Origin of the sequence: Streptomyces sp. NPDC050625, assembly GCF_040654755.1 — a bacterium.
In the GTDB taxonomy this organism is placed as follows: Bacteria; Actinomycetota; Actinomycetes; order Streptomycetales; family Streptomycetaceae; genus Streptomyces.
This window is the reverse complement of sequence record NZ_JBFAIQ010000004.1, coordinates 284,436-342,106: the sequence shown is the minus strand read 5'-3', so window position 1 is coordinate 342,106 and position 57,671 is coordinate 284,436. Positions and strand designations below refer to the sequence as shown.

Below are 57,671 nucleotides of genomic sequence, written 5' to 3'. Positions count from 1 at the left end.
CGGGCTCGTACCGACCGCCGCGCTCACCGGCTGCGTGGTCGGCTTCGCCCTCCTGCTTCCGCTCACCGACCGTGTGGCCCCCAACCGCCTGATCGCGGGACAGCTCCTGTGCCTGGCCGCCGCCCTCGCCCTGGCCGCGTCCGCCCACAGCGCGGGGGTTCTTCTTGCCTCCTACCTGCTCATCGGCGCCACAGCCAGCGTCGCGGCACAGGCGAGCAGCATCGTCGGCCGCCATGCTCCGCCCGCACGACGCGCCACGGGTGTCGCCACGGTGGCCGCGGGCATGTCGGCCGGCATCCTGCTCAGCCGGACGGCCGGCGGAGCCCTCGCCGATGTCCTCGGCTGGCGGTGGATGCTGCTCGTCTTCGCCGCTCTCGCCCTCCTGGGAGCCCTGGGCGCGGCCACGCTCCTGCCCCGGCAGCAGCCCCACACCGGCCACGGCTACCTCGCCACGCTCCGCTCGCTCCCACCGCTCCTGCGCCGGCACCGGCCCCTGCGTCACGCGGTGATCGCGGGCGGCCTGTGGTACTTCGCCTTCAACCTGGTCTGGGTGGCACTGGCGCTCGCCCTCGCCCAGCCGCCCTACTCGCTCAGCCCTTCCGCCATCGGGCTGTACAGTCTGGCGGGCCTCCTCGGCTTCGCCGCCCTCCCCGTCACCGGACGGCTCACCGACCGTTACACCCCCCGCGCCGTGATCACCGCCGCCATGGTGGCCGCGGCAGGCGGAACCGCCCTGCTCGCCACGGGCCTCGGCACCCCACCGCTCACCGCGCTCGGACTCGCCGTCTTCGACGCCGGCTGCTTCGCCGCCCAAGCAGCCAATCAGAGCCGGGTCATCGCCCTCGACCCCGGCCGCAGCGGCAGCCTCAGCAGCGTCTACCTGGTGCTGTACTTCGTCGTCGGCGCCATCGGCACTGCACTCGCGGCACCCGTGCTCGAAGGCCTCGGCTGGCGGGGCGCCTCCCTCATCGCCCTCGTCGCCCTGCTGCTCGCCGGCCTTGTCGGGCACGCCGGCACCCGACAGGCCCGACAGCCCGCGTCGGCCGAGCGGCTCGACTGCGCATGAGTGGTGCGGGCGACCGGGTTCCCCAGCCCGGGTGAAAGGGCCGGGACATGGGGACCGTTGTGCCGGGAGCCATGCGTGAAGGGCGGCATAGTGACGGGGTCTCAGCACCGGACGCGCAGGAGGAAACGCATGCTCGGCACCGACTACCGCGCCGGGTCGCCCGTCTGGATCGACCTCGGCAGCCCGGACCTGGAGGCGGCCGCCGCCTTCTACAGCGCCGTCTTCGGCTGGCGGTTCATGTCGCTCGGGCCCGAAGCGGGCGGGTACGGGCTCTTCCAGCAGGACGGGAAGACCGTCGCCGCCCTCGGGCCGCTGACCGAGGAGGGCGCCCAGTCGGCCTGGACGACGTACTTCCGCAGCGACGACATCCAGGCCACCGCCCGTGATGTGGTCACCGGGGGCGGTCGTGTGCGTGTCGAGCCGATGAGCGTGGGCGAGGGGCAACTGGCCCAGTTCACCGATCCGCAGGGTGCGGAGTTCGCCGTGTTCGAAGCCGGGGCGGGCCTGGAGAAGACGTCCGAGGACAACACGCTGGTGTGGGTCGAGCTGCAGGTCGCGGACCCGGAAGCGGCCATCCGCTTCTACCACGGGCTGTTCGGCTGGCGCTCTCAGGAGATGCAGGCGCCCGGCATGACGTACCGGGTCCTGAGCATCAGGGACGGCGACCAGGAGGAGGGGTCCTTCGGCGGCGTGGCTCCGCTTCAGGGAGAACACGAGGTGGCTCGCTGGGTGCCGTACTTCGCCGTTGCCGATGCGGATGCCGTCGTCACCGCGGTGCAGGCAAACGGCGGGACGGTGCTCATGCCGGCCGCGGACGTGCCGGACGTCGGGCGCATCGCCTGGCTGGCGGACCCGGCCCAGGCGGTGTTCGCCGTGCTCAAGCCGAACCCGCGCCAGACCTGACGGCTGTCGGCAACCACGGTGCCTGGCGGTGGGTGTGCGGTGATAACGTCCGGCCGGAGGCGCACATGCGTGTCTCCCCGGACGAGATGTGCGCCGTACCCGGCCCGCCAAGACGACGCACTTCGGGAGGCGTCATGTCCGGTACGGGCGAGCCGGGTGGCCGGAAGTTCAGTGCGGAGCCGCTGAGTGTGGCCTGGATTCACGGGTCGCCGTCGGCCAAGCACAACACCGATCCCGATCTTCAGGTGCACTGGTACGACGAGCACACGGTGGTGCTGCGGCAGAACAAGGCGATCGACTACGAGGCGCCGTTTCTGTATCTGCTGTTCGGAGAGCGACGGGCGGTCCTGATCGACACCGGTGCCACGGCCTCGCCGGAGTTCTTCCCGGTGCGCCGGACCGTCGACGGTCTTGTCGGGACGTGGCTGGCTCGTCATCCGCGTGATGGCTATCGGCTGCTCGTGCTCCACACGCACTCGCACGGCGATCACGTCGCGGGCGACGCCCAGTTCCTCGATCGCCCGGACACCGTCGTGGTCGGTGCCGAGCGGGATGCGGCATGGGCGTTCCTCGGCTTCGCCGACGACCCGGACGCGCCGCGGCCGCTCGATCTCGGAGGGCGAGTCCTGGAGGCGCTCGCGACACCGGGCCATGACGCCGCGGCGATCACCTACTACGACCCGTGGACCGGGTTCCTGCTGACCGGGGACACCGTCTACCGGGGCCGGTTGTACATCGAGGACTGGTCGGCGTTCTCACGGACGATCGACCGCCTGATCGCATTCGCCGGCCGCCGCCCGGTCACGCATGTGCTGGGCTGCCACATCGAGATGACGCGCCGGCCCGGTGTCGACTATCCGGTCCGGACCACATATCAGCCGGACGAACCCCCGCTGGAGATGACCCCCGACCACCTCCACGCCGTGCGCGCGGCCCTGGACGAGGTCGGGCCCGAGCCCGCTCGCCGGGCGTTCGCCGACTTCGTCCTCTGGCCCAAGGGCTGACGGTCGGACCCGTCCGACAGGGCTCGCTATCCGACGCGTTCCCAGCCACGACGCGGCGCCCGGGCACCGAGGCCGACGTCGCGGCTGCGGTAGACGATGTAGGGGCGGGTGAGGTAGCCCAGGGGCGCGGTGAGCATATGGACCAGGCGGGTGAAGGGCCAGGCGGCGAAGAGCAGCAGGGCGCTGATCGCATGGAGCTGGAAGAGGATCGGCGCTCCGGCCATCAGGGCCGGGTCGGGCTGGAGGTAGAAGATGGAGCGGAACCAGGGGGAGATGGTCTCGCGGTAGTCGTAGCCGCCGCCGACGATGTTGGCGGCGACGGTGGCCGCCAGGCCGAGCACGATGGTCGCGGTGAGCGAGACGTACATGGCCTTGTCGTTGCGGGTGGTGGCGGAGAAGACCGGGCCGACGGTACGGCGCCGGTAGACGAGGATGGCGAGTCCGCCCAGGGTGCACACGCCCGCCGCGGTGCCGAGCGTGACGGCCGTGACGTGGTAGGTGTGCTCGCTGATGCCGGCCGCCTCGGTCCAGCTCTTGGGGACGAGCAGCCCGCCGATGTGGCCGAGGAGCACCAGGAGGATGCCGAAGTGGAACAGCGGGCTGCCGATGCGCAGCAGCCGGTTCTCGTACAGCTGGGAGGAGCGGGTGGTCCAGCCGAACTTGTCGTAGCGGTAGCGCCAGACGTGGCCCAGGACGAAGACGGCGAGGGCCAGGTACGGCAGGACGACCCACAGCAGGATCGCGCCGGTACTGGTCTCGGCCGCCATGGTCAGGTCGGGTGAGGGTGCGGTCATCGCGGGCCTCCCGCGGGGTCGGGCAGGTACTGCGCGGGCGTGTACGGGTCGAGGCCGACCTGTTCTTCGGGTGGGCCTTCGGCGGCGAGGCGGGCGACTGCCTCACGGTCGTCGCCCGCGAGCTGGGGAAGGGTGGCGGAGACGGACCGCAGGACGTCGGCCCAGGCGGAGCCCTCGTCCTGCAGGGACAGGCGCAGCAGCTCCAGTCCCGCGCGGTGGTCGGTGAGCAGGCCGAGTCCGGTGGCTGGGTCGGTGGCGGCGAATTCCAGGACGACGGCGAGGTGGTCCGGCAGCTCGTCGTCGGCCAGCCGCCAGCCGGCGGCGGCGTACGTCTGCTTCAGGCGGAGCAGCGCGAGACCGCGCTTCCGGGTGTCGCCGTGGGCGTAGTAGGTGAGGTAGGGGCAACAGCGTTTGCGGTGGTCGAAGGTGGCGACGTAGGCGGCGGCCAGGTCGGCGGGGGCGGTCCGGTCGGCGTGCGCCACGAACTCCAGGAGGGGTTCGGCGACGGGCCGCGGGAGATGGGCGGCGACCTGTCGGGCCAGTTCGAGCCGGTCGGTGAACTGGTCGTCGGGGTAGGCCAGCAGCAGGGACTGGATCTGCCAGGCGTGCGGCTGCCAGGGCTCGGTGCGCGGTGTGGCTCTGGTCTTTCTTCTCACGGCTTCGGTTCGACCTCCCCGCCCGTGCCGGTCTCCTCGCCGCCGGACGCGGTCCCGCCGCCGGAGGGTGGGAACAGGCCCGGCGGGGTGCCCTTGCCGTCCCAGTTGAGGAGGTTGACGCGGGTGGCCTTGTCGGTGGGGGTGGCGGGAGTGTCGGCGGACTGGCGGTCGCGCAGGGCCCGGTAGTTCTCCACCGCGATCGGAGCGGCGCCGCCGGAGGCCTCGCCGAAGGGGCCGGAGCCTCCCATGCCGGGCCCGCCCTCGTAGTCCAGGCTGCACTCTGTGGCGAGTTCCTCCAGGTTGTGGGCCTGTTCGGCGTGGGCGGGCGGGATGACGTACCGCTCGTCGTACTTGGCCAGGGCCAGCAGCCGGTACATGTCGTACATCTGCTGCTCGCTCATGCCGACCTGTTCGGGGATGGCGGCGTCGGGCTCCCGGCCGAGGTTGATGTCGCGCATGTAGGAGCGCATGGCGGCCAGGCGTCGCAGCACGGCGTCGACGGGTGCGGGGTCGCCCGCGGTGAAGAGCTGGGCGAGGTAGTCGACGGGGATGCGCAGGGCGTCGACGGCCGCGAACAGGTTGCGGTGGTTCTCGGCGTCGTGGCCGGTCCCGCGGACGGCGTCGACGACCGGGGAGAGCGGCGGGATGTACCAGACCATGGGCATGGTGCGGTACTCCGGGTGCAGCGGCAGCGCCACCTTGTAGGTGTTGATCAGCGCGTGGACGGGTGACCGCTGGGCGGCCTCGACCCAGTCGCGGGGGATGCCGTCGCGCTCGGCGGCGGCGATGACCTCGGGGTCGTCGGGGTCGAGGAAGACGCCGCGCTGCGCCTCGTACAGGTCGGTGTCGTCGGGGGTGCAGGCGGCGTCCAGGACGCGGTCGACGTCGTAGAGGACGAGCCCGATGTAGCGCAGCCGGCCGACGCAGGTCTCGGAGCAGACGGTGGGCAGACCGACCTCGACGCGGGGGAAGCAGAAGGTGCACTTCTCGGCCTTGCCGGTGCGGTGGTTGAAGTAGACCTTCTTGTACGGGCATCCGGTCACGCACATCCGCCAGCCGCGGCAGCGGTCCTGGTCGACGAGGACGATGCCGTCCTCGGTGCGCTTGTAGATCGCCCCGGAGGGACAGGAGGCCGCGCACGACGGGTTGAGGCAGTGCTCGCAGATGCGCGGCAGATAGAACATGAACGTCTGCTCGAACTCGAACTTGACCTTTTCCGCGACCTCGTTCAGCAGCACGTCCTTGCGGCCGTGGTCGGACGAGCCGCCGAGGCTGTCGTCCCAGTTGGCCGACCAGGCGATCTTCATGTCCTTACCGGTGATGAGCGACTTGGGGCGGGCGACGGGGGTGTGCTCCTGCAGCGGGGCGTTGGTCAGCGTCGCGTAGTCGTAGGTCCAGGGCTCGTAGTAGTCGTCGAGCGTGGGCAGTTTGGGGTTGGAGAAGATACTGGCGAGCTTCTTGAAGCGGCCGCCGGCCTTGAGGGTGAGGCGGCCGCTCTTGGTGAGGGTCCAGCCGCCCTGCCAGGTGTCCTGGTCCTCGTAACGGCGGGGGTAGCCCTGGCCGGGGCGGGTCTCGACGTTGTTGAACCACACGTATTCGACGCCGGTGCGGTTGGTCCAGGCCTGTTTGCAGGTGACCGAGCACGTGTGGCAGCCGATGCACTTGTCGAGGTTCATGACCATCGCCATCTGGGCCATGACGCGCCCGATGGGGCTGTCGCCGCTGGTCATCAGTACGTCACCTCCTGGTCGCTGCGGCGGCGGATGACCGTGACCTCGTCGCGCTGGTTGCCGGTCGGGCCGAGGTAGTTGAAGGCGTAGGAGAGCTGGGCGTAGCCGCCGATCAGATGGCTCGGTTTGATCAGCAGGCGGGTGAGGGAGTTGTGGATGCCGCCGCGCCGTCCGGTGGTCTCGGTGCGGGGCACGTCGATGAGCCGGTCCTGGGCGTGGTGCATGTAGACGGTGCCCTCGGGCATGCGGTGGGAGACGATGGCGCGGGCGGCGACGACGCCGTTGCGGTTGACCGCCTCGATCCAGTCGTTGTCGTGGACGCCGATCTTCGCCGCGTCGGCGGTGGACATCCAGATCGTCGGGCCACCCCGGGACAGCGACAGCATGAACAGGTTGTCCTGGTACTCGGAGTGGATGGACCACTTGTTGTGCGGGGTCAGATAGCGCACGGTCACGCCGAGTTCGCCGGTGTCCCCGATCCGTGGCTCGCCGAACAGGGCGTGCATGTTCAACGGGGGCCGGTAGACCGGTAGTTGTTCGCCGAGGGCGGTCATCCAGTCGTGGTCGAGGTAGAAGTGCTGGCGGCCGGTGAGGGTGTGCCAGGGTTTGCTGCGTTCGACGTTGACGGTGAACGGCGAGTAGCGGCGCCCGCCCGTCTCCGAGCCGGACCACTCGGGGCTGGTGATGACCGGCACCGGGGCCGCCTGGGTGTCGGCGAAGGTGATCTGCTTGCCCTCGTGCTCGGCGGCCAGGTCCGCGAGCGCGGTGCCCGTGCGCGATTCGAGGGTGCGGAAGCCCTGTGTGGCGAGGTGTCCGTTGGTGGTGCCGGACAGGGCGAGGATTGCCTCGCAGGCGTGCACGTCACGGGCGATCACCGGACGGCCGTCGGCCACTCCCCCGCGCGCGGTGCCGTTCTTGTGCCGCAGGTACTCCAGTTCCCGGTCGACCTTGAAGGTGATGCCCTTGGTGGTGGCGCCGAGGGTGTCGAGCAGGGGGCCGAGTGCGGTCATCTTCTCGGCGACGGCGCCGTAGTCGCGCTCGACGGTGAGCAGTTTGGGCATGGTGCGGCCGGGCACGGGCTCGCACTCGCCGGCCTTCCAGTCCTGCACGCGGCCGTGCGGGTTGGCCAGTTCGTCCGGTGTGTCGTGCAGCAGGGGGGCGGCCACTACGTCCTTGCGCACGCCCAGGTGGTCCGCGGCGAGCCGGCTGAACTCCTTGGCGATGCTGTTGAAGGCGTCCCAGTCGGTACGGGTCTGCCAGGGTGGGGCGATCGCCGGGTTGAACGCGTGCACATAGGGGTGCATGTCGGTGCTCGACAGGTCGTGCTTCTCGTACCAGGTGGCGGCCGGCAGCACCACGTCGGAGAACACGGTGGTGCTGGTCATCCGGAAGTCCAGGGTGAGCAGGAGGTCGAGCTTGCCCACCGGTGCCTCCTCCCGCCACACCACGTCCCGGGGCCGGTCCTGCGGCGGTGCCTCCGTCGCGTTCACCGAGGAGTCGGCGCCGAGGAGGTGCTTGAGGAAGTACTCGTTGCCCTTGGCCGAGGAGCCGAGCAGGTTGGCCCGCCAGATGGTCAGTACGCGGGGGAAGTTCTCCGGTGCGTCGGGGTCCTCTCCCGCGAACCGCAGCCGCCCGGCCTTCAGTTCCTCCACCACGTGCTCGCCGACGCCCCGGCCGGCGCCCTCGGCCTCGTCGGCCAGGTCGAGCGGGTTGCGGTCGAAGGTGGGATAGGAGGGCATCCAGCCCATGCGCGCCGAGGCGGCGATGACATCGGCGGTGGCCATGCCCGCGAACGGGCCGCCGGAACCGGCCGCTGCGAGGGTGTCGGCGGAGAAGGGGTCGTAGCGGAACTGGTCGGCGTGCAGATACCAGTACGCAGTCTGGATCATCTGGCGCGCCGGACGGTTCCAGTCGGCCGCCGTCGCGATCGCCGAATAGCCGGTGATGGGGCGGACCTTCTCCTGCCCGACGTAGTGCGCCCAGCCGCCGCCGTTGACGCCCTGGCAACCCGTCAGCGTCGTCAGGGTGAGGAACGCCCGGTAGATGGTGTCGGAGTGGAACCAGTGGTTGGTGCCCGCCCCCATGATGATCATCGAACGGCCGTGGGACTCCTCGGCGTTGGCGGCGAACTCGCGCGCGATCCGGGCCGCCCGGTCCGCGTCCACGCCGGTGATCCCGGCCTGCCATGCGGGGGTGTACGGCTCGGTCGTGTCGTCGTAGCCGGAGGGCCACCGGCCCGGCAGGCCGGCGCGGGCCACCCCGTACTGGGCCAGCAGCAGGTCGTACACAGTGGTCACAAGCCGCCCGCCCACGCGCCGCACCGGGACCCCGCGCCGCAGTCGCCGAGCGCCGCCGTCGGGGGCGTCGAAGCAGGGCAGTTCCACCTCCACCGGCTCCTCGCCCCCGCCGTCGGCCGACAGCAGCGGATCGACGTCGCCGAGGTCCAGGTTCCACTTTCCGGCGCCGGAGGCTGCGAACCGGTCGCCGAGCGTCCCGTTCGGCACCGTCGGACGGCCGGTGGCGGCGTCCAGCAGGACGGTGCGGAACTCGGCGTTCTCGGAGGAGGCATGCTCGTCGCCGAGGTCCGCGGCGGTCAGGAACTTCCCCGGCGCACAGGTGCCCGGCTCGCGCTCGTCGAGCGTGACCAGGAACGGCAGATCGGTGAACCGCTTGACGTAGTCGTCGAAGTACGGGGTCCGACGGTCGACGAAGAACTCCTTGAGGACCACGTGCCCCATGGCCATGGCCAGCGCCCCGTCGGTGCCGGGGTGGGCGGGCAGCCACTCGTCGGCGAACTTCACGTTGTCCGCGTAGTCCGGGGAGACCGCGACCACCTTCTGGCCCCGGTAGCGGGCCTCGGCCATCCAGTGCGCGTCCGGGGTCCGGGTCACGGGCAGGTTCGAGCCCCACATGATCAGATAGCCGGCGTCCCACCAGTCCCCCGACTCCGGTACGTCGGTCTGGTCGCCGAAGACCTGCGGGGAGGCGACCGGCAGATCGGCGTACCAGTCGTAGAACGACAGCATCACCCCGCCGAGCAGCGAGTAGAAGCGGGCGCCGGAGGCGTGCGAGACCATCGACATCGCCGGGATGGGCGAGAACCCGGCCAGCCGGTCGGGACCGTACTCCTTGATGGTGTGCACATGGGCGGCGGCGATCATCTCCAGCGCCTCGTCCCAACTCGCCCGCACCAGGCCGCCCTTGCCGCGCACCGACTTGTAACGCCGGGCGCGCTCGGGGTCGGAGACGATGTCCGCCCAGGCCGCGACCGGGTCGCCGAGCCGGGCCTTCGCCTCGCGGTACATCTGGAGCAGCACACCGCGCACATACGGGTAGCGCACCCGGGTCGGCGAGTAGGTGTACCAGGAGAAGGCCGCGCCGCGCGGGCAGCCGCGGGGCTCGTACTCGGGGCGGTCCGGGCCGACGGAGGGATAGTCGGTCTGCTGGGCCTCCCAGGTGATGATGCCGTCCTTGACGTACACCTTCCACGAGCAGGATCCGGTGCAGTTCACTCCGTGGGTGGAGCGCACCACCTTGTCGTGCGACCAGCGGTCCCGGTAGAAGTCGTCGGCCTGACGGCCGCCGGCTCTGCGCAGGGTGCGCAGATCGCCCGACACCTCCGCCCGGGTGAAGTACCGGCGGGAGCGCACCAACGCCTCCGTCAGTTCACCGTCCAGCCCCGCCTGGTGGGCGGGGCTCGTCTGTCGGGTGCGGGAACCGGTGCGGTCGGCCACCGTCTCACCTCTTTCCGGGCATGTGCCCGACGGTGTTCTCTGTCAGCCGGCGCGGGGCCGAGCAAGCCACACGCGTTACCTCATGCGGAACATCCACACCAAATTGCGCACAGGCCTGTTCGCATTCTTGCCTTCACCGGACAGCGGCGCCACGGGAAGGATCAAATCCTCTTGGAACGCGGTTACTGCTCCTGCGGCTGGGCGACCCGAGTGCGCCGGGCGACGGCGTGGCGGACGCCGGTGGCGGTGAACACCAGCGCGGCGGCGGCGACCAGGCCCAGCAGGACCAGGCCCAGCGTGTAGGAGCCGTAGGCGCCGTACAGCGAGCCCATGACCAGGGGCGGCAGGAATCCGCCCAGCCCGCCGGCCGCGCCGACGACTCCGGTGACCGAGCCGACCTGGTTCGCGGGGGCCAGCAGGGCCACCAGGGCGAAGACCGCTCCGCTGGCCGCGCCGAGCGCGGCGGCCATGGCGAGGAAGGCGATCGTGCCGACCGGCGCCAGGGAGGGCGTCGGGGACTGCAGGAGCGCGCCGACGACCACCACGCCCAGCGCCCCGACGAGGACGCGCACCGCCCCCACGCGGTCCGACAGCCAGCCGCCGACGGGCCGCATCGCCACCGCGAGCAGTACGAATCCGGCCATCCGGTTCGCCGCGTCGGCCTGGGTCAGCCCGTAGGCGGTCCGCAGATACGTCGGCAGATAGACCGAGAAGGCGACACATCCACCGAAGGCCACCGCGTACAGGGCGGAGGCCTGCCAGGTGACGTCGAGTTTGAGCGTGGCGGCCAGGCGACGGGAGAGCGGCTCCGTCGGCACCACGCGGCCGGGGGCGTCGCGCAGCACCAGCGCCGACACGACCGCGTACACCGCCAGCACGGCGGCGGCGATCAGGAAGGGGGTGGCCGTGCCATGGGCATCGACGAGCTTCACCGTGGTCAGCGCGCTGATCGCGGTGCCGCCCATGCCCATGCCGAAGATCCCGATGGCGAACCCCCGTCGCTCGGGCGGGAACCAGGCGTTGACGTGGGGCACTCCGACGGCGAAGGCGGTGCCGCCGATACCGAGGAAGAACCCGCCGACCAGCAGGGCCGCCAGGGAGGAGTGGCCCGCGAGCCCGAGATAGAGGACGGGGACGATGGTGGCCGCGGAGACCAGCGGGAACATCACCCGTCCGCCGAACCGGTCCGTGAGCGCGCCGACCGGGATGCGGCCCAGCGAGCCCACCACGACCGGCACCGCCACCAGCAGCGACTGCTCGAAGGAGGACAGGCCAAGGGATTCCTTGAACCGGGGGCCGAGCGGGCTGAGCAGCGCCCACGCCCAGAAGTTGACGGCGAAGCCGATCGTGGCCAGGGCCAGCATCAGCCACGCCCGGCCGGAAACCGGTGCCGGCCCTGCCCCTTGCCGAGTCGGTACCTGCGCCATCCTGTCCGCTCCTTCGCTCTCACCGGTCCGACTCACCGCTCCGATACGGCTCACCCGGGGCGGTGAACCGTATCGGCCGTGGTCTCAGGGCTGTGCGGGTGCACGCGGGGTCCGGCCGCCCTCCGGGCCGTATCCGAAGCGGATCAGCAGTTGCGGACTGCAGCGCCGCTCAGGTCCATTGCGCATCGCCCACCGCAGATCCGGCCACTCCAGCGCCTGGTGCAGCATCGACGTGCGCACTCCGTGCGCGGTGGCCACCAGCAGCACACGCTGCAGCGCCTGCCCCGCCCGTAGCCAGTCCACGCGCCGGTCCCGAGTGGTGCACAGCAGGGCCACCTGGGCGTGCCGCTCGAAGCGGAGCCCGGGCAGGCGCCGGGAGCGCTGGGTACCGACGAAGTCCCGCATGGGCATCCGTCCGGCCGAGTCCTGCGGCCCCAGCGCCGTCACCGGAATGCCGTACGGGCCTTCACCCGGCGCGGTGATCCATGCTCGGCTCTCGGCCGCACGCCCCGCGTCGGCGTGGTTGCGTGCCTCTCCGGCCGCGGTCAGGTGCAGCAGCCGCCGGGTCCCGGCGAAGTCCGGTACCCGCAGCCTCGCCCCTTCGAGCCGGGCGGCCTCGGTCATCTGCGCCACGACGGACTCGGGCACCGGACGCCCGGTGAACGGCATGCGGCTCGTGTGCCGCCGCGCGACGGCTCCGTACAGATCGAGTTGCCGCCACTGGTCGGGCTGGAGGAAGTCGGAGCGGCCGCACGGCCATACGACGGCCAGCAGCCCGGGGTCGGACGGGTCCGGCAGCAGCCGCACCATCGCCTGCAGCCCCAGGTGATCCACGGCGACGCGGAGGTTGAACAGCGCCGCGCCGACCGACAGATACTGGGCCCGGAACTCCGGATCGGTCAGCGAGAGCGACTTCTGGGGTGCGGCGCGGACCTGCAACACCCCTGTGGCAGGGTCCAGTCGGAACCGCCACGGCTGGGTGTTGTGGATCGACGGCGCCGCCGTCGCGGCCGCCAACAGCGTCTCCAGAGCGGTGGCATCGATCTCCGATATGCCTGATGCGTGCATGCGCTTCTCCTGACGACCGCCGGAATGGGGGCGGTTGGGTACGACCCGTGCCGAGCCCCTGGTCCGGCCGCCCGGAAGTCAGGGCAGACAAGGCGGGCGGCCGGACGGCGACCGAACCGGTACGAGCGCCGCGCCGGCTCTGGACGGAGAAGCCGAACGGGTGAGCGCCCGTTGGATCCGTACACGTGATCCTCCGGTTCGGTCGCCCCCAGCTTGGCCGACGGTCAGGGGGGCCGCCCACGGCCGGACGGGCCCCGTTCAAGGGCCGCAGGGCTCCGATACGGCCGGATTTCGGGGCCCGCCGGTCTCCCGGTCCGGGACTTTCGGCCCAGGCGGACACGGCTCACGGCGGTGACGGCGCCCTCCCGCGACGGGCCTCGGCCAAACCCCGGCCGGGCGCACGACGACACCGGCCTGCCTCATCGGGCAGACCGGTGTCGTCCAGCAGCAGGCGGCGCCGACCGCGGTCATCGGCGGGAGGCGGCGCCGCTCACCGCGCGGCTGTCAGTCCTCGGCGTGCGCCAGCCACAGGTCCGGGCCGAACACCTCGTAGCGGATGTGGCGTGCGGGGATGCCGGCCTGGAGCAGCTGGCTGCGGAGGGCGCGCATGAAGGGAAGCGAGCCGCACAGGTACACGTCGGCGCCGGCGGGCAGCTGGAGCTCGTCGAGGATCATCAGTCCGGTGCGCGCACCGGCCTCGCTGTCCGCGTCCTCCTCGTACCAGAACTCCGCGCGTGCGTTGGGCAGTTGCTCCACCAGGCGGCGGGTCTCGGCGCGCAGGGCGTGGTCCTTCGGGGCGCGGTCGGCGTGCAGGACCCAGACCGGCCGGGACGAGTCGGTGGCGGCGAGGTGTTCGAGCATGCCGACCATCGGGGTGCAGCCGATGCCGGCGGAGACCAACAGCAGGGGGGAGTCCGCGTCGTCGAGGACCACGTCGCCGAACGGTGCCGACAGGGTGAGCTCGTCGCCGGCCTTCACCGTGCGGTGCAGCTGGTTGGAGACCTCGCCCTCGGGGGCCTCGGCCACACTCTCGACGCGCTTGACGGTGATGCGGCGCAGCTCGCCGTCGGGCGCCCCGGAGAGGCTGTACTGGCGCAACTGGTGGATGCCGTCGGGCATTTCGACGCGCACGCTGACGTACTGGCCGGCGCGCGAGGGCGGTACGGGCGATCCGTCGGCCGGGCGCAGCATGAAGGAGACGACGTCCGGGGTCTCCTCGCGGCGCTCGACGACGGTCCACTGCCGCCAGGGCCGGCGCGGGTCGACGTCGGCCTCCTGGTAGAGGCGGGCCTCCCGGGCGATGAGCGCACCGGCCATCAGCCAGTACACCTCGTCCCAGGCCCCGGCGACCTCGGGGGTGACCGCCTCGCCGAGGACGTCGGCGATGGCGCCGAACAGGTATTTGTGGACGATCGTGTACTGGTCCTCGGTGACACCGAGCGCGGCGTGCTTGTGCGCGATCCGGGAGAGCAGGGCGTCCGGGCGGGCGTCGGGGTCGGCGAGGAGCGCCTGGGCGAAGGCGGCGATGGACCCGGCCAGAGCCTGGCGCTGTTCGCCGTTGGCCTGGTTGCCCCGGTTGAACATCCCGTCCAGTAGCTCGGGTTGGTCGCCGAACATCGTGCCGTAGAACCGCGTCGTTATCTCGTCGAGGGCCCCGCCCACGGCGGGCAGGGTGGCGCGGACGACAGCGGCGGACTCGGGCGAAAGCATGGCTCTCCTCGGAATTGCAAACGTGCGCGGGCGGGCGCTCACGCATCACAGCTGCGATCCATTAAGCCGCGGTCCGGGGCCGATCATGGGCCGGAAGGACCGAACGAGGCCGAACGGCTCGGTAAGTCGGTACGCTTGGCCCCGGTTATGCGGCCCAAAGGAGGCCGGATGGCCCTAGCGCGTTGCCCACCGCTCATGGTCGCGATCCCGGCGCGCCACACGTCCCCGGCAAGCAAGGCTCCGGCCGCCCGCGAAGTGACTGCCTAGGCGATGTCGAGGACGTCCCGCACGGGGCGGCGGGGTGTGGCGGGGCCGGGCGGGCCGTAGCCGAGTCGCAGCACCATCTGGACGTGGCCCGTGCCCGACACCGGATCGCGGGCCAGGAGGCGCAGCTCGCGGCTCTCCAGGGCGTGCGAGGTCAGGGCGGTGGCCAGACCGGCCAGGGTGGCTCGCAGGAGGACGCGTTCCAGCGCCTGCCCGGCCACCAGCCAGTCGGCGGGCGTGTCGGTGTGGGTGCTCAGCAGCGCCAGATGGGGGTTCTGTTCGAAGCGGGCGCTGTCGTGCTCGGCCACCGCCCGGCGTCCGGCGAAATCGCGCAGCGGAGCCCGGCCGCTCGACGGTCTCGGCCCGAAGGCGTACTCGGGCACCCCGTCGGTGGCGGTTTCCGCTTCCGGGCCGGTCCGGGTCCAGTGATCGAGGTCCTCGCGGCCCGAGGGATCCAGGATGTCGCGGCTCTCGGCGTCGCGGACGAGTTCCAGCAGGGTGTCGATGTGCCAGGGCCCGGGGAAGAGCAGTTCGGCGCCCTCCCGGGCGGCCGCCGCCCGCAGCCCGGCCTGTACGTCGTCGGGGATGTCCTTCTCGTCGAAGGGGTGGCGGCTGGTGTGCCGCTGCCCGATCGCCGGATACAGCGGGCGCAGGTCGTCCTCGTCCGCGGCCGGTGCGCCGGGTTCGGCCAGCGGCACGGCGGCCAGCAGCAGGGGATCCGTGGGGTCGGGCAGCAGTACGGCCTGGGGGGCGAGCCCGGCGTGTGCGGCGGCGACCCGCAGATTGAACAGCGCGGCCCCGCATCCGATGTGCAGGGCCCGGTTGCCCGGGTCGGACCGGTGCATCGCCCGATCGAGATCGGCGAACAGCAGGAGGAGACGCTCGGCGGTCACGAAGCGGAAGCTCCACGGCTGAGCGTTGTGCATGGACGGGGCGGCCGTGGCCTCCTCGACCAGTGTGGACACCGTCTGCGCGTCGAGCGGTCGCATGGCCCTCGCGGCCTCCTCACCCGCCGCCTCTCGGCGGTCCGGTTCGGCGGGCACCCGGGACGGGCGCGTTCGGGGTCGGGCACGGTCCTCGTTCCGGTCCCCGGCCAGGTTCTCACGCGCCGGGGCAGCCGGTCCCAGTATCCGCCGAAAGGCCTCGCCCCGTCCCCACGAGCAGCGGCCGGCGATCCCGGCTAGGCCTCCCCCACCGGCGCGTGCCAGACCAGTGTCGTACCACCGGCGGGCCGGTCGGTCAGCTCCATGTCCCCGCCGAGTTGCTGGGCCCGTTCCTTCATGTTGCGCAGGCCGCTGCGGCGGCCGTGGGCAGGGATGCCCACGCCGTTGTCGGAGACCGTCAGCCGAATCTGTCTGCCGTCGGTCTCCAGCGCCACCTCGGTCTTGGAGGCGTGCGCATGGCGCGCGACATTGGTCAGCGCCTCGGAGAGCACCGCCATCACCTGGTCGGCGGTCTCCCGGGCCACATCGGTGTCCAGCAGGCCCTCCATCCGCAGGCTGGGGGCGAACCCGAGCAGCGGCGCGGCCTCGCCCACCGCGCGTACCGTCCGCGCCCGCAGGCCGGGGCCGGTGGCGGTGTCCTGCGCCCGCAGGCCGAAGATCGTCGACCTGATGATCTTGATCGTCTCGTCCAGGTCGTCCACCGCCCGCAGCACCCGGCCGGAGGCCTCCGCGTGCTCGATGAACCGCCCCGCGCTCTGCAGCGTCATTCCGGTGGCGAACAGCCGCTGGATCGCCAGATCGTGCAGGTCCCGGGCGATCCGGTCACGTTCCTCCAGCACCGCGATCTGCTCGGAGTCCTTGCGCCGCTCGGCCAGCTCCATGGCCACGGCGGCCTGCGCCGCGAAGCCCTGCAACGGCTCCGTCTCCTCCTCGGAGAACGGGGGCCTGCCCGCGGCACGGACGAGCAGGACGACGCCTCGTACCCCCTCGCCGGAGCCGATGGGGACGGCCACGGCGGGGCCGAGTCCGTAGAACCGCGGGGGGCCCGACGAGACGCGTTCGTCGCGGCAGACGTCGGCGCTGGTGATCGGGGCGCCGCTGGAGAAGGCCCGCCCGATCAGGCTGTCGTCCACGGGCAGCACCAGACCGCGGTGGGCCTCCGCCTCCTCCCCGATCGCCAGTTCCACGGTGAGCGCGTCGGTGTCCGCCATCGGTACGGCGACCACGGCCAGGGACGCCGAGGTGATCTCACCGGCCCGCTCGGCGATCAGTCTGAGGACCTCGCCTCTCTCGATGCCGGACATCAGCCCGTGGGTGATCTCGGTGCTCGCGCGCAGCCAGCGCTCGCGCAGCCGTGACTCCTCGTACAGGCGGGCGTTGTCGATCGCCACACCGGCCGCCACGGCCAGCGTGGACAGGACCGACTCGTCCTCCTCGTCGAACTGCGCGCCGCCCCGCTTCTCGGTGAGGTACAGGTTGCCGAAGACCTGGCCGCGTACCCGGATGGGGACGCCGAGGAAGGTGTTCATCGGCGGGTGGTGGGGCGGGAAGCCGTACGACGCCGGGTGCTCGGCGAGACTGGCCAGCCGCAGCGGTTCGGGGTGCCGGATCAGCTCGCCCAGAATGCCGTGGCCCTGCGGGAAGGGACCGATGCGGGCGATCTGCTCGTCGCTGACGCCGACCGTGAGGAAGTCCGAGAGCAGCTTTCCGTCCGGTCCGATCACGCCCAGCGCCGCGTACTCCGCGTCGACGAGGACCGCCGCGGCCTCCACGATGCTGCGCAGCGCCTGCTCCAGGTCCAGCTCCCGGCCGACCGAGAGGACCGCCTCCAGCAGGCTGTGCACCCGGTCCCGGGTGCCGCGGGCGGCGTCCAGGCGGGCCTGCAGCTCCTCCAGGAGCTCGTCCAGCCGCAGCTGCGGCAGCCGCATGCGCGCCTCGCGAGCGTCGTCGGGGCTTCCCACCGTTGTCCTCCGTCCCTGGTCACGGTGCCGGCACCGATCCTTCTGAACATCTGCCACGGTATCGGGCCGGGGACGGGTGGCGGCACGGAGGATCCGCTAACGCGGACGCGCGCCCGGCGAGGGCCCGCGAAGCAGGGCCGGACGCGGTCCGCGCAGGGCCGAACGGCCCTGGCACGACCGGCGCGTGGGCCATTTCACTGGTCTGATCGAGGTCCCTGAACGCGGACACCGGACGCACGGCGGACACGACGCTCGGCGGACACCGGACGCAACGGCGGACACCGGACGCACATGAGTACGTGCCGAACCCCTCCTTACGGACACACGCCATGCCTATCAAGAACGCCGAGCCGGCCCTTGTGGAACCGCGCCGGAGCGCAGAACTCGACAGTGCCGAGGCCCTACGGCTGCTGGGCAGCGTGCCCATGGGCAGGATCGTCTTCACCCGAAGCGCACTGCCGACCATCCGCCCGGTCAATCACATCATCGACGACGGTCAGATAGTCATCCGCACCCACGAGGGCGCGGCCCTGACCTCGCACACCCGCCACGACGGCAGCCCGGGCGTCGTCGTCGCCTACGAGGCCGACGTGATCGACCCGGACACCCACCTGGGCTGGAGCGTGGTCGTCACCGGTTTCGCCGAGCTGGTCACCGATGAACGGGACCTGGCGCGCTACCGGGAAATGCTTCGCCCGTGGGTGAGGCAGACCCTGGACCAGGCGGTGCGCATCCGGCCCGATCTGGTGTCCGGCATCCGGGTCACCGAGGCATGAGTGACCCTCTCGACCGAGTGACTTCCTCGACCGGTTCCTGAGCGCACATGAACGACGCCCGGGCCGCGGCGGATGCCGCGGCCCGGGCGTCGTTCATGTGTGTCAGCGTTTCGGTGCCTGCGTGAGACCGCCGACGCGGAGCCGTACCGCGTCCACCATCTCCCACTGCTCGGTGTCCAGGACGGCCAGTGCGGCGGGGAAGACGCCGTCCTGCTCCTTGAGGATGTGCTCGCGCAGCAGAGCGAGCACCTCCGTCAGCCGGTCCGGCCAGCCGGGATCGGCCGGCACCTCTTCCGCCGCCTCCTCCAGCACCGACTCGATACGGCGGTGCTCGGCTTCCAGAACGGCGATCTGGCCGGGAAACTCCTCGGCCATCGCGGGGAAGAGCGCGCCTTCCTCGACCGCCGTGTGCGGGGCGAGCACTGCGGCGATGTCCCGGGCCCGCTCCACCATGCGCGTCAGATCACCGTCACGCCGGGCGTCGTGCACTTCGCCGATCAGGTTCACGACGGTCTCGTGCTCTCGGGTCAGTTCGTCGATGGCTGCCAGTGACTGGCATCCGCAGTACTCGCACATCGTGTGGTTCCTTCGTGTCCGACCTTGTTCTACCGGGTTGTACGGGGTTCTACAGGGTTCTACGGGGCTGGGGTCAGTGCGACTGCGCGGTGGCCGGGCGGCGCGAGACGGCCTGGCGCACGCCCGTCGCGGTGAAGGCCAGGGCTGCGGTGGCGACGATGCCGAGGAGGCTCAGGCCGATGCCGTACGAGCCGTAGGCACCGTAGAGCGAGCCCATCACCAGCGGCGGCAGGAAGCCGCCCAGTCCGCCCGCGGCACCCACGACGCCGGTGACCGAGCCGACCATGTTCGACGGAGCCAGGAGCCCCACCAGCGCGAACACCGCGCCGCTGCCGGCACCGAGCGCGGCGGCCAGCATCAGGAAAGCGACCGTGCCCACCGGGGCCAGCGACGGCGTCATCGCCTGCACGAAGGCACCGACGAGCACCAGGCCCAGCGCCCCCGTCAGCACCCGCACCGCGCCGATACGGTCCGACAGCCAGCCGCCCACCGGCCGCATCGCGACCGCCAGCAGCACGAACCCGGCCATCCGGTTGGCGGCGTCGGCCTGGGCCAGTCCATAGCCGGTCTTCAGGTAGGTCGGCAGGTAGACGGAGAAGGCGACGTAGCCGCCGAAGGCCACCGCGTACAGGGCCGAGGCCTGCCAGGTGATGCTCAGCTTGAAGGTCGCCGCCAGTCGGCTCGCCAGCGGCTCGGTCGGCACCGTACGGCCGGGTGCGTCGCGCAGCAGGAGCGCGGCGAGCACCGCGTAGACCGCCAGCACACCCGCGGTGATCAGGAACGGGTTGGCCATGCCGTGCGCGTCCACCAGCTTCACGGTCGTCAGGGCGCTGATCGCGGTACCGCCCATGCCCGCGCCGAAGATGCCGATCGCCGCGCCCCGCCGCTCCGGTGGGAACCAGGCGCTGACCAGGGGCACACCCACGGCGAAGGCGGTGCCGCCTATGCCGAGGAAGAAGCCGCCGATCAACAGCGTCGTCAGCGAGTCGTGGCCGGCGAGACCGAGGTACAGCACCGGCACGATGGTGGCGGCCGACACGAGCGGGAACATCACCCGGCCGCCGAACCGGTCGGTGAGCGCGCCCACCGGGATCCGGCCCAGGGATCCGACCACGACCGGCACCGCGACCAACAGGGACTGCTGGAACGAGGAGAGGCCGAGGGAGTCCTTGAACCGCGGGCCGAGCGGGCTCAGCAGTGCCCACGCCCAGAAGTTCACGGCGAAACCGACCGTGGCCAACGCCAGCATCAGCCACGCCTGGCGCGGAACGGATGCCGTCCCGCTGTCCTTGTTCTGCGATGCCTGCAGCATTTCTGCCTGCTCCTCTTGCTCACAGGGTCCGGACCGGTTGATCCGGTCCGGATCGGGTGGCCGCGTTCCGCGCGTACCGCCCGCCATCAGATTCGGTGACGGTGCCCCGTCGCGGGGTGGGCCATCAGTCCCTACGGGGCCGCCGAGCGGGCCACGGCATCAGGGCCGTTCTGGGGCCCGTTGGGACCTCCGGCCGGCACCTCGGGACAGGGCCGTTGGGGCGCCCTCTCACCGTGGTGATGCGGGAGGCCCGGGGACGCCGGAAGCCGGGGTACGCGAAAAGCCGGGGTACGCCACGGTGGGCGTACCCCGGCTTCTCGCGTCCGGTCAGGTGGCGGGCAGTGCGGTGGCCAGCAGTACGACCCCGAGCGAGCCGACGAGGGAGACGACGGCGAGGGCCTTGGCCAGTTCGGCGCGGCCCTTGGCATGGGCCCAGCCGTGGGCGGCCGCCGCGATCATGACCACGACGAACAGGCCCAGCTTGGCCGCGAGGGTGCGCCCGTAGCCGGGCTCGCCGAGAGAGGCCCAGGTGACGCCCTTGTGCCAGGCGATGGCCCAGCCCGTGCCCAGTTGCAGCGGCAGGAACAGCGCTCCGGTGAGCATTCCGAAGCGGCGGCCGGCCGCGGCACTGAACCGGGCGAATGCCTCGGTGTCGAGCAGTCGGCGGCCCAGCGGCAGCACCACCAGGGACAGGGCCAGCTGTCCGCCCACCCACACCACCGCGCCGATGACGTGGGTGAATCGCACCAGGCTCCACAGGTTGACGGATCCCATCACCGGGTCACCTCGATCATGCCGTGCGCACCGGCTTCGGCGTGGCGCATGTCGTGGTCGACGAAGGAGTAGTGACCGGCTTCGGCGAACGTGGTCTCCACGAAGCCGCCCTGGGCCGCGGACAGATCGAGCACCTGGGACCCGCCGGGCTGTTTCGGCGTCAGCAGGTACGCGCCCTCCTTGTAGACGGTGTCGAAGACGGCGCCGACGATGTGGAAGGCGATCCCGTCGCTGGGCCCGGCGGCCACCACCCAGAAGCGGGCCCGCTCACCGGCCTTCATCTTCAGGGGCTCCTTGGAGTACTGGGCGGCGATGCCGTTGAACACCCAGGCGTCCGGGGTGTCGTTGCGCATCTTGTCGACCTGGGCCGTGCTGCCGGGCGTGCCGAGGTAGAGCTCGGAGGAGACCAGGGCGTACTCGTGGTCGACCTTGGGCAGTCCGGGCGGGTCGATGATCACGGCACCGTACATGCCGTTGCCCATGTGCTGGAGCATGGGCGCGGTGCTGCAGTGGTACAGCCAGGCGCCGGCCCGTTCGGCGCGGAACCGGTAGACCAGCCGCTCCCCCGGGTCGATGGTCCGCATGGGCTTGTCGGGGGCGAGGGCTCCGGCGTGGAAGTCGATGCCGTGGCCCATGCCGGTGTCGTCGTTGACGAGCGTGATCTCGAAGATGTCGCCGATCCTGCCGTGCAGGGTGGGGCCGGGGGCCGTGCCGCCGAAGGTCCACATCTGCTGCTCGACGCCGGGCGCGACCTCGACGGTGCGGTGGGCGGCGTGCAGTTCGGCCTTGTGGACGGTCGCGGTGCCGACGGCCGGCAGGTCGGCCGAGCGGGATTTCCAGCCCGTCGAGAAGTCCTTGGCCAGGTCGAGTCCGCCGCCGGCGGAGGAGTCCATGGAGTGCCCGCTGTGGTCCATGTCCATGGCGGAACCGGACGACGGGGTGCTCTGGTCGGCGGCCGCGCCCGTGCCGGACTTCACGACGACGTCCATCTGCATTCCCGCGGCGCGGTGGCCGGGCACGGTGCACCACAACTGCAGGTCGTCGGTGACCTTCCCCAGGTCGAGGGTGTGGCTCTGGCCATGGGACAGCAGCGGGGTCGCGCGGCCGTTCTCGGCCTTGAGGTCATGGCGCTGGGCGTCGTTGTTGGTGACCTTCAGCCGCAGGGAGGTCCCCTTGGCGACCTCGATCCGGTTCGGGCTGAGAGTCATGCCCCTGATCGAGACGCTGACGGTGCGGGATCCGCCGGACGAGCCGGCTGCGGCGCCGGCCGTGTCGGGCGAACTGCCGGTGTCCCGGCCGCCGTTGGCGACCAGCACCGCAAGTACGGTGATCACGACCCCGGCGGCGGTGCCCAGCAGCGCGGGCCGCCGGGTGGCGGTCGGTGTCGTCCGATCCGGTCCGGAACCGGCCGGCGCCGGGTCCTGCGCGGTGCGACGGCTGTGGGCCAGCACGAGCACGACCAGGACCAGGAACGCGGCGGCCGACGCACCGGCCAGGCCCATGCCCACGAAGTCGCAGGGGCCGGGCAGCGGAAGCGCCAGCAGCGCCACTCCGGCGTTCAGCGCCACGAGCCGCGGCAGCCATCCCCGTTCCAGCACCGCCCGCACGGCCGCGCGGTCCTCGTGGCCGCGGCTGAGCACCACGGGCAGCAGATAGGTCAGGGCGCCGATCAGGACCTGTGCGACGAAGCCGGCGAGCAGCACCGGCACCAGGTCCTCCAGCACCGTCTGGACCGCCGTGAGCGACCGGGCGGCCAGCATCACCAGATCGACCGTCACGAAGATCAGCAGCCAGCAGGTGGCGGCCGCCAGCATCCAGGCCGCCGCCGCGGAGACGGGCCGACTGCCTCGTACGGTGCGGGCGAGCAGCCCCGCGGCCACGGCGGCCCCGGACGCGTATGCGGCCAGTCCGGCCGCGGCCGGCCAGCGCCACTGCAGGGCCAGCCCGACGGCGGCCACGGCCAGTCCGCTGCCGGTGAGCCACAGCGCCCACCGTGACACCCGGGTGGTGAGGTCCTTCATCCGTACGCCCAGCACGGTGGGCCACAGCATGAACAGGGTTCCCAGGATGGGAAGTCCGATCCAGCCGAGCAGCGTGACATGGATGTGGGCCAGGCGGAGCCCGGCGTAATGGGCGGCGCCCGCGTGACCGGTGGCCAGCAGCCCGCCCAGCACGGCCCCGGCGATCAGGGCCGCGGTCGCGATGCGGTAGTAGCCGACGACCGCCTTGAGCCGGCCGCCGAGGGCGCCCCGGCCCATCCGTATCAGCACCACCAGGTGTGCGGTGGCGACGGCGACCAGCAGCAGACCGGCGATGCCGGTCAGTACCGGCAGGTCCGCCCATACGCCCACGACGATCCCGGTGACGGCCACGTTGGCTCCGGCCAGGCGGGCGTCGCTCCACCGCTCGTCGGGGATCGGGGCGTGCAGCAGCGCGACGGCGAAGTGCTCGCTCCAGATCAGGATGGCGGTGGTCGCGCCGCCCAGCAGGAACAGGTGCACCGCCAGCCAGCGGGCCACCGGAAGCGACTGCTGGGCGGCGGCGGCCAGCAGAGCCAGCGCGAACCAGGCGACGACGAGCACGTGGGCGCGCAGATGGCGGACGCGCAGGCCGGACTCCCGGAATCTGCTCGGGTACTTGGCGGGCCCGCTCGGGCCGCCGGTCTGCGTGGGGCCGCGCCCGATGGTGATCATTCTGTTCCGTCGGGGGTGTCGGGCAGGAGTTCGGCCAGCTCCCGCTGGTAGGGGAAGGAACCGGGGCGGTACTCGCACCAGGGCTCCTCGGCGTAGGGGTCGCCGGTGACCGCGAAGGCACGGGAACGGGATCCGCCGCACACCCGGCGGAACTCGCAGCTGCCGCACCGGCCGCCGAGCCGGTCGGGGTCCCGCAGACCGGTGAAGAGCTCGGAGTCGCGGTAGATCTCGGTCAGCGGGGTCTCCCGCACGCTGCCCGCGCTCTTGGGCAGGAAGCCGCTGGGATGAACGGTGCCGTGGTGTGACACGAAGACGAAGCCGCGGCCGGCGTTGACGTCCAGCGGCGGCCTTCGGGTGCGCCGCCGGCCCGCGTCGAGCCCGAGTTCGGCGACCCGCTTACGCAGCCGGTCGTAGAGCTCCCCGAGCCCGAGGACCGCCACATGGTCGTCCCCGGCGTCCGCGATGATCCGGCGCTGCAGGGCGACGCGGCGGAAGTGGTGGGCCTCGGTGGTCTTGGCGGGCACGGTCAGCCCGACGTCGTACACGAAATTGAGGACGTCCTCGGTCTCGGCGGCGGTGAGCGCGCCCAGTGACTTGCCCCGGCCGGTGGGCACCAGGAAGAACGCGCTCCACAGCATCGCTCCGTGCTGGTGGACCAGCCGGACGATGTCGGGCAGGTCGTGCAGGTTGTGCCGGGTGACCGTGGTGTTGATCTGCACCTTCATACCGAGGGCGCGGGCGGTGTCCCAGGCGCTCAGTGTCCAGCCGTAGACGCCGTCCACGCCGCGGAAGCCGTCGTGCAGTTCGGCCGTGGAGCCGTCCAGGCTCAAGGAGAGCCCCTTCGCGCCCGCCTCGTGGACGGCCCGCAGCCGGTCCGCGGTGAGGGTCGGGGTGCCGGAGGGCGAGACGGCGACCGGCAGACCGATCTGCCGTCCGTAGCGGATCAGCTCCAGCAGGTCGGGCCGCTGGAAGGGGTCTCCGCCGGTGATCACGAACAGCGGCGCGGGATGCCCGAAGGCGGCCACCTGCCGCATGAGGTCCTGGGCGGCCTCGGTGTCCAGCTCCAGCGGGTCCCGGTTGGGTACGGCCTCGGCACGGCAGTGCAGACAGGCCAGCGGGCAGGCCCGGGTGGTCTCCCAGATCACGATGAACGGCCGGGCCGCCGCGTCCTGGTGCTGATGGCGCAGCACGCGTGGGGCGCTCATCGTGCCGCCCCCGGCCGTGCGTTCGCCCGGCTGCCGGATCGCCCCGGCCCTGGGCGGCCGCTCGTACGAGGGCCGGTTCCGGCCGCCCGTCCGCGGTGGCAGTCGCGGTGGGCGGCCGGCCGGTGACCGGACCGTCGGGTACGCCCCGCCTGCCGTGGAACTGCCTGGGGGGACTGTCCGGGCAGGCGCCCGATGCGGTCGTACACGTCAAACCTCCGGTTCGGTCGACGCAAGCATGTCCGTACGCCCCCTGCCGGCGCCTGGGCCGGCGGTCCCTGCCGCGCGGGCCTTCGGTCCCTGGCCAGAGCGGTTTTCTCGGGTCCGTCAGTCCCTGGGGCAGGGCCGTTCGGCCCACGTGCCGGCCACCCCCCACCGCCTAGCGTTCGCAATCATGGAGAACGACGAGATCAACCGCCCCGCCAAGCAGCGTGCCGGAGAAAAATGGCCGCTGGCGGCGCGGCGGCTGCTTACGCGCCGCGAGGTGTCGGCGGACGGTCGCGCGGTGTTCGGAGAGGGCGACCCGCAGTGGGAGAGCTTCTACCGGGACCGCTGGGCGCACGACAAGGTGGTGCGCTCCACTCACGGCGTGAACTGCACCGGTTCGTGTTCGTGGATGGTGTACGTCAAGGACGGCATCATCACGTGGGAGCACCAGGCCACCGACTACCCGTCGATCGGCAACGACTGCCCTGAGTACGAGCCGCGCGGCTGCCCGCGCGGGGCGTCGTTCTCCTGGTACACGTACTCCCCCAGCAGGGTCCGCTACCCGTATGTGCGCGGCACGCTGCTGAAGATGTGGCGGGAGGCCCGGCGCCGGCTCGGCGACCCGGTGGCCGCCTGGGCGGAGATCACCGGCGACCCGGCGAAGGCGCGCGCGTACAAGCGGGCCCGTGGCAAGGGCGGCCTGGTGCGCGCCGACTGGGACGAGGTGGCCGAGCTGGTCGCCGCCGCCCATGTGCACACCGTCAAGAAGTACGGCCCCGACCGCGTCGCCGGCTTCTCACCGATCCCGGCGATGTCGATGGCGTCCTTCGCGTCCGGCGCCCGCTTCATGTCACTGATCGGCGCCACCCTGCTGTCGTTCTACGACTGGTACGCCGACCTTCCCGTCGCCTCCCCGCAGGTCTTCGGTGACCAGACCGACGTGCCGGAGTCCGCGGACTGGTGGAACGCGGGCTATCTGATCATGTGGGGCTCCAACATCCCGGTGACCCGCACGCCCGACGCGCACTTCCTGACCGAGACCCGCTACAACGGCACGAAGGTGGTGGCGGTCAGCCCCGACTACGCGGACAACGTGAAGTTCGCCGACGAGTGGCTGGCCCCGCACCCGGGCACGGACGGGGCGCTGGCGATGGCCATGGGCCACGTCATCCTGGGTGAGTTCCTCGTCGACCGCCAGGTGCCCTACTTCCAGGACTACTTGAGGAAGTTCACCGACGCCCCCTTCCTGGTCACGCTGCGCGAGCGCGACGGCGGCTTCGTCGCGGACGGGTTCCTCACGGCCGCCGACCTCGGCGAGACGAGCGAGCACGCGGAGTCCAAGACCGTCCTGGTGGACAGCGCGACCGGCGAGCCGGTCGTCCCGAACGGCTCGCTCGGCTTCCGCTGGGGCGAGGAGGGCAAGGGCCGCTGGAACCTCGACCTGGGCGACACCGTCCCCGAGCTGAGCCTGCTGGAGCGGGCCGACGAATCGGTCCCGGTGGCCCTGCCCCGCTTCGACGAGGGCGCCACCGAGGGCGGCTCCTTCATGGTGCGCGGTGTACCGGCCCGCCGGATCGGCGGCCGCCTCGTCACCACGGTGTTCGACCTGATGCTCGCCCAGTACGGGGTCCAGCGGCCCGGCCTGCCGGGCACCTGGCCGTCCTCGTACGACGACGTGAGCCAGCCCTACACCCCGGCCTGGCAGGAGACGATCACCTCGGTTCCCGCCGAGCAGGCGGCCCGGATCGCCCGGGAGTTCGCCCGCAACGCCGAGCGCACCAACGGCCGTTCCATGATCGCTCTGGGTGCGGGAACCAACCACTGGTTCCACTCCGACACGATCTACCGGGCCTTCCTGGCCCTGACGACGATGACCGGCTGCCAGGGTGTCAACGGCGGCGGCTGGGCGCACTACGTCGGCCAGGAGAAGGTCCGCCCGGTCACCGGACAGCAGCACCTGTCGTTCGCCTTCGACTGGCAGCGGCCCACCCGGCACATGGCGGGCACCTCGTACTTCTATCTGAACACCGACCAGTGGCGCTACGAGGCCTTCGGGCCGGACGAGCTGGCCTCGCCGCTCGGTGAGGGCCGGTTCAAGGACAAGGGCTTCGCCGACTGTCTCGCCCAGGCGATGCGTATGGGCTGGACGCCCGGTCACCCCGGCTTCAACCGCAACCCGCTGGACCTGACGGACGAAGCGGCGGCGCAGGGGCGCCAGGTCGGCGAGCACATCGTCGAGGAACTGAAGTCCGGGCGGCTGCGGTTCGCCGCCGAGGACCCGGACGACCCGGCCAACTTCCCCCGCGTCCTGACCGTGTGGCGGGCGAACCTGCTCGGCTCGTCCGGCAAGGGCAACGAGTACTTCCTGCGCCACCTGCTGGGCACGGACGCCGCGGTCCGCTCCGAGGAGACTCCGCCCGAGGCCCGCCCGAAGGAGGTGGTGTGGCACGAGGAGGCCCCCGAGGGCAAGCTCGACCTGCTGGTCACCATGGACTTCCGGATGACCTCGACCAGCCTGCTCTCCGACGTCGTGCTCCCGGCCGCCACCTGGTACGAGAAGGACGACCTGTCCAGCACGGACATGCACCCCTTCGTGCACGCCTTCACGCCGGCCATCGCCCCGCCCTGGCAGGCCCGCACCGACTACGACACGTTCCTCACGATCGCCGACAGGTTCAGCGAGCTCGCCGCCGACCACCTCGGCACCCGCACCGACGTCCTGGCCGTGCCGCTGCAGCACGACACACCCGACGAACTCGCCCAGCCCGGCGGCGTCGTACGGGACTGGAAGACGGGCGAGTGCGATCCGGTTCCGGGACGCACCATGCCGAAGCTGGCCGTCATCGAGCGGGACTACACGGCGATCGCCCAGAAGATGCGTGCCGTCGGCCCGCTCCTGGACACCCTGGGCACCACCACCAAGGGCGTCACCGTCCACCCGGACCAGGAGATCGCGGACCTGCGCCACCGCAACGGCACGGTCCGCGACGGTGTCGCCGCCGGACGCCCCTCCCTGGCCACCGCCTCCGACATGTGCGAGGCGATCCTCGCCCTGTCCGGCACGACCAACGGACGGCTCGCCACGGAGGGCTTCCGGGCACTGGAGCGGCAGACCGGCAGCGAGGGCCTGGTGGAGCTCGCCGCCGAGCGTGAGGCGGAGCGGATCACCTTCGCCGACACCCGCACCCAGCCGCGCTCCGTGATCACGTCGTACGAGTGGTCGGGCTCGGAGACCGGCGGGCGCCGCTACTCCCCGTTCGTCATCAACGTCGAGCACAAGAAGCCCTGGCACACCCTCACCGGACGCCAGCACTTCTTCGTCCAGCACGACTGGATGGCCGAACTCGGCGAGCAACTGCCCGTCTACCGGCCGCCGTTGAACACGCCCCGGCACTACGGCGACGAGCATCTGCGCGACGGCCGGGCCGAGGTCACGGTCCGCTATCTTACCCCGCACTCCAAGTGGTCCATCCACTCGAACTACCAGGACAACGCCCACATGCTGGCCCTGTCCCGCGGTGGCCCGGTGATCTGGATGTCCACCGGGGACGCCGAGAAGATCGGCGTCAAGGACAACGAATGGATCGAGGCGTACAACCGCAACGGTGTGGTCGCCGCCCGGGCCGTGGTCACCCACCGTATGCCTGAGGGCACGGTGTACATGTACCACGCCCAGGACCGCAACGTGAACGTGCCGAAGACCGAGGTCAGCAAGAAGCGCGGCGGTATCCACAACTCCCTGACCAGACTGCTGCTCAAGCCCACCCATCTCGCGGGCGGCTACGCGCAGTTCACCTACGCCTTCAACTACTACGGCCCGACCGGAAACCAGCGCGACGAGGTCACGGTCATCCGCCGTCGCTCGCAGGATGTGGAGTACTGATTATGCGCGTGATGGCCCAAGTGGCGATGGTGATGAACCTCGACAAGTGCATCGGCTGCCACACCTGCTCGGTCACCTGCAAGCAGACCTGGACCAACCGGACCGGCGTCGAGTACGCCTGGTTCAACAACGTCGAGACCAAGCCCGGTGTCGGCTACCCCCGCCGCTACGAGGACCAGGAGCAGTGGAAGGGCGGCTGGATGCTCGACAAGCGCGGCCGGCTGGTGCTGCGCTCCGGCGGCCGGGTCAAGCGTCTGCTGTCGCTGTTCTCCAACCCCGACCTGCCGTCCATCGAGGACTACTACGAGCCGGTCACCTACGACTACGACAACCTCGTCAGCGCCCCCGCGGGCGAGGACATGCCCGTCGCCCGCCCCCGCTCCGTCCTCACCGGAAAGCCCACCGCCATCACCTGGGGCGCCAACTGGGAGGACAGCCTGGGCGGCGCGCCCGAGCACGCCGGCGCCGACCCCAACCTCACCGGGGAATGGGCGGAGAAGGTCAAGTTCGAGTTCGAGCAGACCTTCCTCTTCCACCTGCCCCGGCTGTGCGAGCACTGCCTCAACCCGGCCTGTGTCTCCGCCTGTCCCTCGGGCGCGATGTACAAGCGGGTGGAGGACGGCATCGTCCTCGTCGACCAGGACCGCTGCCGCGGCTGGCGCATGTGCGTGACGGCGTGCCCGTACAAGAAGGTGTACGTCAACCACGCCACCGGCAAGGCCGAGAAGTGCACCTTCTGCTTCCCGCGCATCGAGGCCGGACAGCCCACCGTCTGCTCCGAGACCTGCGTGGGACGACTGCGCTACCTCGGACTGGTGCTGTACGACGCCGACCGCGTCGGTGAGGCCGCGGCCACCCCGGACGAGAAGGACCTGCTGGACGCCCAGCGCAACGTCTTCCTCGACCCGTCCGACCCCGAAGTGATCGCCGCGGCACGCAGGTCCGGCATACCCGAGGACTGGCTGGACGCCGCCCGCCGCTCCCCGGTGTACGCGCTGATCTCGACGTACAAGGTGGCGCTGCCGCTGCACCCGGAGTACCGCACGCTGCCGATGGTCTGGTACGTGCCTCCGCTGTCCCCGGTGCTGGACGCCGTGGACGCGGCGGGCGGCAACCAGGACGACCCCGACCATGTCTTCGCCGCCGTCACCCGGCTGCGCATCCCGCTGGAGTACCTGGCGGAACTGTTCTCCGCCGGGGACACCGACGTCGTCGCGGGTGTGCTGATGAAACTCACCGCGCTGCGCTCGTACATGCGCGAACGCATCCTCGGCGAGGCCGGCGACGAGAGCGCGCTGAAGGCCGTGGGCCTCACGGTCCGCGAGGCGGAGGACATGCACCGGCTGCTCGCGGTCGCCAAGTACAAGGACCGGTACGTCATCCCCGCCGCGCACAAGGAGGACGCCGCGGCACTGTCGGCGATGGAGAACCGCTGCCCGGTGGAGTCCTCCGGCGATCCCCAGCCCACGGACGGCCGCCGCGTCATGCTCGGCATCCCCACCCTGCGCCGCCGCAACCCCGACGCCCCCGCCGGAGGCCACCCGTGAGCCCGCTGCCCGCCTCCGTCCCCGCGATCGTGCGCACGCGTATCCGCGCGGCCACCCGCCGCCGGGCCCCGCTCACCCCCCGTGAGACGGAGGACCGGGCCCTGCTGCTACGGCTGATGTCCCTGCTGCTGCAGTACCCGGACGCCGAGCTCGTCGCCGCCCGGCAGGTCGTCGCCGCCACCGTGGACGCCCTGGAGCCCTCACCGGCCGCCACCGAACTGGCCGCCTTCACGGCCTGGTTCACCGAGCAGGAACCCGACGCGCTGGAACGCCACTACGTCGAGACGTTCGACCTGCGCCGCAAGAGCGGCCTCTACCTCACCTACTACCTGCACGGCGACACCCGTCGGCGTGGCATGGCCCTGCTCGCCATGGCCCAGCGCTATCGCGCCGCCGGCTGGGACACCGACGGCGGGGAACTGCCCGACCACCTCCCGGTCGCCCTGGAGTTCGCCGCGCTGTGCGGGCCGGGCGCCGGAGAGGCCCCGCTGCGCCAGCACCGGCGCGGCCTGGAGCTGATCCACCGGGCGCTGACCGACATGGACTCCCCCTACCGGCATGTCCTGGCCGCTCTGCTCAGCCTGCTGCCGCCGGCGACCGAAGCCGACCTGAAGGCCGTGGCCGAGCTGGCCGCCCAGGGACCGCCCAACGAGGACGTGGGCCTCGACCCGTACGGCAGCGGGGAGTTCGCCCCGCCCGGCACCTTCGTCCCGCCCGAGCAGGCCCCGCCGACCCTCATGCCGCCCCTGTCCTCCCCGGAAGGCCACCGATGAGCACCGCCGCCTCCCTCGCCACCACCAGCGGCGCCGACCTGCTGCTGTGGGTCGCGTTCCCCTACATCTGCCTGGCCGTGTTCGTCGTCGGGCACGTCTGGCGCTACCGGCAGGACCAGTTCGGCTGGACCTCCCGCACCAGCCAGCTCCTCGAACACCGCTGGCTGCGCTGGGGCAGCCCGCTGTTCCACCTGGGCGCCTTCATGGTCATCGGCGGACACGTGGTGGGTCTCGCGGTCCCCGCCTCCTGGACCGAGGCCGTGGGCATCAGCGAGCACCAGTACCACACCACGGCCGTATGGGCCGGCTCGGTGGCGGGCGTCGCCATGGTCTCCGGGCTCGGCATGCTGTGCGCCCGACGGCTGCTGACCCGCCGGATCCGCCTCGGCACCGACCGCAGCGACAAGTTCCTCTTCCCGCTGCTGTCCGCCACGGTGCTGCTCGGCATCACGGCGACCGCCGCGCACAACGTCTTCGGCGCGGGCTACGACTACCGGGAGACCATCTCCGTCTGGTTCCGCGGCGTCTTCACCCTGCAGCCCCAGCCCGAGGCGATCACCGGCGCCCCGCTGCTGTTCCAGCTGCACGCCCTGACCGCCTGCCTGCTCTTCGCCGCCTGGCCGTTCACCCGCCTCGTCCATGTGTGGAGCGTGCCGATCGGCTACCTGGCCCGCCCGTACCTGGTCTACCGCCGCCGGACGAGCGCCCGCGTGGCGACGCCCAGGACCCGGCAGAGCACCCGGCGAGCGGCCTGAGCCCGGCCCACGGGGCGCACGGGCAGCACTGAGAACGGAGCACATTCGATGGACCGATGGATCGACGCGGTGAAGGACGAGCTGGGCATCGACCTGGAGGTCGACAGAACCGTCCTCCTCGATCTCGCACGGGACACCGCGCACGGCGTCGCCCGGCCCGCCGCGCCGCTGACCACCTTCCTGGTGGGTTACGCGGCAGGCCTGGCGGGCGGCGGCCCCCAGGCCGTGGCCGAGGCCGCCCGTCGCGCGGCGGAACTGGCCGCACGATGGACCGCCGAGACCCACCACGCAGCGGGCGCCGACGGCTGAACACCATGAACGGTCTCGTATCCCTCACTCTCGACGGCGGGTTGCGGCAGGAGGAACGCCCTCGCGTTCCCCACTCCCCCGGCGTCGCGTCCACACATGGTCACGGGCGTACGGACTGGTTCGAAGCACATGACACGGCGGGCAGCGCAGCAGTCGCGCTGCCCGCCGTGCGCCTGTCCCTCTCCGAGGCGCTGGGGCATGTGCTGGCCGAGCCGGTGTCCGCGCTGACCGACCTGCCGTCCTTCGACACCTCGGCCATGGACGGCTGGGCCGTGGCCGGTCCCGGGCCCTGGCGGCTGTCCGGTGTCCTGCTCGCCGGACAGTCCCCCGGCGGCCGGCTCGCGGACGGCCGGGCCGTACAGATCGCGACCGGCGCCGCCCTGCCGCCCGGGGCGACCGCCGTCCTGCGCCGCGAGCACGGACGCATCGACGGCTCCCTCCTGCACGCCCTGCACACCGCGCCCGGACCCGGCCGGGACATCCGGCCGCGGGCCCAGGAGTGCCGGGCGGGCGAGGCCCTGCTCGGTGCCTGGGTGCCGGCCACCCCGGCGGTGCTCGGGCTGGCGGCCGCCGCCGGTTACGACGAGTTGTCCGTCACCCGGCGTCCCCGTGTGGAACTCCTCGTGCTCGGCGACGAGTTGCTGGAGAGCGGTCTGCCCTCGGACGGCAGGGTCCGGGACGCGCTGGGTCCGCTGCTGCCGCCGTGGATGGGCATGATGGGGGCGGAGGTGAGCGTCGTACGGCGCATCGTGGACGACGCGGACGCCCTGCTGGAGGCGGTCACCGGGACCGGCGCGGACCTCGTCGTCACGACGGGGGGGACGGCCGCCGGTCCCGCCGACTTCGTCCATCCCGTACTCCGCAGGATCGGCGCCGAGTTGCTGGTCGACGGCGTCGCCGTGCGGCCCGGTCATCCCATGCTGCTGGCCGAACTGCCGTCCGGCGGGCATCTGGTGGGGTTGCCGGGCAATCCCCTGGCGGCCGTCTCCGGCGTGCTGACTCTCGTGGAACCCCTGCTGCGCACGCTGGGCGGCCGAGTCGCTCAGGCGTCGGTGACGGCCGCGCTGGCCTCCGACGTGCCCGGCCATCCCGCCGACACCCGTCTGGTGCCCGTGGCCCTGGACGGCAGGGCACGGGCCGTACCGCTGCGCTTCCACGGCCCGGCCATGCTGCGCGGGCTGGCCGGCGCCTCCGCCATGGCGGTCGTCCCGCCGGGAGGGGGCCACGCCGGTACACAGGTCACCGTGCTGCCCCTGGGCTGGGGAGCGCCCGGAGCGTAGGAACACGGACTGCCGGAACAGAACGTCGCAACGGGCGAAGGACCGCTCGGCTCACCTGCCGAGCGGTCCTTCTCACATGGGCGGAGTTCATCCCGCGCGCAGTTCATCCCGCGCGTCGTACGGCCGGGAGTCGTTTCGTCAGGCCGGCCACGGACTTCGAGGAGCTCGCGTTCCTGACGGCCACGAGGCTCGGGCAGCGGTTGCGCAGTTGCTGCTCCAGGCGCTGGTGCAGGGTGATCCAGGAGGCCGGACAGCCGTGGCAGGCGCCGGCGAGGCGCACGGTGACGACGCCGTCCTGGACACCGACCAGTTCGATGGCACCGCCGTGGGAGCGGGCGAACTGCCCAACCGCCCCGCCGAGGAGGTCGCGTGCCGCGCGGTACAGCAGCGCGTCGTCGGCCGCCGCCTCGCCTGCGCCTGTCCCGTCGGCTGCGCCTGCCGCGATCCAGCCGGCGCGGTCGTCGAGGGCGGAGTGGATCGCGGTGCGGACCCGGGCGCCCTCGTGGGACCAGGAGCGGCCGGGGCCGAGGGCGGTGACGAGGGCCGCGGGCTCCGCCGTGACGGAAGCGAGGGTGCCGTCCTCGACGAGCGCGGCCAACGGGGCGGGGAGCGCGGCCGGGCGGCCGGTGCAGGGCAGCGTCCCGGCGGGCACCATCCAGCGCAACTGGTCGGGACGGCCCGGGACATGCTGGGGGTGAAGCGGGATCATCCTGCCTCACCCGCCCAGTGCGCTGGTGACGGTGGCCGCCAGGTACGCCATCAGCCAGGCCAGCCCTGTCAGGTAGGTGAAGGCGATGGCCGGCCATTTCCAGGTGCCGGTCTCCCGTCGTATGACCGCGACGGTGGCCATGCACTGCAACGCGTAGACGAAGTAGACCAGCAGCGCGGCGATCGTCGGCGCGGTGAACACACGTTGCCCGGCGCGCGGCCCGTCGGGGTAGGTCATGTCCCGCAGCGCCGCCTTCGGGTGTTCGGGGTCCTCGGCGGCGGCGACCTGTCCGAGGGTGGCGACGAAGGTCTCGCGGGCCGCCTGTGCCGACATCACACCGACGTTGATGCGCCAGTCGAAGCCGAGTGGGTCGTAGACGGGGGCGACCAGACGGCCGAGATCGGCGGCGTAGCTGTGGTCGACGGTGTACGCGGCGACGGCGGTCGGGTTGGCGGTGTCGATGCCGTCGGCGCGCATCTGCGCCACCGAGTGCAGCGGCAGGTTCAGCAGCAGCCACAGCCCGATGCTGGTGGCCACGATGATGGTCGAGCACTTGCGCAGGAAGGCCTGTGCGGAGGTGCCCATCGCGATGAGCACCGAGCGCGGCGCGGGCAGCCGGTAGGGCGGCATCTCCATGTAGAACGGCACGAGCGGGCCGCGGAGGTCCCCGATCTTCTTGAACGCCCAGGCGGCCAGCATCGCCGAGACGGCACCGAGCAGATACAGGCCGAACATGGTCAGGCCCTGCGCGCCGAACGGGCCGATGTGGTCCGACGGGTCGACGAGCAGGCTGATGAGCAGGATGTAGACGGGCAGCCGCGCCGAGCAGGTGATCAGCGGAGCGGCCATCATGGTCGCCAGGCGGTCCTTGGCCGAGGGCAGGGTGCGGGTGGCCATGATGCCGGGGATCGCGCAGGCGAACGACGACAGCAGCGCCACGAAGGCGCGGCCTTCCAGTCCGACGCGGGCCATCACCCGGTCCATGAGGAAGGCGGCCCGCGACATGTAGCCGACGCCCTCCAGCAGGGCGAGGAGCAGGAACAGCAGCAGGATCTGGGGGACGAAGACCAGCACGCCGCCGACGCCGCCGATGAGGGCGTCGCCGAGCAGCCCGGACAGCCAGCGGTTGCCGACGTGCTCGGCGACCAGTCCGGACAGCCATCCGAACAGGGACTCGACGTAGCCCTGGAGGGGGGCGGCAAAGGTGAAGACGGTCTGGAAGAACAGCATCATCACCGCGAAGAACACGACGGTGCCCCAGAGCGGATGCAGCAGCACGGCGTCGATGCGCCGGGTGATCCGGTGCAGTTCGGGGGCCCGGTAGCCGGCGAAGGCGAGCACCGACTCGGCCCAGGCGTCCCGCTCCGCCGGCTCGGTGGACGGGGCGAGCGGCGGGGACGTCCAGGTCTGCCAGGAGGCGAGCTGCTCGCGCAGCTGCCCCATGCCGTGCCCGCGGTGGCCGATCACCGCCACCACCGGGACGCCGAGGGCCTGGGCGAACGCGTCGATGTCCAGGTGCCCCTGACGACTGGTCAGCTCGTCCATGAACGTGACCACCACGCAGGCGGGCAGGCCACGGGCCAGAATCTGTGCGACCAGCCCCAGGGACCGGCGCAGGGTGGTGGCGTCCACCATGACGAGCAGTGCGTCCGGGCGGGCCGCCCGGTCCTGGCGTCCGTCGAGGACGTCGACCGTGATCTGCTCGTCCGGGCTGACCGGGTCCAGGCTGTAGGTGCCGGGCAGGTCCTCGACCACACAACCGCCTCCCCCGGTGCGGCAGGTGCCGATGAACCGGGAGACGGTCACTCCGGGGTAGTTGCCGGTCTTGGCGTTCAGGCCGGTCAGGCCGTTGAAGATGCTGGTCTTGCCCGAGTTGGGGCTGCCGACCAGGGCGATCCGCGGCTCCGTGGTCAGGGTTTCGTCCGTCTCACCGACGCCGTGACATCCCGCGGTCACCGGTCCGCTCCGACCGTCCGCACGCACGCGGCCTCGGTGCGGCGCAGGCACACCTCGTAGTCCTTGACCCGGTAGACGACCGGGTCACGCAGCGGGGCCCGGCGCACGACCTCCACCACCGCTCCGGGGGTGAATCCGAGGTCGCCCAGCCGCCGGGCCACGGCGGTCGACCGGACCACGAGCACGTCGACCACGGTTGCCCTGGCACCGGGCGGCAGATCGGCCAGGGGGAGTATCCGGCCGTCGGGGAGCGCCGCCGGCGATAGGCCGGCCTCCCCTTCGAAGTCCATGCCAGCGCTGCGCATTCGTGCCTCCACCACGCCATGCCGGGACGAGCCCGCCAAGTGCCGTATTCGGTAAGGCGAGGCTAACCTCATTGGGGGTCGGCTCTACGGGGCCTTTCCGCCCGTACCGGCTGGGCCGTTCGGCCCCATTGGGCGGGCCGGGTCGGCACCCTCAGCGGCGCGTGAAGACCAGCCGCCAGATCTCCGGGCCCCGTTCCGTGTACTCCACGGCGAACCTGCCGGGCGAGCGCTGTTCGATCTGCGCCAGCAGCGGCAGCGGGTCATGGTGTGCGACCAGGACGATCCCTCCGCCGGCCCGGACGGCGTCGAGCGCGCCGAAGACCGTGGCGTGCCGCAGCGCGTGCGGTACGGCCCGTACGTCCAGTTCAGGAACGTCCGGCTCCTCCCCGCCACCACCGCAGCCGCAGGCACCGCCGCAGCCACCGGTCCGCTCCTCGGCCTTCTCCGGCGCGAACTCGTCGTCGCCGGCGTCCGGTTCGGGCCCGTACAGTTCGTGCAGGGCCTTGACCAGGACGGCCAGGGAGGTGCCCGGCCGGCCGGCGAGCAGGGGCAGCACGAGGTCGTTGTCCTTGGCGAAGTGTTCGCCGCAGAGCACCTCCAGCGCGCGTGCCTCGGCGGCGGCGACTTCCGCCGTGGGTGCCGTGCGCAGAGCGTCGACGAGCGCCATGACGCCCCGGCGTTCGGAGATCAGGCTCTCGATGAGCAGCCGGGCCTCGGCAACCTGGTGGGCGGCGGGGTAGAGAACCGTCTCCTCGGCGGCGAAGTACGGCAGGAGCACGCGCTCGCAGTAGTCGACGAGACCGGTGCGGATGTGCTCGGCGGCATCGGGATCGCGTTCGGCGGCCCCGAGAAGCATCGCGACGCGTCCGGCGAGTTCACCGGCCAATCGGGTGTGGTACGCCTCGGCCGCGGTCGCGGCGGCGGCTTCCTCGGGGGTGGACGCGAGGGTGACGGTGTTCATCTTCGTTATCTCCAGCGGGACTTGACCGGTCGGATGCGACCGGGGCCGGTGACAGCGCCGTGCGGGCACGTGCCCTGGACGCTGTCGTCGGGGTCCGGGTGAGGACGGGGCCGCAGGGCTCCGCTCGCGGCGGCGAGGCTTCCGGACGGGCACGGCACATGCGTCCGGCCGCCTGGGTGGCCTGGCAGGCGGCCGGACGTCGACCGATCGGGAAGGACACCGCCCCCGACCGCGGCCTGCGCGCGAGAGCCTGGCCGCCGTCCGGCGCGGTATTCCGTGGCGCCTTCCCCTCCGGTCCCTGACGAGCATTCCTGGCCGACCACCCACGCTGCCTGGGCCGGGCGGGTCCAGCACCCTGGACCAGTGGTCCCCGAAGACCCTGTCCGACATGGGCCGGTCGGCCGCACGACATGGGCAATTCGGCCGGGTTGCGCCAGCCCGGGCTGCTCTACCGTTCGATCCCATGGAGAACGGCAACAACGCGCAGCCCTCGAACGCCCGCTGCCGGCGGCCCCTTCGGCTCGCCACGGGACGAGACGCCGCACGATGTCGGCCGGCCCGCCCGAGGAAGGTGTCCTCCCGCCCGTACCACCCCGTCCCGAGCCGGCCGTCGGCATGCTGTGTCCGCCGCCTGTGCGTCTGCCGGCGCCGCAGATCACCGTCCGCCTGAGCCGTTGGGTGAGAGGCATCCCCATCGCTCGCTCCGGCCCGCCTCCTCGGCCGCCGGCACCAGCCGTCCCCGGACAGCGGTGCCGGCGGAACCGGCGTCTCCGGAGCCCACAGAGAGACATCGCATGATCGTCGAAGATCTCCGCACGGCCTGCCGCAAGGACCCTGCGCTGCACGGCATCAACGTGGTCGAGGTCCTGCTGTATCCGGGGCTCTGGGCCATCTGGTTCCACCGGCTGGCACACCGGCTGCACCGCATGGGGCTGCCGCTGCTGCCCCGGGCACTGTCCCAGTTCTCCCGCGCCATGACCGGGATAGAGATCCACCCGGGGGCCGTCATCGGCCGGCGCTGCTTCATCGACCACGGCATGGGCGTGGTGATCGGCGAGACGGCGGTGGTGGGAGACGACGTGATGCTCTACCACCGCGTGACCCTCGGCGGCACCGGCTGGTGGCGCGACCGGAAGGCCACCAGGCGGCACCCCACCGTCGGTGACCGGGTGGTCCTCGGCGTGGGCGCGACCGTGCTCGGCCCCGTCCACGTCGGCGACGACACGGTGGTCGGCGCCCACGCCCTCGTCCTGAACGACGTCCCCGCCCACTCCAGCGTGCGCGCCGGTCACGCGGACGTCACCACCCGCACCGTCCCCGTCACGGACCCGTTCGGCCGGGCCCCGGCCGCTTCCCCTCCCCCTCCCCCCGTATCGACCGAAAGACCCCAAGAGGACAGCCATGGCAGCGATACACCCTTCGATCACGGCGCTCATCGGCCGGACACCCCTGGTGGAGCTGTCCCGGTACGGTGAGGACCTCCCGGCACGCCTGGTCGCCAAACTGGAGTCCGCCAACCCGGGCGGCAGCGTCAAGGACCGCATCGCCCTGGCGATGATCGAGGACGCCGAAACCACCGGCGCCCTGCGGCCCGGACAGGGCATCGTGGAACCCACGAGCGGCAACACCGGCATCGGTCTGGCCATGGTGGCCGCCGCCAAGGGCCACCCCGTCACCTTCACCATGCCCGAGAGCATGAGTGTCGAACGCCGGGCCCTGCTGCTCGCATACGGTGCCGACCTCGTCCTCACCCCGGCTTCCGAGGGCATGACCGGAGCCGTCGCCCGCGCCGCCGAACTCGCCGAGGCCAACGGCTGGTTCATGCCCCAGCAGTTCACCAACCCGGCCAATCCGGATGTCCACCGGCACACCACCGCCGAGGAGATCTGGCAGGACACCGACGGACGGATCGACCTGCTGGTCGCCGGAGTCGGCACCGGCGGCACCGTCACCGGAGTCGGTCAGGTGCTGAAGGCGAAGAACCCGGCCGTCACCGTCGTGGCCGTGGAACCGGCGGAGTCGCCCGTACTCTCCGGCGGCTCGCCCGGCCTCCACGGCATCCAGGGCCTCGGCGCGGGCTTCGTTCCCGAGGTGCTCGACACCTGCGTCTACGACACGGTGTGCACGGTCTCCGTGTCCGAGGCCCGTGCGCAGGCACGCCGGCTCGCCCGCACGGAGGGCATCCTCGCGGGCGTCTCCGGGGGTGCCGCGCTGCACGCCGCCTCGACCCTGGCGCGCCTCCCGCGGCACAAGGACGCCCTGATCGTCGTCGTCCTGCCCGACACCGGCGAGCGCTATCTGAGCACTCCGCTCTTCGAGGACCAGTAGCGGACTCCACGACACAGCCGGCGCCCCGCCGGACCCCCCTCACATGCAAGGAAGAACACCGATGACACACACGAACCGCGGAGCCGACGCTCTGCTCAAGACGATGGGCGCGGCCATGCTGGCCGCAGGGCCCGTGATGCTGTGGCGCAGCCGCAGCGGCAGGAACGAGATACGCACCGAACTCGCGGCCCAGAGGATCACTTTCCCGGAGCGCGGACTGCCCGCGCACCTGGCGGCGTTCGCCGGCCGGCCCGTCGAAACCGGACCCGAGGCGCGGGCCTTCGCTGACATGATCAAGGGCAACCTGGCCCAGGCGACGAACGGCCGCACCTACTCCGAGATCACCGCGGAGCTGCACGCCACCGGGGACGACGAGAAGCTGGCCAAGCTCCGGCAGACCGCGTTCATGGGCGAGACGTTGCGCGCCTCGCTGATGTCCGCCTACCAGGCTTGGCAACTGACGTCGCTGGTCACCGGTCTCGGCGCACTGCTGACCGGGGTGGGCGCGGCCCTCGTCGTCTCGCCTCGGGCAGGCTCCCGTACGGCCCGCTGAAACGGACAGCCGGGTGCGGCCAGCCGCACCCGGCAGGGCAGTCACCACTCGTCAGCGGTGGCTGAGCCGCAACCGCCAGGCCTCGGGCCCGCGCTGGAGGTACTTCACCGCGAAGAGCCCAGGGTTGCGCTGCTCGATCTGTGCCAGCAGGGGAATCGGGTCGTGCGGCGCGACCAGGACCATGGCCTGGCCTGCCGGGACGGCCTCAAGAGCGCCGAACACGGTGGCGTGGCGCAGTGCGTGCGGGATGTCGCGCACGTCGAGTACGGGTTCGGTGGCCTCCTCGGCGCCACAGGCACACCCGCAGCCAGCGCTCTCCTCGGCCTTCATCCCTCCTGCCTTCTGCGTGCCGTTGGCAGCAGAGGCGCCACCGTTCAACGGGGTATGAGCGATCCGGTGGTGCAGTCTCTCCAGCAGCCGGGCCAGGCGGACCCCGGGTGCCGCGGCCAGCAGGGGCAGCACGAGGCCGTTCTGCTTCGCCACGTGTTCCTCGAAGACCACCTGAAGAGCGCGGGCGTCCGCCGCAGCAACGGCCGTGGTGGGCGCGGTGCGCAGGGCGTCGACCAGCGAGGCCAGGCAGCGGTGTTCACCGATGAGACCCTCGACGAGCAGGCGCGTGTCGGGCAGCCGCCGGGCCACGGGATACAACGTGGCCTCCTCGGCCGCCGTGTGCGGCAGGAGTTCACGGTCGCAGAAGGCCACGAGGCCCGCGCGAAAGCGCTCGGCGGCACGCTCGCCACGGCCGGCGGCGGTGAGCAACAGCGTCACGCGTCCGGCCAGTTCCCCTGCTATACGGGCGTAGTCCGCCTCGGCGCCGTAGAGAGCCTCGGCATCCTCCGGGGCCGATGCGAAGGTGAGGGCACTCATTCAGGTGTCTCCAGCGGTTCAAGGCCGGAAGATACGGCCGCTTCTGGTCCGACTGCACGTTCCGCCACGTCCCCGGGGCGGTCGGCGCACCGGGCGGCCTGGGCATGGTGAGCGCCGTCACCGGGGCCGTGGCGGAACACCGTCCGACGGCTGCAGAACGGTGGTCGGACGGTGACCGGTCCGGGGGCACCACGCGCCTGCCGCGGCCCTGCACACGAGAAGACGGGGCCGAGCAGCCGGAACGCGACGGTCCGTGTCGCCTCCCGACCGGTCGCCGACCAGCCTTTCGCGCCGCAGGCTTCACGGCATGGGCCGTGCGGCCCCGTCCACACCGCCCACCGGTCCACGATCCCGATGCCGGACAGGGCCGAACGGCCCCATGCAAAGGGCCGTCCGGCCCATGCGGCGAAGGCGACCTCGCCGCACGATGCGCAGTCCCCCGGGCACCCGTGAGAATCGGGCCGGAAGGGCCGCCCGACCCGGGACGTTCGGCCCCAGTCCCGGGTCACGGGCAGCGCCTAACGTTCCCGACCATGGAGAACGATCACAACGCTCGACGCGGACAGTCGCGCGTGACCGAGGGCCGACCGGCGCCGGCCGCCCTCACACTGCTCACCCGCTCGGAGGTCCGCGCCCAGGATCGGACCCGCGACAGGGGTCGCCCGGTGTGCCGCGTCGCGACCCCCGCGCCCCTGCCGCGCACCCGCGCCGCATGACGCCGCCGTACACCGCCGGGGCCGACCGGCGCATCGGCTGGCTGTTGGCGCTGACCGGGGTCATCGGCTGGCTCGCCTCGCTGCGCCTGGCCATCGACGACTGGCTCGTTCTCAAGGACCCCAGCTACCAGCCGACCTGCAACATCAGCCCGGTCGTCGGCTGCAGCAACACCATGGCGAGCTGGCAGGGCAACCTCTTCGGCTTCCCCAACATGCTGCTCGGCCTGGGCGCCTTCGCCGCCGTCGCCGCGCTCGGCATCGCGGTGCTCGCCGGAGCGCGCCTGCACAGGGTGCTGTGGCTCGCCCTCAACGCGGGAACGCTCGTCGGCATCGGGTTCGCTCACTGGCTGATCTTCCAGTCGCTGTACGAGCTGAACCGGCTGTGCCCCTACTGCGGCGTCGTCTGGGTCATCACCATCGCGCTGTTCTGGTACGTCACGCTGCACAACCTCAAGCACGGCATCATCCCGGTGCCGGCCCGCGGCCGCGGCCTGCTGAATCTGGTGCTGGAGAGCCACTGGCTGCTGTTGGCGGCCTGGTACGGCGTGATCGTCATGCTCGTTCTCACCCGCTTCTGGTCGTACTGGAGCAGCCTGCTGTGACTGGGCCGTTCGGTCTGCCCGATTCGGGACATTCGGCCCACACACATCCCGCCGCCCGGAGTTAGCGTCGCCTTGTTGACTCTCGTAGAAGTGCAGGTGGAGAGCGAGGCACGGATGGCGACCACGGACCATGACCAGCCGCTCCGGAAGGATCTCCCCGCACCCGGTGCGGGACTGGACGCCTCCCGCATGCCGGGCCACTGGGTGCTGGCCCGGCTCGGCAAGCGGGTCCTGCGCCCGGGCGGCGTGGAGCTCACCCGATGGATGCTCGACACCCTGGACATCGGACCCGACGACCGGGTGGTGGAACTCGCGGGCGGTCTGGGCGCCACAGCGGCACTGACGCTACGGCGCTCGCCGGCCGGCTACACGGCCGTCGACCGCGATCCCGCCGCGGTGGCCGCGCTGAGCGCCCTCACCGTCCCGGGCAGGACCCACATCCGCGCCGTGCGGGCGGACGCCTCCGACACGGGTCTGCCGGACGGCTCGGCGACCGTCGTGTACGCCGAGGCGATGCTGACGATGCAGCCCCAGCCCGCCAAGCGGCGCATCGTACGGGAGGCACGCCGGCTGCTCACCGACGTGGGCGGCCGCTGTGCCATCCACGAAATGTGCCTGCTGCCGGACGGTATCGACCCGGCCCTCGCCGACCGGATCGCCAGGGACCTCGCCGACACCATCCACGTCGGCGCCCGCCCGCTGACCGCGGCCGCCTGGCAGGAACTCCTCACCGACGAAGGCTTCACGGTCACCGCCCGGAGGACAACGCCCATGGCGCTGCTGGAACCCCGCCGTATGGTCGCCGACGAAGGACTGGTCCCCGCCCTGGCCATCGCCCGCCGCACTCTGCGGGACCCCGCGGCCCGTCGCCGAGTCCGCGAGATGCGCCGCGTATTCCGCCGCCACCAGGCCCACTTGGGCGCCATCAGCCTGATCGCCCAGCCCACCACGCCCGCTGAATAGGGAGGCCCCCATGCCCGCCACGGTGATCACCGACCTCGTCGACGAGTTGGCCGTGCCCGAGGACGGCACCCTCAGCCGCGTCCTGTACCGCGACGACCGACTGCGCGTGGTCGGCTTCGCGTTCGCCGCCGGCCAGGAACTCACGGAGCACACCTCGGCCCTGCCCGTCGTCATCCAGGTCGTCCGAGGGCGACTCGAACTGATCCTCGGTGACGAGAAGACGGTGGCCACGCCCGGCAGTTGGATCCACCTGCCCGCCCGGCTGCCGCACGCGGTACGAGCCACCGAGGACTCCGTCATGCTGCTGACCATGCTCCCCGCGCCGGAGCCCACGAAGTCCACGAAGCCTAACGATTCCGCCGCAGCCTGACCCGTCGCCGAGGGCAGAACTCCACGGCCCGGACCACCCTGGGGGCGTGTGACACTGACGCCATGGGGTGGGACGGATTCCGGCAGGGGAGATGGGTGCCGCTTGCGGTGGCGGCGGTGACCCTGGGGGTGGCGCTGGCGGGCGGCTGGTCGCTGGCGGGGGAGATCTCCGACGCGCGGCGGATCGATGCGTCACCGGTGCGGGTCCAGGGTGTCGTCGACCGGGCGGTGCCGGTCAAGGGCGGGACCGAGTACCGGGTGTCGTACCGGGTCGGCGGTAGACGGTTCGCCACCGGAGACCTGCCCGTGGGACAGGTGGCCGAGCCGGCAGAGCCCGAGGTGGGCACCGCGGTGTGCCTCGAAGCCTCGGCCGAGCGCCCGGAAGCGGTGCGGCTGTGCGGCCAGAAGTATCCGGGCGGCGACAACTTGATTCCCGCCGAAGGCCTGTTGGTGGTGGCGGGTGCGATAGGCACCCTCATGGCCGTCGGGTGGTTCGTGATGGTCGGCCGGGAGAGGTCCGGTGGAACGGCGGCGCCATGAAGTACATGGTGCCGATGTACGCCGATCAGGCGACCGAGCGGCTGACCGAGGGCCTCGGTCAGCCGCGAGGGCCCCGGTCAGCCGCCGACGTAGGCCGCGAGGTGCTCACCCGTGAGGGTGGAGCGGGCGGCGATGAGGTCGGCGGGGGTGCCCTCGAAGACGATCTTGCCGCCGTCGTGACCGGCGCCCGGGCCGAGGTCGATGATCCAGTCGGCGTGCGCCATGACCGCCTGGTGGTGCTCGATGACGATGACCGACTTGCCGGCGTCGACGAGCCGGTCGAGCAGACCGAGCAACTGCTCGACGTCGGCGAGATGCAGGCCGGTGGTCGGCTCGTCGAGGATGTAGACGCCCCCCTTGTCGGCCATGTGGGTGGCCAGCTTGAGCCGCTGCCGCTCGCCGCCGGACAGCGTGGTGAGCGGCTGACCGAGGGTGAGATAGCCCAGGCCGACGTCGGCGAGCCGTTCGAGGATCTTGTGCGCGGCCGGTGTACGTGCCTCACCGGCGCCGAAGAACTCCTCGGCCTCGCTCACCGGCATCGCGAGCACCTCGCTGATGTCGCGGCCGCCGAGGTGGTACTCCAGTACCGACGCCTCGAACCGCTTCCCCTCGCACTCCTCGCAGGTGGTGGCCACGCCGGCCATCATCGCCAGGTCGGTGTAGATGACGCCGGCGCCGTTGCAGGTGGGGCAGGCGCCCTCGGAGTTGGCGCTGAACAGCGCCGGCTTCACCCCGTTGGCCTTGGCGAACGCCTTGCGGATCGGGTCGAGCAGCCCGGTGTAGGTCGCCGGATTGCTGCGCCTGGAGCCGCGAATGGCGCCCTGGTCGACCGACACCACACCCTCGTCGGCGGGGATCGAGCCGTGCACCAGCGAGCTCTTGCCGGAGCCGGCGACGCCGGTGATGACGGTCAGCACGCCGAGCGGCACGTCCACGTCGACGTCACGCAGGTTGTTCGTCGCCGCGCCGCGGATCTCCAGCGTGCCGGTGGGCTTGCGCACCGTCTCCTTGACGGCGGCCCGGTCGTCGAGATGGCGGCCGGTGATGGTGCCGGCGGCCCGCAGCCCCTCGATCGTGCCCTCGAAACAGACGGTGCCGCCCGCCGTACCGGCGCCGGGCCCGAGGTCGACGACATGGTCGGCGATCGCGATCATCTCCGGCTTGTGCTCCACCACGAGCACCGTGTTGCCCTTGTCGCGCAGCCGCAGCAGCAGGTTGTTCATCCGCTGGATGTCATGCGGGTGCAGGCCGATCGTGGGCTCGTCGAAGACATAGGTGGTGTCGGTGAGCGAGGAGCCGAGGTGGCGGATCATCTTGGTGCGCTGTGCCTCGCCGCCGGACAGCGTGCCCGAGGGCCGGTCCAGCGAGAGGTAGCCGAGACCGATCTCCACGAACGAGTCGAGGGTCTCCCCCAGCGCGGACAGCAGCGGCCCGACCGACGGTTCGTCGAGCCCGCGGACCCATTCGGCAAGGTCGCTGATCTGCATCGCGCACGCGTCGGCGATGCTTATGCCGTTGATCTTCGAGGACCGGGCCGCCTCACTGAGCCGGGTGCCGTCGCAGTCCGGGCAGACGGTGAACGTCATCGCCCGCTCGACGAACGCGCGGATGTGCGGCTGCAGCGCGTCGACGTCCTTCGACAGCATCGACTTCTGGATCTTCGGGATCAGACCCTCGTACGTCAGATTGATGCCCTCGACCTTGATCTTGGTCGGCTCCTTGTGGAGGAGGTCGTGCAGCTCCTTCTTGGTGTACTTGCGGATCGGCTTGTCCGGGTCGAAGAAGCCGCAGCCCTTGAAGATGCGGCCGTACCAGCCGTCCATGCTGTAGCCGGGGACGGTGAGCGCACCCTCGCTGAGCGACTTGCTGTCGTCGTACAGCTGGGTCAGGTCGATGTCGGTGACCGTGCCCCGGCCCTCGCAGCGCGGACACATGCCGCCGGTGATGCTGAAGCTGCGCCGCTCCTTCACGGTCTGCCCGCCGCGTTCGACCGTGACGGCCCCCGCGCCGCTGATCGAGGCGACATTGAAGGAGTACGCCTTGGGCGAGCCGATGTGCGGCTTGCCGAGCCGGCTGAAGAGGATGCGCAGCATGGCGTTGGCGTCGGTGGCGGTGCCGACGGTGGACCGGGGGTCGGTGCCCATCCGCTGCTGGTCGACGATGATCGCGGTCGTCAGCCCGTCGAGGACGTCCACCTCGGGCCGGGCCAGCGTGGGCATGAAGCCCTGGACGAAGGCGCTGTACGTCTCGTTGATCAGCCGCTGCGACTCCGCGGCGATCGTGTCGAACACCAGCGAGCTCTTGCCCGAGCCGGAGACGCCGGTGAACACGGTCAGCCTGCGCTTCGGGATCTCGATGCTGACGTCCTTGAGGTTGTTCTCGCGCGCGCCGTGCACGCGGATCAGATCGTGGCTGTCGGCAACGTGCGGCGCAGGCGACCGCGTCTCCGTCGTCTTGTCCATACTTTCGTCTCTCCATCTGTTGCACGGGCCGCGGTCACGGTCCCCGCCGGCGTCGCCTGGCTCGATCCGACCAGCCACGAGCGGTTCACGCCCGTCACGTTAGCCGCGGCTCCATGGCTCGCGCTTCTTCATTCCTGATCGGTCCGGTCACCTGTTCGGCCACGCGGAGAATGAAGTAGTCGTACGGCGACTCACCGTAGACGCGCCGGAACCGGCGGCGCCACGCCCCATCGCGGCGCGATGTCCAGTTCGCCCCGATAAGATACGTTTTGTGATCAGGTCAGGACGGCCGCGGCACCGCCGCCCTCCCTACGGTGGCCGGCGCGAAACGGTACTGCTGTCACCGTTGCTGCTCACCGCCCTCATCACCGGCCTGGCCTTCGCCACCCCGAGGGAGATCGCGTTCAGCCGCCTGCTGCCCGCGGCGCCCGCCCTCGCCGCCGCGTTGTGGACCGTCCTGCCCACGGTCCTCCTGGGCGTGTTCTGCCTGCTGGTCATGATCGGGCTCAGCATGGTCTACTCCGACCTCGGAACGCCGTACACGGCTGCCGCGATCATCGCCGTGACCCTGGCGGCCGCGTATGCGAGCCATCTCCGTCTGCAGCGGGAGGAGATCCTCTTCCAGGTGCGCCTCGTCGCCGACGCCGCCCAGAAAGTGCTGCTGCGCCCCCTGCCGTCCCGCATCCAGGACGTCGAAATCGAGTCGCTGTACCTGGCGGCCGCGGAGCACGCCCGGATCGGCGGCGACTTCTACGAGGCGGCCGACACCATGTACGGGGTCCGGCTGCTCATCGGTGACGTGCGCGGCAAGGGACTCCAGGCGGTGGGGGCGGCCTCGGCGGTGATCAACTGCTTCAGGGAGAACGCGTACGACCAGCCCGATCTGAAGGCCATCATCCAGCGCCTGGAAACCAGCATCATCCGCTACAGCGTCACGACCCGCTCCGTGGATCAGTCGGAGCACTTCGCCACCGCTCTGCTCGCCGAGATCCCTTACGACGGCGGGCAGGTCAGAATTCTCAACTGCGGGCACCCACCGCCACTGCTGGTGCAGCGCGGGGAGATCCGCGTCATCGAGCCCACCACTCCCTCACCGCCGCTCAATCTGGCCAATCTGCTGGGCGACCACTACAACGTCGACACCGTCACCTTCACCTCGGGCGACCAGCTGCTGCTCTACACCGACGGCGTGTCGGAGGCCCGCGACCGCACCGGGAGGTTCTTCCCGCTGGCGGACTGGATGCGCCGGCTCGGCCCGGCGTCGCCCCGTGAGCTGCTGCGCCGGCTGCACGAGGACCTGGTCCACTACAGCGGCGGAAGGCTGGAGGACGACATCGCTGCCCTCGCCGTACGCTCCGGCTGCTCTCGCGCTCACCACCCCCCGCCACAGGTGTAGCGGAAGTGGATCAGGTCGTGGTGGCGCTAGTAGCCGCTGCTCGGGGTGGAGCTCCCACCGCCACCGCTGCTGCCGCCACTGCCGCCGCCGACGGTGATCTCCGCCTTCATGCCCATGTCCTTGTGCCCGTCCACCGGGCAGTACAGCTCATAGGAGCCCTTCTTCAGCATGACCTTGAGCGGGGCCGACTGGCCCGGCTGAAGGTCGTGCGGCAGTCGCATTTCGGTGCCCTGGCCCTCGATCTCCAGGGAGTGCACGATGTGCCCGGCGTTCTTGGCGACAAACGTGTAGTCACCGGCCTTGAACGTCTTCGACGACAGGGCCAGGTGGTACTCGGTCAACTGCACCGTCACCGACGTGGACCCCGCCTTGCCGTTCTGCGCCGGGCTGGACGTGGCCCCCGCTCCCCCGCCCGAGTTCCCGCACGCCGAAAGCGCGGCGGCCAGCGCCACCGCGCACGCCCCTGCCGCCGCTCCACTCCAGTTCGACTTCAACCTTCCAGCCACGGTCGGCCCTCCTCCCGTGTTCCATCCCTCATGGACAGATACGGGACAGGGCCCGTGATGGATTGCGGGGTGAGGAGGCACAGGAATTCCGTTTGCGGCACGTGGTCACCCCACGACTGATACATCGGATCTATCTCATGATGTTGACGGGGATGAGACCCTTCTCTACGGTGCGACACGGGATAGCTCCGATGAATCACCGAGCCGCCTGGAGGTAACGTGCCCAGCTCCGCCGTGCCCCGCCCGTCCAGACGAACCGTCCTCGCCACCGGCTCCGCCCTCGGCGGCACCCTGCTGGCCACCGGCCTGCCCACGCAGGCGACGGCAGCGGACCGCGCCGAGCCCGCGGCGAACCCCTCCGACCCCTGGCGCACCGTTCTCGACGACGCCGACCTGGTCTGGCAGCGGATGCCGAAGACCTGGTACGAGGGCCCGTTCCTCGGCAACGGCTTCCTCGGCTCCGGGATCTACGCCGAGCCGGGCGCCGCGGCGAAGGCGGTGCGGTTCAACATTCAGCATTCCGAGGTGCAGGACCACCGCCCCGAGTTCGGCTCCCTCTTCGGTCTGGCCCGGCTGCCGATCGGCTACTTCACCCTGGAGCCGGTGGGCGCGATCACCGGCCTGGACTGGCGGCTGGCGCTGCACGACGCCGAACTGTCCGGCACGATCACCACCGACAAAGGCACCCTGGCCCTGCGCGCCCTGGTCCACAACGACCGCTCGGTCCTTGCCGTCGAGGTGACTCCGAGCGCGGGCGAGCGGGGCTTTCGCTGGGTGTTCCACCCCGCCGACGCGATCAGTCCGCGAGCCGCCTTCAAGCCGCTCCCGGACGGCTACCGGGGCAACCCGCCCGCCGAGGTCACCGACTACGACGGCGTGACCGCCGCCGTGCAGCCGCTGCTGGCGGGCGGCCGGCACGTCACCGCGTGGCGGGAGCGGTCCAGGGGCCGGACGCGAACGCTGTACGTGCACGTCGCGCACTCCCACCCGCGGACCACGGCCCTGGACCGGGCCCTGAGGTCGGTCCGTGCCGCAGACCGCCTCCCCTACTCCGCCCTGGCGGTGGACCACCGCGCCTGGTGGCACGCCTACTACCGCAAGAGCTTCCTGTCCCTGCCCGACGCCCGCATCCAGCGCTTCTACTGGATCCAGCTGTACAAGGCCGCCTCCGCCGCCCGCCGCGACGCCCCCGTGATGGCGACGAGCGGCCCCTGGCTGGAACCCACTCCGTGGCCCAACACCTGGTGGAACCTCAACGCACAGCTGGAGTACTGGCTCATCCATGGCTCCAACCACCTTGAACTCGACGCGATCACAAGGGCGTTGAGCGAGTTCCGGGACAACCTCGCCAAGGAGGTGGCACCGCCGTACCGCACCGACTCACTCGGCATCCCCCGCACCACGGACCCCCACCTGGTCAACGGCGCGGCCGGCACCCTCACCGGCTATGGAGTCGGCGTCCCCGGCCAGGACCCGCCGACGCCCGAGGTCGGTGATCTGACCTGGGCCCTGCACAACGTCTGGCTCAGCTACCGCCACACCATGAACGAGTCGATCCTGCGGGACGTCCTGTTCCCCCTGCTGCGCAAGGCGGTCAACTACTACCTCCATTTCCTGGAGCCCGGCCCGGACGGCAAACTGCACCTGCCCGCCACCTTCTCCCCGGAGTACGGCGGCAACTCACGCGACTGCAACTACGACCTGATGCTGCTGACCTGGGGCTGTCGCACCCTCCTCGAATCCGCCGAACTGCTCGGCATCGACGACGCGTTGGCGCCCCGCTGGCGCGAAGTGCTCGCGAAACGGGCGCCGTATCCGACGGACACGAACGGCTTCATGATCGGCGCGGACATCCCCTTCGCGAAGTCGCACCGCCATTACTCGCACCTGCTGGCGGTCTACCCGCTGTACGAGGTGACCGGCCGCACCCCCGGCGAACTCGCCCTGATCGAGAAGTCACTGGCGCACTGGGTGGGCTTCGAAGGTGCCCTTCAGGGCTACACCTTCACGGGCGCGGCCTCGATGTCGGCACTGCTCGGCAAGGGCGAGGACGCACTGAAGTACCTCGGTGAGCTGATGACCCGTTTCATCCAGCCCAACACCATGTACAAGGAGTCAGGGCCGGTCATCGAGACGCCGCTATCGGCGGCGCAGTCACTGCACGACATGGTCTGCCAGTCCTGGGGCGGAGTCATCAGAGTGTTCCCCGCGCTTCCCGCGGCTTGGGCGGACCTGACCGTGCACGGCTTCCGCACACAGGGCGCCTTCCTGCTGAGCGCGGCCCGACAGAACGGCACCACCCGCTGGGTACGGCTGTCCAGCGAGGCCGGCGCGCCCTGCGTCGTACGGCACGGGATCACGGGACCCGTCGACGTACGGGACGGGCGCGGCCGTCCCCTGCGGTACACCGACATCGACGCCGCCACTCTTCAAGTCACCCTGCACAAGGGCGAGTCGGCGCTGATCACGGCCGAGGGCGACCGGCCCGACCTGTCCGTCATGCCCGTACGTCCGAACGCGGACGCGCCCCGCTGGGGGCTGCCTCTGGCCTGACCTCGTCGGCGTCCAGCCCCGTCGCGGCCTTCTTCCGGGTACGGATGCGACCGCCGCGCCTCAGGCAAGGACGCGGGCGAGGAAGTCGCGGATGTGGTCGGTGATGACGGCGAGGTGGCTCTCCAGGGCGAAGTGTCCGGAGTCGATCAGGTGGATCTCGGCATCGGGCAGGTCCCGGCCGAACGCCCTGGCGCCGTCGGGGCCGAAGATCGCGTCGTTGGCTCCCCAGACCGCCAGCAACGGAACCCGGGAGTCACGGAAGTACTGGTGGACCTGGGGGTAGAGGTCCACGTTGGTGGGGTAGTCGCGGAAGAGCTTGAGCTGGATCTCGTCGTTGCCGGGCCGGTCCAGCAGCGCCTGGCCGTGGACCCAGTTGTCGGGGCTGACCAGGCTCGGATCGGCGACTCCGTTCAGATACTGCCAGCGGGTGGCCTCAAGGGTCAGGGCGCCGCGCATGGGCGCTTCGGTGTCCGGTCCCGGGGACGCGGTGTAGGCGAAGACCTCGTCCCAGAAGGGCTTGACGAAGCCCTCTTCGTAGGCGTTGCCGTTCTGCGTGATGATCGCGGTGACACGGTCCGGGGCCTGGAGCGCGAGCCGCCAGCCGATGGGGGCGCCGTAGTCCTGCACGTACATCGCGAACCGGTCGATGCCCAGGTGCTTGAGCAGGCCGGAGGTGACCTCGGTGAGGGCGTCGAAGGTGTACGGGAAGTCCCGCAGGGCGGGCATGGCGGACTGGCCGAACCCGATGTGATCGGGAGCGATCACGTGGTAGCGGTCGGCGAGCGCCGGGATCAGCCGGCGGAACATGTGCGAGCTGGTCGGGAAGCCGTGGAGCAGGACCACGGCGGGGGCGTTCGGATCCCCGGCCTCCCGGTAGAAGACGTCGAGACCGTTGACGGTGGCGGTGCGGTGGTGGACTGCGGAGACCATCCCTCTAACCTCCCTTTCGAGTTTTACCGGTTACACCTCCAGTCGAGCACGCTCGATCTAACCCGTCAGGCAACTTTCATGGGTTAGAATTCAGTGAGACTCGTTCAACCGTTCGAGCAAGGCACTCCGGATCCGGTGAGGAGGCGGCCATGTCGGCCGGTCGAGAGCCGCAGGACGCGCTGCTGGAGCTCCTGAACAGCACGCCGGTCGTCGACGGGACGGTCCTGGACCGGCTCGCGGAGCCGGAGGCGGCCAGGAGCTGGCAGCGGGCCCACGGCGGCAACGGCGGCGCGGAGGAGCGTCGACACCTCCTGGAGGCGCGCGAGGCCCTTGAGGGCGTGGTGCGCGGAAGTCGGCCGGCCGCGTCGCTGGCTCCGCTGCTCGGCGACGTCGTCTCCCGCCCTCGCGTCGGCCCCGATGGGGTGGCCTGGGAGCTGGACGCCCCTGCGGAACGCCGTTTGGCGGTGGAGGCCGTCATGGCTTGGAACGCGCTGCGGGAGACGATGCCCGGCCGGCTGCGGCCGTGCGCCAACGCGGAGTGCCGACGGTTCCTCCTCGACCGCAGCAAGACCAACAAGGCCCGCTGGTGCTCCATGGCCGTCTGCGGCAACAGGATGAAGGCCAGACGCCACTACCGGCGCACCCGCGACGCCGCGGCCGCCGACCACTCATGATCACGGAATCGCGGCACCACCGGCACACGAACTAGGATCGGCCCGAGCGCACGCTTCACTGCGCCATGGGGGCTGCCCCGGCCGGACACCGCACAGGAGGTCCGCAATGGCGACGCTGCTGTCCGTCAACGTAGGAACGCCCAAGGACGTCTCCTGGCAGGGAAGGACCGTCCGCACCGGAGCCTGGAAGTCCCCCGTGGACGGCCCCCGGACGGCACGGCGGCTGAACATCGACGGAGACGGTCAGGGAGATCTGGCCGGACACGGCGGCGAGATCCGTGCCGTGCTCGTCTACCAGTTGCAGTCCTACCAGTACTGGCAGAAGCAACTGGGCCGCGACGACCTGACCTTCGGGATGTTCGGGGAGAACTTCACCGTCGACGGCCTGCCCGACGACGAGGTGTGCATCGGCGACCGGTACCGCATCGGCGAAGCCGAGTTCGAGGTCACCCAGCCGCGCGTCACCTGCTACCGCGTCGGCCTGCGCCTGGGCGAACCCACCATGGCCGCCCTGCTGGTCGCCCACCACCGCCCCGGCTTCTACCTGCGCGTCCTGACCGAGGGACGCGTCCAGGCCGGCGACGAGATCACCCTGACCCGAAAGGGACCGGAACAGCTCAGCGTCGCCGACACCGACGCGCTGCTCTACCTCCCCGACCGCGACCCCGCCAAGCTGCGCAGAGCACTGAACATCCCGGCCCTCAGCCCCGGTTGGCAGCAGTCCTTCCGTGAACTCGCCGCCGCGCAGCCGCCGGCGCAGGACAGGGGATGGCCGGGCTTCAGGCCCATGCGTGTCGCCCGCATCGTCCCCGAGACCCCGACCGTCTCGTCGATCTACCTCGACGCCACCGACGGCACACCGCTGCCCGAGGCCCGCCCGGGGCAGTACCTCTCCGTCCGCCTCGCCGTCGGCGATGCCGCTCCCACCGTGCGCAGTTACTCCCTGTCGTCGGCGCCCACGGCCGGCAGCTATCGCATCAGCGTCAAGCACGAGCCGCGCGGGCAGGTCAGCGCCTACATCCATGCCGCGCTCCGCCTCGGGGACCTCGTGGACATCGCGAGCCCCCGGGGAACGTTCGTGCTGGAAGACGGTGCCCGTCCGGTCGTCCTCATCTCGGCGGGGATCGGGGCAACTCCCGTACTGGCCATGCTCCACCGACTCGCCGCCACCCGAGACCCACGCCCCGTCTGGTGGATCCACACCGCGCACGACCGTGCCCACCACGCCTTCGCGGACGAGACCCACGCGCTGCTGGCCCAACTCCCCCACGCCCACGAGCACATCTACTACAGCGCCGGAGCCGCCCCCGGTCGCGACGAGCCCCACATCACCCAGGGGCGTCCGACCGCCCGGTCCCTGGCGGCCATGGACATTCCCACCGACGCCGACGCCTACCTGTGCGGACCGCCCGCCTTCATGGACGACCTGGGAGGCTTTCTGCGCGATCACGGCCTGAGCCCCGAGCGCATCCATACGGAACAGTTCAGCGCCCTGTCCGCCATCAATCCCGGCGTGACGTCCACCAGCGCGGTACGGCCGCACCAACCCCCCGGTCCACCGGGCACCGGACCCGTCATCACCTTCGCCCGCAGCGGCGTCACGACCCCGTGGTCACCGGCTCACGCCTCACTGCTCGATCTGGCCGAAGCCTGTGACATCCCCACCCGCTGGTCCTGCCGCACCGGTGTCTGCCACACCTGTGTCACTCACCTCCTGTCGGGCGACGTCACCTACACCACCCCACCTCTCGAACTCCCCGAGGCCGGTACCGTCCTCGTCTGCTGCACCGAGCCGACCACCGAAGTCGTCCTCGACCTCTGACGGGCCGTCGGCGGAAGGCCGGACGCCCCGCACGATCGCGACCTCGGCCACCGACCCGTCGGATCAGACCGAGGTGGCGGGCAGGGACTGTTCGGTCCAGATGGATTTGCCGGTGCGGGTGTGGCGGGTGCCCCAGCGCTGGCAGAGTGCGGAGATGAGCTGCAAGCCGCGGCCGCCTTCGTCGGTGGCGGAGGTGTGGCGGATGTGCGGTGTGGTCAGGCTGGCGTCGGAGACCTCGCAGATGAGTGCGCGGCTGCGGAGCATGCGCAGCCGGATGGGGCCGCAGGCGTGCCGGACGACGTTCCCGACCAGCTCGCTGACCAGGAGTTCGGTGGTCATGACCAGGTCCTCGTCGGTCAGGTCCCAGTCGTTGAGCTGTGCGCGGGCCAGGTCGCGGGCCTGGCCCGCCGCCACCGGGTCCTCCGGCAACGGCCACTCGGCGACGTTCTCCGCGTCCAGCGGGTGGGTGCGGACCAGCAGCAGCGCGGCGTCGTCTATCAGCTCGCCGTGGGCGGGCAGGAGAGCGGAGGTGAGCGTGGCGCAGAGGGTGTCCAGGTCGGACGCGTCCGCCGGCAAGGCGGGCATGGCGTTCACGGACTCGAAGAGAAGCTCGGCCAGGCGGTTCATGCCGGTGGTGACATCCCTGTCCTTGCTCTCGACCAGGCCGTCGCTGTAGAGGGCGAGCAGGCTGTCGGCGGGCAGCAGGGTCTCGTGGGTTTCGAAGGGCGGGGCGGCCACCCCCAGCGGCGGGTCCGGGGTCATGGGCAGGAAGGTGACGGTGCCGTCGGGGTGGGCCACCGCCGGGGGCGGCTGACCGGCGCTGGCGTACGACAGAAGCCGGGTCACCGGGTCGTAGATGCCGTACAGGCAGGTCACGAAGGCATCGGTGCCCTGCTCGCCGACGATGTCGTTGAGGTGGCCGAGGATTTCGTCGGGCGGCAGTTCCAGTTCCGAGAGGGTGCGGACGGCCGTGCGCAGTCCGCCCATGGTGGCGGCCTCGGCCATGCCGTGGCCCATGACGTCGCCGATCACGAACGCGACCCGGGCCGCGGAGAGCGGGATCACGTCGTACCAGTCGCCGCCGACATCGGCTCCGTGCTTGGCCGGCTGGTAGCGCGCCGCCGCCGTCACCTCGGGCAGCTCGGGCAGTTCCTGCGGCAGCAGGCTGCGCTGGAGGGTACGGGCCCGGGTCGTCGCCTCGTCGTAGAGCCCGGCCCGCTCCAGGGCCTGCGCGATCAGTCCGCTGAGCGCGGTCAGCAGCGTGCGTTCTTCATCGTCCAGCACCCGCGGGCGGCCGAAGCAGATCACCGCCGCGCCGATCCCGCGCCCCGACACCGCCAGCGGCAGAAAGGCCCATGCCTGCGTGCCGCCCTCCCTGATCAGGATGTCGGTGTCCGGGTAGCGCTTCAGGAACTCCTCCGGGGACGAGATGTAGAGGGGGGTGCGGGTGCGCAGGGCGTCCCCCACCGGGTTCATGGTGTCCCGCACCGCCCACTGCCCGTCCAGCAGTCGGGTGAAGCGCTCCGAATGTCCCCGGGAGCCGACCACGGTCAGCCGGTCGCCGACCACGCCGACCATGATGAGTCCGTTGGCCCCGAGGGGTGTCATCACACCGTCGGCCACCGCCGTCATCACGTCCTGGGCCGTGACGGCCTCGGCCAGCTCCCGCGTGATCCGCTGCACCAGGGCCGCGCGCTCCGCGGCGGCCCGCTCGGCGGCGGCCCGCTCGGCCTCCCGCAGATGCCGCTCGGTGGTCTCGGTGATGTAGAGCGTGAGGCCTTCAGGCACTGGCACCAGCCGCAGGTGGTACCAGGACTTGCCGTCCGACCCCGGTACGTCGAATCCGCCCGGCCGGCCCTCGGCCACCGTGGCCCGGCACTGTTGCTCCAGCCCCGGCACGGCACGTACGGCGGGAATGTCCCAGAGCAGGGATCCGGCCACCTCTCCCGCGGCGCCGAAGAGCCGCTCGGCGGCCTGGTTGAGAAATCCGATGCGCCAGTCCGTGTCCAGGGAGACGAAGCCGTCGCTCATGTGTCGCAGCGCCCGCCCCACCGATTCGGCGGCGGCATGCGTTTCGCTGCTGTCCCGGAGGGTGCCGATCACCTTCACCGGCGCCCCCTCTTCGTCGGTGATCGTCCGGGCACAGGCCTCGATCCAGACGTAGGTGCCGTCCTGGCGCCGGATCCGGTACTCGTTCTGGAAGCCGCCGCGCATCTGGATGCCGGTGTCGAAGCCGGCCACCGCGCCTGGCAGGTCGTCCGGGTGGATCAGCTCCGCCCACGCCTCGATGCCGCCGTTCATCACCTCCGGATCGATGCCGGCCAGCACCTCCTCGACGGGCAGGTCGGAGGTCAGCTCGCCGGTGCGCAGGTCCCAGGTGTAGCTGATGGAGGGCATCCGTTCCGCGTCCCACGGGGCGGCGGCCTCCCGCGGTCCTGGCCCGTTCTCCAGCGCGCGCAGCAGGGTGGGGGACGGATTGAGGATTCCGGACGACCTGAGCCTGCCGGACATCCACGCCGCCACCTCGTTCAGAAACGCGCGCTCCGCGGCGCTGGGCTCGGCGCCCGGCGCGAAGAGGACGGAGAGCGCGCCGCGGCGCCAGCCACCGCTCGGAATGGGGACGGCCAGGTGACCGATGCCGGCGGGGAGTCCGGAGGGCCACAGGGCGGCGGGGTCACGGCCGGGCACCGGGTCGGGCGGGGCCAGGTCGGGCTGCCAGGTGGTGGTGTCGTTGCGGGCGGCTCTGCTGGGCGGCGCCGTGCCCCGTACCGGGATGATCACCCAGGGCCTGGTCATCGTCTCCGGCAGGCCACTGTCGGCGACCAGGTAGAGGATGCCGCTCATGCCGCCGCCAGGCAGATGCACCATGCCGCCCAGGCCGTGCACCTCGGCCACCGCCTGCTGGAGCGCGGTCAGCAGCACTTCGACGTCGCGCCGGTCCTCGTCCACGGCGTCCAGCAGCAGCATCCGCATGCGGTGTCGCTCCGAGGGCCGATCGGTCTGTAGGGTCCCCACGCCCTGCGACTGGTGCAGAACATGCGGGACCTGGGATATGGACGGGCCGCCGTGGTCCGCATCGCCGCCTCTGGTGTTCACCACTGCCGACCCTCG

General features: G+C 71.4%; 43 protein-coding genes, 1 pseudogene and 1 riboswitch (1 of these 45 only partly in view). Of the genes and pseudogenes, 21 read left to right on the top strand and 23 right to left on the bottom strand.

Features of this window, described 5'->3' with window-relative positions; translation table 11 throughout:
- The 3 genes from AB0I54_RS11950 to AB0I54_RS11940 all read left to right on the top strand — a co-directional run.
- Positions 1-1,066 carry the 3' portion of an MFS transporter gene (locus AB0I54_RS11950; protein WP_363295814.1) on the top strand. The gene continues 128 nt to the left of window position 1, outside the view, so 1,066 of the gene's 1,194 nt are visible here — the last part of the coding sequence; its start codon lies off the left edge, out of view; it ends in the stop codon at positions 1,064-1,066.
- Positions 1,067-1,195: 129 nt separating this feature from the next.
- Positions 1,196-1,969 (top strand): VOC family protein, encoded by a 774-nt coding sequence (locus AB0I54_RS11945; protein WP_363295813.1) that lies wholly within the window; start codon positions 1,196-1,198, stop codon positions 1,967-1,969.
- Positions 1,970-2,022: 53 nt separating this feature from the next.
- Positions 2,023-2,091: riboswitch (guanidine-III (ykkC-III) riboswitch) on the top strand.
- Between the two features lie 12 nt (positions 2,092-2,103).
- Positions 2,104-2,973 (top strand): MBL fold metallo-hydrolase, encoded by an 870-nt coding sequence (locus AB0I54_RS11940; protein WP_363295812.1) that lies wholly within the window; start codon positions 2,104-2,106, stop codon positions 2,971-2,973.
- A gap of 26 nt (positions 2,974-2,999) precedes the next feature.
- Here the strand turns inward: AB0I54_RS11940 and narI (AB0I54_RS11935) are convergent, their stop codons facing one another.
- The 9 genes from narI (AB0I54_RS11935) to AB0I54_RS11895 form a co-directional block, all read right to left on the bottom strand.
- The gene (gene narI / locus AB0I54_RS11935) at positions 3,000-3,767 is read right to left on the bottom strand and encodes a respiratory nitrate reductase subunit gamma (protein WP_363295811.1); all 768 of its coding nucleotides are present in this window, start codon (positions 3,765-3,767) and stop codon (positions 3,000-3,002) included.
- Positions 3,764-4,423 carry a nitrate reductase molybdenum cofactor assembly chaperone gene (gene narJ, locus AB0I54_RS11930; protein ID WP_363295809.1) on the bottom strand — a complete coding sequence of 220 codons (660 nt, stop codon included), beginning with the start codon at positions 4,421-4,423 and terminating at the stop codon, positions 3,764-3,766. Before narJ (AB0I54_RS11930) ends, narI (AB0I54_RS11935) begins: the two co-directional genes overlap by 4 nt.
- Positions 4,420-6,153 carry a nitrate reductase subunit beta gene (gene narH, locus AB0I54_RS11925; protein ID WP_363295808.1) on the bottom strand — a complete coding sequence of 578 codons (1,734 nt, stop codon included), beginning with the start codon at positions 6,151-6,153 and terminating at the stop codon, positions 4,420-4,422. The genes narJ (AB0I54_RS11930) and narH (AB0I54_RS11925) overlap by 4 nt, the downstream gene beginning before the upstream one ends.
- Positions 6,153-9,830 carry a nitrate reductase subunit alpha gene (locus AB0I54_RS11920; RefSeq protein ID WP_363296073.1) on the bottom strand — a complete coding sequence of 1,226 codons (3,678 nt, stop codon included), beginning with the start codon at positions 9,828-9,830 and terminating at the stop codon, positions 6,153-6,155. The genes narH (AB0I54_RS11925) and AB0I54_RS11920 overlap by 1 nt, the downstream gene beginning before the upstream one ends.
- 239 nt (positions 9,831-10,069) lie before the next feature.
- Positions 10,070-11,251: an MFS transporter gene (locus AB0I54_RS11915; RefSeq protein ID WP_363296072.1), complete on the bottom strand. Its 1,182-nt coding sequence runs from the start codon at positions 11,249-11,251 to the stop codon at positions 10,070-10,072.
- 147 nt (positions 11,252-11,398) lie between these two features.
- Positions 11,399-12,382: a nitroreductase family protein gene (locus tag AB0I54_RS11910; protein ID WP_363295807.1), complete on the bottom strand. Its 984-nt coding sequence runs from the start codon at positions 12,380-12,382 to the stop codon at positions 11,399-11,401.
- Positions 12,383-12,886: 504 nt separating this feature from the next.
- Positions 12,887-14,092 carry a globin domain-containing protein gene (locus AB0I54_RS11905; protein WP_363295806.1) on the bottom strand — a complete coding sequence of 402 codons (1,206 nt, stop codon included), beginning with the start codon at positions 14,090-14,092 and terminating at the stop codon, positions 12,887-12,889.
- Between the two features lie 263 nt (positions 14,093-14,355).
- Entirely contained in the window at positions 14,356-15,345 is a 990-nt protein-coding gene (locus tag AB0I54_RS11900) for a nitroreductase (RefSeq protein ID WP_363295804.1), read from the bottom strand.
- A 191-nt stretch (positions 15,346-15,536) separates the two neighbouring features.
- Positions 15,537-17,261, bottom strand: a complete 1,725-nt coding sequence (locus AB0I54_RS11895) for a GAF domain-containing protein (protein ID WP_363295803.1) — start codon at positions 17,259-17,261, stop codon at positions 15,537-15,539.
- Between the two features lie 329 nt (positions 17,262-17,590).
- Here AB0I54_RS11895 and AB0I54_RS11890 point away from each other — a divergent pair, with 329 nt between their 5' ends.
- The gene (locus tag AB0I54_RS11890; RefSeq protein WP_363295802.1) at positions 17,591-18,037 is read left to right on the top strand and encodes a pyridoxamine 5'-phosphate oxidase family protein; all 447 of its coding nucleotides are present in this window, start codon (positions 17,591-17,593) and stop codon (positions 18,035-18,037) included.
- Between the two features lie 102 nt (positions 18,038-18,139).
- On the opposite strand, the gene AB0I54_RS11885 is transcribed toward AB0I54_RS11890, so the two are convergent.
- The 5 genes from AB0I54_RS11885 to AB0I54_RS11865 form a co-directional block, all read right to left on the bottom strand.
- Positions 18,140-18,613 carry a hemerythrin domain-containing protein gene (locus AB0I54_RS11885; RefSeq protein WP_363295801.1) on the bottom strand — a complete coding sequence of 158 codons (474 nt, stop codon included), beginning with the start codon at positions 18,611-18,613 and terminating at the stop codon, positions 18,140-18,142.
- Positions 18,614-18,686: 73 nt separating this feature from the next.
- Entirely contained in the window at positions 18,687-19,925 is a 1,239-nt protein-coding gene (locus AB0I54_RS11880) for an MFS transporter (protein ID WP_363295800.1), read from the bottom strand.
- Positions 19,926-20,252: 327 nt separating this feature from the next.
- Positions 20,253-20,699, bottom strand: a complete 447-nt coding sequence (locus tag AB0I54_RS11875) for a hypothetical protein (RefSeq protein WP_363295799.1) — start codon at positions 20,697-20,699, stop codon at positions 20,253-20,255.
- Positions 20,699-23,392, bottom strand: coding sequence for a multicopper oxidase domain-containing protein (locus AB0I54_RS11870; protein WP_363295798.1), 2,694 nt, complete (start codon positions 23,390-23,392; stop codon positions 20,699-20,701). The genes AB0I54_RS11875 and AB0I54_RS11870 overlap by 1 nt, the downstream gene beginning before the upstream one ends.
- A complete protein-coding gene (locus tag AB0I54_RS11865; RefSeq protein ID WP_363295796.1) occupies positions 23,389-24,597 on the bottom strand; it encodes a TIGR04053 family radical SAM/SPASM domain-containing protein in 1,209 nt (402 codons plus the stop codon). The genes AB0I54_RS11870 and AB0I54_RS11865 overlap by 4 nt, the downstream gene beginning before the upstream one ends.
- Before the next feature lie 391 nt (positions 24,598-24,988).
- Here AB0I54_RS11865 and AB0I54_RS11860 point away from each other — a divergent pair, with 391 nt between their 5' ends.
- The 6 genes and pseudogenes from AB0I54_RS11860 to AB0I54_RS11835 all read left to right on the top strand — a co-directional run bounded on the left by AB0I54_RS11860 (position 24,989) and on the right by AB0I54_RS11835 (position 33,348).
- Complete coding sequence (locus AB0I54_RS11860; protein WP_363295795.1) at positions 24,989-28,684, top strand: nitrate reductase subunit alpha; 3,696 nt, start codon at positions 24,989-24,991, stop codon at positions 28,682-28,684.
- 2 nt (positions 28,685-28,686) lie between these two features.
- Positions 28,687-30,231: a nitrate reductase subunit beta gene (narH, locus tag AB0I54_RS11855; protein ID WP_363295794.1), complete on the top strand. Its 1,545-nt coding sequence runs from the start codon at positions 28,687-28,689 to the stop codon at positions 30,229-30,231.
- Positions 30,228-31,004 (top strand): nitrate reductase molybdenum cofactor assembly chaperone, encoded by a 777-nt coding sequence (gene narJ / locus AB0I54_RS11850; protein WP_363295793.1) that lies wholly within the window; start codon positions 30,228-30,230, stop codon positions 31,002-31,004. Before narH (AB0I54_RS11855) ends, narJ (AB0I54_RS11850) begins: the two co-directional genes overlap by 4 nt.
- The gene (gene narI, locus AB0I54_RS11845; RefSeq protein WP_363295792.1) at positions 31,001-31,759 is read left to right on the top strand and encodes a respiratory nitrate reductase subunit gamma; all 759 of its coding nucleotides are present in this window, start codon (positions 31,001-31,003) and stop codon (positions 31,757-31,759) included. Before narJ (AB0I54_RS11850) ends, narI (AB0I54_RS11845) begins: the two co-directional genes overlap by 4 nt.
- 30 nt (positions 31,760-31,789) lie before the next feature.
- Positions 31,790-32,068 (top strand): annotated as a pseudogene (locus AB0I54_RS11840) (DUF6457 domain-containing protein); the annotation flags it as partial.
- A gap of 5 nt (positions 32,069-32,073) precedes the next feature.
- On the top strand, positions 32,074-33,348 hold the full coding sequence (locus tag AB0I54_RS11835) for a molybdopterin molybdotransferase MoeA (RefSeq protein ID WP_363295790.1): 1,275 nt from the start codon (positions 32,074-32,076) through the stop codon (positions 33,346-33,348).
- Between the two features lie 103 nt (positions 33,349-33,451).
- Here AB0I54_RS11835 and AB0I54_RS11830 read toward each other — a convergent pair whose 3' ends face one another.
- The 4 genes from AB0I54_RS11830 to AB0I54_RS11815 form a co-directional block, all read right to left on the bottom strand.
- Positions 33,452-34,057, bottom strand: a complete 606-nt coding sequence (locus AB0I54_RS11830; protein WP_363295788.1) for a NifU family protein — start codon at positions 34,055-34,057, stop codon at positions 33,452-33,454.
- 6 nt (positions 34,058-34,063) lie between these two features.
- On the bottom strand, positions 34,064-36,013 hold the full coding sequence (locus AB0I54_RS11825) for a ferrous iron transporter B (protein WP_363295787.1): 1,950 nt from the start codon (positions 36,011-36,013) through the stop codon (positions 34,064-34,066).
- The gene (locus tag AB0I54_RS11820; protein WP_363295786.1) at positions 36,010-36,318 is read right to left on the bottom strand and encodes a FeoA family protein; all 309 of its coding nucleotides are present in this window, start codon (positions 36,316-36,318) and stop codon (positions 36,010-36,012) included. The genes AB0I54_RS11825 and AB0I54_RS11820 overlap by 4 nt, the downstream gene beginning before the upstream one ends.
- Positions 36,319-36,469: 151 nt before the next feature.
- Positions 36,470-37,279 (bottom strand): DUF2249 domain-containing protein, encoded by an 810-nt coding sequence (locus AB0I54_RS11815; RefSeq protein WP_363295785.1) that lies wholly within the window; start codon positions 37,277-37,279, stop codon positions 36,470-36,472.
- A gap of 794 nt (positions 37,280-38,073) precedes the next feature.
- Between AB0I54_RS11815 and epsC the strand changes: the two genes are divergently transcribed.
- From epsC to AB0I54_RS11800, 3 genes are all read left to right on the top strand, one after another.
- Positions 38,074-38,754, top strand: coding sequence for a serine O-acetyltransferase EpsC (epsC, locus tag AB0I54_RS11810; RefSeq protein ID WP_363295784.1), 681 nt, complete (start codon positions 38,074-38,076; stop codon positions 38,752-38,754).
- On the top strand, positions 38,681-39,607 hold the full coding sequence (gene cysK / locus AB0I54_RS11805) for a cysteine synthase A (RefSeq protein WP_363295783.1): 927 nt from the start codon (positions 38,681-38,683) through the stop codon (positions 39,605-39,607). Before epsC ends, cysK begins: the two co-directional genes overlap by 74 nt.
- Before the next feature lie 61 nt (positions 39,608-39,668).
- Positions 39,669-40,160, top strand: coding sequence for a hypothetical protein (locus tag AB0I54_RS11800; protein WP_363295782.1), 492 nt, complete (start codon positions 39,669-39,671; stop codon positions 40,158-40,160).
- Between the two features lie 51 nt (positions 40,161-40,211).
- On the opposite strand, the gene AB0I54_RS11795 is transcribed toward AB0I54_RS11800, so the two are convergent.
- Positions 40,212-41,027, bottom strand: coding sequence for a DUF2249 domain-containing protein (locus AB0I54_RS11795; protein ID WP_363295781.1), 816 nt, complete (start codon positions 41,025-41,027; stop codon positions 40,212-40,214).
- A 712-nt stretch (positions 41,028-41,739) separates the two neighbouring features.
- Here AB0I54_RS11795 and AB0I54_RS11790 point away from each other — a divergent pair.
- From AB0I54_RS11790 to AB0I54_RS11775, 4 genes are all read left to right on the top strand, one after another.
- A complete protein-coding gene (locus AB0I54_RS11790; RefSeq protein WP_363295780.1) occupies positions 41,740-42,345 on the top strand; it encodes a vitamin K epoxide reductase family protein in 606 nt (201 codons plus the stop codon).
- A 75-nt stretch (positions 42,346-42,420) separates the two neighbouring features.
- Positions 42,421-43,308: a methyltransferase domain-containing protein gene (locus tag AB0I54_RS11785; RefSeq protein ID WP_363295779.1), complete on the top strand. Its 888-nt coding sequence runs from the start codon at positions 42,421-42,423 to the stop codon at positions 43,306-43,308.
- 10 nt (positions 43,309-43,318) lie between these two features.
- A complete protein-coding gene (locus tag AB0I54_RS11780) occupies positions 43,319-43,678 on the top strand; it encodes a cupin domain-containing protein (RefSeq protein WP_363295778.1) in 360 nt (119 codons plus the stop codon).
- A gap of 62 nt (positions 43,679-43,740) precedes the next feature.
- Entirely contained in the window at positions 43,741-44,217 is a 477-nt protein-coding gene (locus AB0I54_RS11775) for a hypothetical protein (protein ID WP_363295777.1), read from the top strand.
- A gap of 77 nt (positions 44,218-44,294) precedes the next feature.
- On the opposite strand, the gene AB0I54_RS11770 is transcribed toward AB0I54_RS11775, so the two are convergent.
- Positions 44,295-46,679, bottom strand: a complete 2,385-nt coding sequence (locus AB0I54_RS11770; protein WP_363295776.1) for an excinuclease ABC subunit UvrA — start codon at positions 46,677-46,679, stop codon at positions 44,295-44,297.
- 271 nt (positions 46,680-46,950) lie between these two features.
- Between AB0I54_RS11770 and AB0I54_RS11765 the strand changes: the two genes are divergently transcribed.
- Positions 46,951-48,075, top strand: a complete 1,125-nt coding sequence (locus tag AB0I54_RS11765) for a PP2C family protein-serine/threonine phosphatase (RefSeq protein WP_363295775.1) — start codon at positions 46,951-46,953, stop codon at positions 48,073-48,075.
- A 26-nt stretch (positions 48,076-48,101) separates the two neighbouring features.
- On the opposite strand, the gene AB0I54_RS11760 is transcribed toward AB0I54_RS11765, so the two are convergent.
- On the bottom strand, positions 48,102-48,581 hold the full coding sequence (locus AB0I54_RS11760; protein WP_363295774.1) for a cupredoxin domain-containing protein: 480 nt from the start codon (positions 48,579-48,581) through the stop codon (positions 48,102-48,104).
- Between the two features lie 219 nt (positions 48,582-48,800).
- Between AB0I54_RS11760 and AB0I54_RS11755 the strand changes: the two genes are divergently transcribed.
- Positions 48,801-51,134: a glycoside hydrolase family 95-like protein gene (locus AB0I54_RS11755; RefSeq protein WP_363295773.1), complete on the top strand. Its 2,334-nt coding sequence runs from the start codon at positions 48,801-48,803 to the stop codon at positions 51,132-51,134.
- A 60-nt stretch (positions 51,135-51,194) separates the two neighbouring features.
- On the opposite strand, the gene AB0I54_RS11750 is transcribed toward AB0I54_RS11755, so the two are convergent.
- Positions 51,195-52,064 (bottom strand): alpha/beta hydrolase, encoded by an 870-nt coding sequence (locus AB0I54_RS11750; protein WP_363295772.1) that lies wholly within the window; start codon positions 52,062-52,064, stop codon positions 51,195-51,197.
- A 149-nt stretch (positions 52,065-52,213) separates the two neighbouring features.
- On the opposite strand from AB0I54_RS11750, the gene AB0I54_RS11745 reads away from it, so the two are divergent.
- Positions 52,214-52,738 (top strand): CGNR zinc finger domain-containing protein, encoded by a 525-nt coding sequence (locus tag AB0I54_RS11745; RefSeq protein ID WP_363295771.1) that lies wholly within the window; start codon positions 52,214-52,216, stop codon positions 52,736-52,738.
- Between the two features lie 106 nt (positions 52,739-52,844).
- Positions 52,845-54,560, top strand: a complete 1,716-nt coding sequence (locus tag AB0I54_RS11740) for an MOSC and FAD-binding oxidoreductase domain-containing protein (protein WP_363295770.1) — start codon at positions 52,845-52,847, stop codon at positions 54,558-54,560.
- Positions 54,561-54,623: 63 nt separating this feature from the next.
- Here the strand turns inward: AB0I54_RS11740 and AB0I54_RS11735 are convergent, their stop codons facing one another.
- Positions 54,624-57,533 carry a SpoIIE family protein phosphatase gene (locus AB0I54_RS11735; RefSeq protein WP_363295769.1) on the bottom strand — a complete coding sequence of 970 codons (2,910 nt, stop codon included), beginning with the start codon at positions 57,531-57,533 and terminating at the stop codon, positions 54,624-54,626.
- Positions 57,534-57,671 lie beyond the last annotated feature (138 nt).

Coding starts and splice junctions, on each gene's coding strand:
- AB0I54_RS11945 (WP_363295813.1), top strand. CDS start 1,196: ATGCTCGGCACCGACTACCGCGCCGGGTCGCCCGTCTGGATCGACCTC.
- AB0I54_RS11940 (WP_363295812.1), top strand. CDS start 2,104: ATGTCCGGTACGGGCGAGCCGGGTGGCCGGAAGTTCAGTGCGGAGCCG.
- narI (WP_363295811.1), bottom strand. CDS start 3,767: ATGACCGCACCCTCACCCGACCTGACCATGGCGGCCGAGACCAGTACC.
- narH (WP_363295808.1), bottom strand. CDS start 6,153: ATGACCAGCGGCGACAGCCCCATCGGGCGCGTCATGGCCCAGATGGCG.
- AB0I54_RS11915 (WP_363296072.1), bottom strand. CDS start 11,251: ATGCTGGCCCTGGCCACGATCGGCTTCGCCGTCAACTTCTGGGCGTGG.
- AB0I54_RS11910 (WP_363295807.1), bottom strand. CDS start 12,382: ATGCACGCATCAGGCATATCGGAGATCGATGCCACCGCTCTGGAGACG.
- AB0I54_RS11905 (WP_363295806.1), bottom strand. CDS start 14,092: ATGCTTTCGCCCGAGTCCGCCGCTGTCGTCCGCGCCACCCTGCCCGCC.
- AB0I54_RS11900 (WP_363295804.1), bottom strand. CDS start 15,345: ATGCGACCGCTCGACGCGCAGACGGTGTCCACACTGGTCGAGGAGGCC.
- AB0I54_RS11890 (WP_363295802.1), top strand. CDS start 17,591: ATGCCTATCAAGAACGCCGAGCCGGCCCTTGTGGAACCGCGCCGGAGC.
- AB0I54_RS11885 (WP_363295801.1), bottom strand. CDS start 18,613: ATGTGCGAGTACTGCGGATGCCAGTCACTGGCAGCCATCGACGAACTG.
- AB0I54_RS11880 (WP_363295800.1), bottom strand. CDS start 19,925: ATGCTGCAGGCATCGCAGAACAAGGACAGCGGGACGGCATCCGTTCCG.
- AB0I54_RS11875 (WP_363295799.1), bottom strand. CDS start 20,699: ATGGGATCCGTCAACCTGTGGAGCCTGGTGCGATTCACCCACGTCATC.
- AB0I54_RS11870 (WP_363295798.1), bottom strand. CDS start 23,392: ATGATCACCATCGGGCGCGGCCCCACGCAGACCGGCGGCCCGAGCGGG.
- AB0I54_RS11865 (WP_363295796.1), bottom strand. CDS start 24,597: ATGAGCGCCCCACGCGTGCTGCGCCATCAGCACCAGGACGCGGCGGCC.
- AB0I54_RS11860 (WP_363295795.1), top strand. CDS start 24,989: ATGGAGAACGACGAGATCAACCGCCCCGCCAAGCAGCGTGCCGGAGAA.
- narH (WP_363295794.1), top strand. CDS start 28,687: ATGCGCGTGATGGCCCAAGTGGCGATGGTGATGAACCTCGACAAGTGC.
- narI (WP_363295792.1), top strand. CDS start 31,001: ATGAGCACCGCCGCCTCCCTCGCCACCACCAGCGGCGCCGACCTGCTG.
- AB0I54_RS11835 (WP_363295790.1), top strand. CDS start 32,074: ATGAACGGTCTCGTATCCCTCACTCTCGACGGCGGGTTGCGGCAGGAG.
- AB0I54_RS11830 (WP_363295788.1), bottom strand. CDS start 34,057: ATGATCCCGCTTCACCCCCAGCATGTCCCGGGCCGTCCCGACCAGTTG.
- AB0I54_RS11820 (WP_363295786.1), bottom strand. CDS start 36,318: ATGCGCAGCGCTGGCATGGACTTCGAAGGGGAGGCCGGCCTATCGCCG.
- AB0I54_RS11815 (WP_363295785.1), bottom strand. CDS start 37,279: ATGAACACCGTCACCCTCGCGTCCACCCCCGAGGAAGCCGCCGCCGCG.
- epsC (WP_363295784.1), top strand. CDS start 38,074: ATGATCGTCGAAGATCTCCGCACGGCCTGCCGCAAGGACCCTGCGCTG.
- cysK (WP_363295783.1), top strand. CDS start 38,681: ATGGCAGCGATACACCCTTCGATCACGGCGCTCATCGGCCGGACACCC.
- AB0I54_RS11800 (WP_363295782.1), top strand. CDS start 39,669: ATGACACACACGAACCGCGGAGCCGACGCTCTGCTCAAGACGATGGGC.
- AB0I54_RS11795 (WP_363295781.1), bottom strand. CDS start 41,027: ATGAGTGCCCTCACCTTCGCATCGGCCCCGGAGGATGCCGAGGCTCTC.
- AB0I54_RS11790 (WP_363295780.1), top strand. CDS start 41,740: ATGACGCCGCCGTACACCGCCGGGGCCGACCGGCGCATCGGCTGGCTG.
- AB0I54_RS11780 (WP_363295778.1), top strand. CDS start 43,319: ATGCCCGCCACGGTGATCACCGACCTCGTCGACGAGTTGGCCGTGCCC.
- AB0I54_RS11775 (WP_363295777.1), top strand. CDS start 43,741: ATGGGGTGGGACGGATTCCGGCAGGGGAGATGGGTGCCGCTTGCGGTG.
- AB0I54_RS11770 (WP_363295776.1), bottom strand. CDS start 46,679: ATGGACAAGACGACGGAGACGCGGTCGCCTGCGCCGCACGTTGCCGAC.
- AB0I54_RS11750 (WP_363295772.1), bottom strand. CDS start 52,064: ATGGTCTCCGCAGTCCACCACCGCACCGCCACCGTCAACGGTCTCGAC.
- AB0I54_RS11745 (WP_363295771.1), top strand. CDS start 52,214: ATGTCGGCCGGTCGAGAGCCGCAGGACGCGCTGCTGGAGCTCCTGAAC.
- AB0I54_RS11740 (WP_363295770.1), top strand. CDS start 52,845: ATGGCGACGCTGCTGTCCGTCAACGTAGGAACGCCCAAGGACGTCTCC.
- AB0I54_RS11735 (WP_363295769.1), bottom strand. CDS start 57,533: ATGCGGATGCTGCTGCTGGACGCCGTGGACGAGGACCGGCGCGACGTC.